54 protein-coding genes and 3 pseudogenes (1 of these 57 cut by a window edge) are annotated in these 55,921 nt (G+C 72.2%); 23 read left to right on the top strand and 34 right to left on the bottom strand.

Translation table 11 applies throughout. From position 1 onward, the window contains the following. On the bottom strand, positions 1-202 hold the start of the coding sequence (locus AB0903_RS12595; RefSeq protein ID WP_366701844.1) for an SDR family oxidoreductase. Its footprint begins 602 nt before the window's first position; 202 of the gene's 804 nt are visible here — the first part of the coding sequence; its start codon is at positions 200-202; its stop codon lies beyond the left edge, outside the window. A 131-nt stretch (positions 203-333) separates the two neighbouring features. Between AB0903_RS12595 and AB0903_RS12590 the strand changes: the two genes are divergently transcribed. Beyond that, positions 334-1,965, top strand: a complete 1,632-nt coding sequence (locus tag AB0903_RS12590; protein WP_366701842.1) for an alkaline phosphatase D family protein — start codon at positions 334-336, stop codon at positions 1,963-1,965. A gap of 224 nt (positions 1,966-2,189) precedes the next feature. Here AB0903_RS12590 and AB0903_RS12585 read toward each other — a convergent pair whose 3' ends face one another. Continuing rightward, positions 2,190-3,188 (bottom strand): Gfo/Idh/MocA family oxidoreductase, encoded by a 999-nt coding sequence (locus tag AB0903_RS12585; protein WP_366701840.1) that lies wholly within the window; start codon positions 3,186-3,188, stop codon positions 2,190-2,192. A gap of 103 nt (positions 3,189-3,291) precedes the next feature. Between AB0903_RS12585 and AB0903_RS12580 the strand changes: the two genes are divergently transcribed. The 4 genes from AB0903_RS12580 (at position 3,292) to AB0903_RS12565 (ending at position 7,716) form a co-directional block, all read left to right on the top strand. Next, a complete protein-coding gene (locus tag AB0903_RS12580; protein ID WP_366701838.1) occupies positions 3,292-4,605 on the top strand; it encodes a multidrug effflux MFS transporter in 1,314 nt (437 codons plus the stop codon). Positions 4,606-4,990: 385 nt separating this feature from the next. Then, positions 4,991-6,013: a small ribosomal subunit Rsm22 family protein gene (locus tag AB0903_RS12575; protein ID WP_366701836.1), complete on the top strand. Its 1,023-nt coding sequence runs from the start codon at positions 4,991-4,993 to the stop codon at positions 6,011-6,013. 40 nt (positions 6,014-6,053) lie between these two features. Further along, positions 6,054-6,671, top strand: a complete 618-nt coding sequence (locus tag AB0903_RS12570; RefSeq protein WP_366701834.1) for a TetR/AcrR family transcriptional regulator — start codon at positions 6,054-6,056, stop codon at positions 6,669-6,671. Positions 6,672-6,957: 286 nt separating this feature from the next. Beyond that, positions 6,958-7,716, top strand: coding sequence for a bifunctional DNA primase/polymerase (locus AB0903_RS12565; protein WP_366701832.1), 759 nt, complete (start codon positions 6,958-6,960; stop codon positions 7,714-7,716). 255 nt (positions 7,717-7,971) lie between these two features. Here the strand turns inward: AB0903_RS12565 and AB0903_RS12560 are convergent, their stop codons facing one another. Together AB0903_RS12560 and AB0903_RS12555 are read right to left on the bottom strand one after the other, a co-directional pair. Continuing rightward, positions 7,972-8,958 carry a hypothetical protein gene (locus AB0903_RS12560; RefSeq protein WP_366701988.1) on the bottom strand — a complete coding sequence of 329 codons (987 nt, stop codon included), beginning with the start codon at positions 8,956-8,958 and terminating at the stop codon, positions 7,972-7,974. Further along, positions 8,846-9,808: an FTR1 family protein gene (locus AB0903_RS12555; protein WP_366701831.1), complete on the bottom strand. Its 963-nt coding sequence runs from the start codon at positions 9,806-9,808 to the stop codon at positions 8,846-8,848. The genes AB0903_RS12560 and AB0903_RS12555 overlap by 113 nt, the downstream gene beginning before the upstream one ends. A 334-nt stretch (positions 9,809-10,142) precedes the next feature. On the opposite strand from AB0903_RS12555, the gene AB0903_RS12550 reads away from it, so the two are divergent. Continuing rightward, positions 10,143-10,973 (top strand): PhzF family phenazine biosynthesis protein, encoded by an 831-nt coding sequence (locus AB0903_RS12550; RefSeq protein WP_366701830.1) that lies wholly within the window; start codon positions 10,143-10,145, stop codon positions 10,971-10,973. Between the two features lie 23 nt (positions 10,974-10,996). On the opposite strand, the gene AB0903_RS12545 is transcribed toward AB0903_RS12550, so the two are convergent. Next, positions 10,997-11,659, bottom strand: a complete 663-nt coding sequence (locus tag AB0903_RS12545; protein WP_366701828.1) for a biliverdin-producing heme oxygenase — start codon at positions 11,657-11,659, stop codon at positions 10,997-10,999. A 134-nt stretch (positions 11,660-11,793) separates the two neighbouring features. Then, positions 11,794-12,651 (bottom strand): type I methionyl aminopeptidase, encoded by an 858-nt coding sequence (map, locus tag AB0903_RS12540; RefSeq protein ID WP_366701826.1) that lies wholly within the window; start codon positions 12,649-12,651, stop codon positions 11,794-11,796. 58 nt (positions 12,652-12,709) lie between these two features. Between map and AB0903_RS12535 the strand changes: the two genes are divergently transcribed. Continuing rightward, a complete protein-coding gene (locus tag AB0903_RS12535; protein WP_366701824.1) occupies positions 12,710-12,952 on the top strand; it encodes a hypothetical protein in 243 nt (80 codons plus the stop codon). Positions 12,953-13,222: 270 nt separating this feature from the next. Here AB0903_RS12535 and AB0903_RS12530 read toward each other — a convergent pair whose 3' ends face one another. Next, entirely contained in the window at positions 13,223-14,515 is a 1,293-nt protein-coding gene (locus tag AB0903_RS12530) for an MFS transporter (RefSeq protein ID WP_366701822.1), read from the bottom strand. Positions 14,516-14,578: 63 nt separating this feature from the next. Continuing rightward, a complete protein-coding gene (locus tag AB0903_RS12525) occupies positions 14,579-15,208 on the bottom strand; it encodes a hypothetical protein (protein ID WP_366701821.1) in 630 nt (209 codons plus the stop codon). Between the two features lie 107 nt (positions 15,209-15,315). Between AB0903_RS12525 and npdG the strand changes: the two genes are divergently transcribed. Both npdG and AB0903_RS12515 read left to right on the top strand, forming a co-directional pair. Further along, complete coding sequence (npdG, locus tag AB0903_RS12520; protein WP_366701819.1) at positions 15,316-16,035, top strand: NADPH-dependent F420 reductase; 720 nt, start codon at positions 15,316-15,318, stop codon at positions 16,033-16,035. 119 nt (positions 16,036-16,154) lie between these two features. Continuing rightward, positions 16,155-16,340: a hypothetical protein gene (locus AB0903_RS12515; protein ID WP_366701817.1), complete on the top strand. Its 186-nt coding sequence runs from the start codon at positions 16,155-16,157 to the stop codon at positions 16,338-16,340. 25 nt (positions 16,341-16,365) lie between these two features. Here AB0903_RS12515 and AB0903_RS12510 read toward each other — a convergent pair whose 3' ends face one another. The 5 genes from AB0903_RS12510 to panB all read right to left on the bottom strand — a co-directional run bounded on the left by AB0903_RS12510 (position 16,366) and on the right by panB (position 20,799). Beyond that, positions 16,366-17,166: a site-2 protease family protein gene (locus tag AB0903_RS12510; protein WP_366701815.1), complete on the bottom strand. Its 801-nt coding sequence runs from the start codon at positions 17,164-17,166 to the stop codon at positions 16,366-16,368. Positions 17,167-17,490: 324 nt separating this feature from the next. Further along, entirely contained in the window at positions 17,491-18,315 is an 825-nt protein-coding gene (locus tag AB0903_RS12505; RefSeq protein ID WP_366701813.1) for an ABC transporter permease, read from the bottom strand. After that, positions 18,312-19,319, bottom strand: coding sequence for an ATP-binding cassette domain-containing protein (locus tag AB0903_RS12500; protein WP_366701811.1), 1,008 nt, complete (start codon positions 19,317-19,319; stop codon positions 18,312-18,314). Before AB0903_RS12500 ends, AB0903_RS12505 begins: the two co-directional genes overlap by 4 nt. Positions 19,320-19,409: 90 nt before the next feature. Then, positions 19,410-19,772, bottom strand: coding sequence for a cupin domain-containing protein (locus tag AB0903_RS12495; protein ID WP_366701986.1), 363 nt, complete (start codon positions 19,770-19,772; stop codon positions 19,410-19,412). A 166-nt stretch (positions 19,773-19,938) separates the two neighbouring features. Further along, positions 19,939-20,799: a 3-methyl-2-oxobutanoate hydroxymethyltransferase gene (gene panB / locus AB0903_RS12490; RefSeq protein ID WP_366701809.1), complete on the bottom strand. Its 861-nt coding sequence runs from the start codon at positions 20,797-20,799 to the stop codon at positions 19,939-19,941. Positions 20,800-21,113: 314 nt separating this feature from the next. Between panB and AB0903_RS12485 the strand changes: the two genes are divergently transcribed. After that, positions 21,114-22,157: an endonuclease/exonuclease/phosphatase family protein gene (locus AB0903_RS12485; RefSeq protein WP_366701807.1), complete on the top strand. Its 1,044-nt coding sequence runs from the start codon at positions 21,114-21,116 to the stop codon at positions 22,155-22,157. Between the two features lie 387 nt (positions 22,158-22,544). Here AB0903_RS12485 and AB0903_RS12480 read toward each other — a convergent pair whose 3' ends face one another. Further along, on the bottom strand, positions 22,545-24,311 hold the full coding sequence (locus tag AB0903_RS12480) for an NAD+ synthase (RefSeq protein WP_366701805.1): 1,767 nt from the start codon (positions 24,309-24,311) through the stop codon (positions 22,545-22,547). A 197-nt stretch (positions 24,312-24,508) separates the two neighbouring features. Here AB0903_RS12480 and AB0903_RS12475 point away from each other — a divergent pair, with 197 nt between their 5' ends. Beyond that, positions 24,509-24,889, top strand: a complete 381-nt coding sequence (locus AB0903_RS12475) for a hypothetical protein (RefSeq protein ID WP_366701803.1) — start codon at positions 24,509-24,511, stop codon at positions 24,887-24,889. Positions 24,890-25,164: 275 nt separating this feature from the next. Here AB0903_RS12475 and AB0903_RS12470 read toward each other — a convergent pair whose 3' ends face one another. From AB0903_RS12470 to AB0903_RS12455, 4 genes are all read right to left on the bottom strand, one after another. Beyond that, positions 25,165-25,620, bottom strand: a complete 456-nt coding sequence (locus AB0903_RS12470) for a CBS domain-containing protein (protein WP_366701801.1) — start codon at positions 25,618-25,620, stop codon at positions 25,165-25,167. A gap of 118 nt (positions 25,621-25,738) precedes the next feature. Beyond that, positions 25,739-26,410 carry a DUF305 domain-containing protein gene (locus tag AB0903_RS12465; protein WP_366701799.1) on the bottom strand — a complete coding sequence of 224 codons (672 nt, stop codon included), beginning with the start codon at positions 26,408-26,410 and terminating at the stop codon, positions 25,739-25,741. 5 nt (positions 26,411-26,415) lie between these two features. Continuing rightward, positions 26,416-27,063, bottom strand: coding sequence for a DUF3105 domain-containing protein (locus AB0903_RS12460; protein ID WP_366701797.1), 648 nt, complete (start codon positions 27,061-27,063; stop codon positions 26,416-26,418). A gap of 70 nt (positions 27,064-27,133) precedes the next feature. After that, positions 27,134-27,505, bottom strand: coding sequence for a hypothetical protein (locus tag AB0903_RS12455; protein ID WP_366701795.1), 372 nt, complete (start codon positions 27,503-27,505; stop codon positions 27,134-27,136). A gap of 262 nt (positions 27,506-27,767) precedes the next feature. On the opposite strand from AB0903_RS12455, the gene AB0903_RS12450 reads away from it, so the two are divergent. The 3 genes from AB0903_RS12450 (at position 27,768) to AB0903_RS12440 (ending at position 31,035) form a co-directional block, all read left to right on the top strand. Beyond that, positions 27,768-29,129, top strand: coding sequence for a glutamine synthetase family protein (locus AB0903_RS12450; RefSeq protein ID WP_366701793.1), 1,362 nt, complete (start codon positions 27,768-27,770; stop codon positions 29,127-29,129). A 71-nt stretch (positions 29,130-29,200) separates the two neighbouring features. Then, positions 29,201-30,688: a membrane-associated oxidoreductase gene (locus AB0903_RS12445; RefSeq protein WP_366701791.1), complete on the top strand. Its 1,488-nt coding sequence runs from the start codon at positions 29,201-29,203 to the stop codon at positions 30,686-30,688. Positions 30,689-30,813: 125 nt separating this feature from the next. Beyond that, complete coding sequence (locus AB0903_RS12440) at positions 30,814-31,035, top strand: antitoxin (protein WP_366701789.1); 222 nt, start codon at positions 30,814-30,816, stop codon at positions 31,033-31,035. Between the two features lie 66 nt (positions 31,036-31,101). Here the strand turns inward: AB0903_RS12440 and AB0903_RS12435 are convergent, their stop codons facing one another. The 3 genes from AB0903_RS12435 to AB0903_RS12425 are packed head-to-tail and all read right to left on the bottom strand — an operon-like array spanning position 31,102 to position 32,854. Then, positions 31,102-31,773, bottom strand: coding sequence for a class I SAM-dependent methyltransferase (locus AB0903_RS12435; RefSeq protein WP_366701787.1), 672 nt, complete (start codon positions 31,771-31,773; stop codon positions 31,102-31,104). Between the two features lie 59 nt (positions 31,774-31,832). Beyond that, positions 31,833-32,030: a DUF397 domain-containing protein gene (locus tag AB0903_RS12430; protein ID WP_366701785.1), complete on the bottom strand. Its 198-nt coding sequence runs from the start codon at positions 32,028-32,030 to the stop codon at positions 31,833-31,835. Next, complete coding sequence (locus tag AB0903_RS12425; RefSeq protein ID WP_366701783.1) at positions 32,027-32,854, bottom strand: helix-turn-helix transcriptional regulator; 828 nt, start codon at positions 32,852-32,854, stop codon at positions 32,027-32,029. Before AB0903_RS12425 ends, AB0903_RS12430 begins: the two co-directional genes overlap by 4 nt. 120 nt (positions 32,855-32,974) lie before the next feature. Between AB0903_RS12425 and AB0903_RS12420 the strand changes: the two genes are divergently transcribed. Both AB0903_RS12420 and AB0903_RS12415 read left to right on the top strand, forming a co-directional pair. Then, entirely contained in the window at positions 32,975-33,463 is a 489-nt protein-coding gene (locus AB0903_RS12420; RefSeq protein ID WP_366701781.1) for an ATP-binding protein, read from the top strand. A gap of 200 nt (positions 33,464-33,663) precedes the next feature. Then, complete coding sequence (locus AB0903_RS12415) at positions 33,664-34,497, top strand: helix-turn-helix domain-containing protein (protein ID WP_366701779.1); 834 nt, start codon at positions 33,664-33,666, stop codon at positions 34,495-34,497. 126 nt (positions 34,498-34,623) lie between these two features. Here the strand turns inward: AB0903_RS12415 and AB0903_RS12410 are convergent, their stop codons facing one another. After that, on the bottom strand, positions 34,624-35,055 hold the full coding sequence (locus tag AB0903_RS12410) for a VOC family protein (protein WP_366701777.1): 432 nt from the start codon (positions 35,053-35,055) through the stop codon (positions 34,624-34,626). 13 nt (positions 35,056-35,068) lie between these two features. Further along, complete coding sequence (locus tag AB0903_RS12405) at positions 35,069-35,599, bottom strand: pyridoxamine 5'-phosphate oxidase family protein (protein WP_366701775.1); 531 nt, start codon at positions 35,597-35,599, stop codon at positions 35,069-35,071. A gap of 246 nt (positions 35,600-35,845) precedes the next feature. Between AB0903_RS12405 and AB0903_RS12400 the strand changes: the two genes are divergently transcribed. Beyond that, positions 35,846-38,833 carry a bifunctional [glutamine synthetase] adenylyltransferase/[glutamine synthetase]-adenylyl-L-tyrosine phosphorylase gene (locus AB0903_RS12400; protein WP_366701773.1) on the top strand — a complete coding sequence of 996 codons (2,988 nt, stop codon included), beginning with the start codon at positions 35,846-35,848 and terminating at the stop codon, positions 38,831-38,833. Between the two features lie 370 nt (positions 38,834-39,203). Here AB0903_RS12400 and AB0903_RS12395 read toward each other — a convergent pair whose 3' ends face one another. From AB0903_RS12395 to AB0903_RS12385, 3 genes and pseudogenes are all read right to left on the bottom strand, one after another. Continuing rightward, positions 39,204-40,100, bottom strand: a complete 897-nt coding sequence (locus AB0903_RS12395; RefSeq protein ID WP_366701771.1) for a phosphatase PAP2 family protein — start codon at positions 40,098-40,100, stop codon at positions 39,204-39,206. 163 nt (positions 40,101-40,263) lie between these two features. Beyond that, positions 40,264-41,343 carry a LacI family DNA-binding transcriptional regulator gene (locus AB0903_RS12390; RefSeq protein WP_366701769.1) on the bottom strand — a complete coding sequence of 360 codons (1,080 nt, stop codon included), beginning with the start codon at positions 41,341-41,343 and terminating at the stop codon, positions 40,264-40,266. 17 nt (positions 41,344-41,360) lie between these two features. Further along, a pseudogene (locus tag AB0903_RS12385) lies at positions 41,361-41,579 on the bottom strand (N-acetyltransferase); the annotation flags it as partial. 127 nt (positions 41,580-41,706) lie between these two features. Between AB0903_RS12385 and AB0903_RS12380 the strand changes: the two are divergent. Beyond that, on the top strand, positions 41,707-41,874 hold the full coding sequence (locus AB0903_RS12380; RefSeq protein WP_366701767.1) for a hypothetical protein: 168 nt from the start codon (positions 41,707-41,709) through the stop codon (positions 41,872-41,874). On the opposite strand, the gene AB0903_RS12375 is transcribed toward AB0903_RS12380, so the two are convergent. Beyond that, on the bottom strand, positions 41,859-42,581 hold the full coding sequence (locus AB0903_RS12375; protein ID WP_366701765.1) for a TetR/AcrR family transcriptional regulator: 723 nt from the start codon (positions 42,579-42,581) through the stop codon (positions 41,859-41,861). The two genes, AB0903_RS12380 and AB0903_RS12375, sit on opposite strands and share 16 nt — an antisense overlap. An 81-nt stretch (positions 42,582-42,662) precedes the next feature. Further along, positions 42,663-42,797: a hypothetical protein gene (locus AB0903_RS12370; protein ID WP_366701763.1), complete on the bottom strand. Its 135-nt coding sequence runs from the start codon at positions 42,795-42,797 to the stop codon at positions 42,663-42,665. A 402-nt stretch (positions 42,798-43,199) separates the two neighbouring features. Here AB0903_RS12370 and AB0903_RS12365 point away from each other — a divergent pair, with 402 nt between their 5' ends. Beyond that, positions 43,200-43,715: a hypothetical protein gene (locus AB0903_RS12365; RefSeq protein ID WP_366701761.1), complete on the top strand. Its 516-nt coding sequence runs from the start codon at positions 43,200-43,202 to the stop codon at positions 43,713-43,715. A 44-nt stretch (positions 43,716-43,759) separates the two neighbouring features. Continuing rightward, the gene (locus tag AB0903_RS12360) at positions 43,760-45,889 is read left to right on the top strand and encodes an FG-GAP-like repeat-containing protein (RefSeq protein ID WP_366701759.1); all 2,130 of its coding nucleotides are present in this window, start codon (positions 43,760-43,762) and stop codon (positions 45,887-45,889) included. Positions 45,890-45,970: 81 nt separating this feature from the next. On the opposite strand, the gene AB0903_RS12355 is transcribed toward AB0903_RS12360, so the two are convergent. Together AB0903_RS12355 and AB0903_RS12350 are read right to left on the bottom strand one after the other, a co-directional pair. Beyond that, positions 45,971-47,899: a hypothetical protein gene (locus AB0903_RS12355; protein WP_366701984.1), complete on the bottom strand. Its 1,929-nt coding sequence runs from the start codon at positions 47,897-47,899 to the stop codon at positions 45,971-45,973. 205 nt (positions 47,900-48,104) lie between these two features. Beyond that, complete coding sequence (locus tag AB0903_RS12350; RefSeq protein ID WP_366701757.1) at positions 48,105-48,905, bottom strand: tyrosine-protein phosphatase; 801 nt, start codon at positions 48,903-48,905, stop codon at positions 48,105-48,107. Between the two features lie 198 nt (positions 48,906-49,103). Between AB0903_RS12350 and AB0903_RS12345 the strand changes: the two genes are divergently transcribed. Next, a complete protein-coding gene (locus AB0903_RS12345) occupies positions 49,104-49,640 on the top strand; it encodes a hypothetical protein (protein WP_366701982.1) in 537 nt (178 codons plus the stop codon). A gap of 228 nt (positions 49,641-49,868) precedes the next feature. Here the strand turns inward: AB0903_RS12345 and AB0903_RS12340 are convergent, their stop codons facing one another. From AB0903_RS12340 to AB0903_RS12325, 4 genes and pseudogenes are all read right to left on the bottom strand, one after another. Further along, on the bottom strand, positions 49,869-51,434 hold the full coding sequence (locus AB0903_RS12340) for a DUF1996 domain-containing protein (protein WP_366701755.1): 1,566 nt from the start codon (positions 51,432-51,434) through the stop codon (positions 49,869-49,871). Between the two features lie 164 nt (positions 51,435-51,598). Beyond that, positions 51,599-51,832: pseudogene (locus AB0903_RS12335) on the bottom strand (DNA-binding response regulator); the annotation flags it as partial. Beyond that, positions 51,820-52,496 (bottom strand): annotated as a pseudogene (locus AB0903_RS12330) (sensor domain-containing protein); the annotation flags it as partial. The pseudogenes AB0903_RS12330 and AB0903_RS12335, both read right to left, overlap by 13 nt. 112 nt (positions 52,497-52,608) lie before the next feature. After that, a complete protein-coding gene (locus AB0903_RS12325) occupies positions 52,609-53,601 on the bottom strand; it encodes an NAD-dependent epimerase/dehydratase family protein (protein ID WP_366701753.1) in 993 nt (330 codons plus the stop codon). A 117-nt stretch (positions 53,602-53,718) separates the two neighbouring features. Here AB0903_RS12325 and AB0903_RS12320 point away from each other — a divergent pair, with 117 nt between their 5' ends. Beyond that, positions 53,719-54,312: a hypothetical protein gene (locus AB0903_RS12320; RefSeq protein ID WP_366701752.1), complete on the top strand. Its 594-nt coding sequence runs from the start codon at positions 53,719-53,721 to the stop codon at positions 54,310-54,312. Between the two features lie 48 nt (positions 54,313-54,360). Next, positions 54,361-55,794 (top strand): PepSY domain-containing protein, encoded by a 1,434-nt coding sequence (locus tag AB0903_RS12315; protein ID WP_366701751.1) that lies wholly within the window; start codon positions 54,361-54,363, stop codon positions 55,792-55,794. Positions 55,795-55,921: the final 127 nt, after the last annotated feature.

Here is a 55,921-nt window from a genome sequence, read left to right as displayed (position 1 = left end):
CGTCCTGCCGGACGTCACGGATCAGCGCCGCGGTCTCCTCGAGCGTCTCGTTACGCCGACCGGCGAGTGCCACTGCCCACTTCGGGCCAACCGTCGGACCGGCGGCCGTGTCCTGCCCTGTTCGTGCCAGTTCGAGTGCGACGCTCCGGCCGATGCCGGAACCCGCGCCCGTCACCACCGCGATCCTCAGTGCTGCGTTCATGGCCCGCAGCGTACGCGGCGCTGCCCTGCGCGGAACTCATCCGACCGCCATGCGGATGTTGTGTCCGCGACAACTCGGATTCTTCGGCTCCGACTCCAATGCGACTGACGACAGCCGACAGGGAGGGCCACATGACACCCGCTCACACGACCCACTCACCCGAGTTGAGGGCGGCCGCCGCCCGGCACCTCGGCCGGCGTACCGTGCTCACCGCCACAGCCGCCGCCGCGGCACTCGCCTTCTCGGTCGACCTGCCCGGCACCGCACACGCCAGGACCGTCAACGGCCGGAAGATCACCGAGAACCCCTTCACCCTGGGCGTCGCCTCCGGCGACCCGCGACCCGATTCCGTCGTGCTGTGGACGCGCCTCGCGCCGAAACCATACGAACCGGGCAGCGGGCTGCCGCAGGCGAGCGTCCAGGTGCAGTGGGAGGTGGCGTACGACGACGCCTTCGCCCGGATCGCCAAGCGGGGTTCCGTCGCCGCCCACCCCGAGTTCAACCACAGCGTCCACGTCGAGGCCGCCGGCCTGGAGGCGGGCCGCGTCTACTACTACCGCTTCCGCACCGGCACCTGGATCAGCCCCGCCGGCCGCACCCGCACCGCACCCGCGCCCGGCGCCGTCCTCGGCGAGCTGAGACTGGCCGCCGTGTCCTGCCAGGCGTACCACGACGGGTACTTCACCGCCTACCGGCATCTCGCGGCCGAGGATCTCGACGTCGTGTTCCACCTCGGCGACTACCTCTACGAGTACGCCGTGAACTCCGCGGGCGGCGCCCGCAACTACACCGACCGCGTCCTGCCCGCCCACTTCAACCGGGAGACGGTCACCCTGGAGGACTACCGGCTGCGGTACGGCCTCTACAAGTCCGATCCCGACCTCCGCGCCGCCCACGCCGCCCACCCCTTCGTCGTCACCTGGGACGACCACGAGACGGAGAACAACTACGCCGACGAGACGCCCGAGAACGGCGTACCGCCGGAGGAATTCCTGATCCGCCGGGCCTCCGCCTACCGCGCGTACTGGGAGAACATGCCGCTGCGCGCGCCGCAGCAGCCCTCCGGCCCCGACATGCAGCTGTACCGCCGGCTGCACTTCGGACAACTCGCCCAGTTCGACGTGCTCGACACCCGCCAGTACCGCTCCGACCAGGCGTACGGCGACCGGGCGCACGTTTCGGGACCCGAGTCCGAGGACCCGTCGCGCACCATGACCGGCGCGCAGCAGGAGCGCTGGCTCATCGACGGCTGGCGCGCCTCCACCGCCACCTGGAACGTCGTGCCGCAGCAGGTCAACTTCTCGCGGCGCGCTCTGGACCTCAACGCCGACCCCAAGCTCAGCATGGACGCCTGGGACGGCTATCCCGCCTCCCGCGACCGCGTCCTCGACGGCGCCCGGTCCGCCGGCGTCGAGAACCTGATGATCCTCACCGGTGACGTGCACGTGGCCTACGCGTACGACATCAAGCGCGACTACGAGACGCCCGGGGCCGAGGTGGTCGGTACGGAGATCGTCGCCACCTCCGTCTCCAGCGGCAAGGACGGCGCCGACAAGCCGGCCACCTGGGACACCTACACCCGGGCCAACCCCCACCTGAAGTTCTACAACGGCCGCCGCGGCTACGTGACGGTCACCCTCGGCGCGCAGCAGGCGCGCGCCGACTTCCGCACGGTCGCCGCGGTGACGACGCCGGGCGCGCCGGTCACCACGACGGCCTCGTTCGTGACCGAGGCCGGCAACCCCGGCCTGCAGCCGGCCTAGCCCCGGCAGCCGCACTCCCCGGCCTGCCCGACGCCGGACGGTTCAGCGCGGTCCCGTCCGGTCCCGTCCGGTCCCGCCCGGACCTGGGCGGTGCGGGACGGTTCGGCGCGGACGGTTCACGCGCCGACGGTCCGCCCGCGGACGGTGCACGCACTGCACACACCGACGGTCCGCGTGCCGACGGTCCGCCCGCGGACGGTGCACGCACTGCACACACCGACGGTTCACGCGTGGACGGTCTCGCTCGGGAAGCGGACGCCGATGCGGTCACGGACCGCGTCGAGCGTCCGCATCACGGCCAGCGTGCCGTCGAGCGGAACGAGCGGGGACTCCTTCTCGCCCGCCCGTACGGCGCGCATCACCTCGGCCGCCTCGTGCTCCAGCGAGTCCCGGCGGCCGTCGAAGAGGAACTCCTCCGGCTCCTCGCCGTCGCGGTGGAGGACGAAACGCTCGGGGAAGAAGAACCCGTCGGGCACGTCGATCCGGCCCGCCGTGCCGGTCACGGACGCCGTGACCGGGGTGGCGGCCGTGATCGAGCAGGACAGCAGCGCCGTCGCACCCCTGTCCGACCAGCCGAGCAGGATCCCGGTGTTGAGGTCGACGCCCTCGGGGGACAGCAGCGCGTCGGCCTGCACCCGGTCCGGCTCCCCGAGCAGCAGCTGCGCGAAGGAGACCGGGTAGACGCCGAGATCGAGCAGGGCGCCGCCGCCGAGCGCGGGGTCCCGCAGCCGGTGCTCCGGGGCGAACGGGCCCGCCAGCCCGAAGTCGGCCTGCACGGTGCGCACCTCGCCGATCGCCCCGTCGCGCACCAGCTCGGCGATACGGCGGACGGCCGGGTGGCAGTACATCCACATGGCTTCCATGAGGAACGTGCCGCTGGCGCGGGCCAGTTCGACGAGCTCCGCCGCCTCTGCCGCGTTCAGGGTGAACGGCTTCTCGCACAGCACCGGCTTTCCGGCCTCCAGGCACAGCCCGGCCGCGGCCCGGTGCGCCGAGTGCGGCGTTGCGACATACACCACATCGACGTCCGCGTCCGCCGCGAGCGAGGTCTGGTCGCCGTACGCCCGAGGAATCCCGAACCGGTCGGCGAAGGCCCTCGCAGACGCCTCCGTACGCGACGCCACCGCCACGACCTCGGCGTCCGGCATCCGCTTCAGGTCCTCGACGAACCGGGCTGCCATGCCGCCGGTCGCCAGTACGCCCCACCGCACGGTGTCGCTCATTCTTCGCCCACCCCTGTCCCTGCCCGATGTTCACGCGCAAAAGGTCTCGATCAGTCCGGACGAGCTGAGAGCATAGATGTTGAAAATAGGAATAGGAGCTGAGATGCCGGAGAGCGGCCAGAGCAAACAAGGACAAGTAGCGCAAACCGGACCGGCATCCGCGCCCTCACCCCCACCGGTGGCCCCCGTTTCCACCGGCGTTGCCGCGGCACGCCGGGCCGGGCTCGTCGTCACGCTGGTCCTCGGCGGCCTCACGGCGCTGCCGCCACTGTCCATGGACATGTACCTCCCGGCGATGCCCGCCGTCACCGACTCGCTGCACGCGCCCGCCGCGACCGTCCAGCTCACCCTCACCGCGTGCCTCGCAGGCATGGCCCTCGGCCAGCTCGTCGTCGGCCCGATGAGCGACAAGTGGGGGCGCCGCCGCCCGCTGCTCGCCGGCATGCTCGTGTACATCGTCGCCACCGCGATCTGCGCGTTCGCGCCGACCGCCGAAATGCTCATCGCCTTCCGGCTGTTGCAGGGCCTCGCCGGCGCGGCCGGCATAGTCATCGCCCGTGCGGTCGTCCGCGACCTCTACGACGGCGTGGAGATGGCCAGGTTCTTCTCCACCCTGATGCTGATATCCGGCGTCGCACCGATCATCGCCCCGCTCATCGGCGGCCAGGTGCTGCGCGTCACCGACTGGCGCGGCATCTTCGTCGTCCTCACCGCCGTAGGTGTCCTGCTCACGCTCGTCGTCGTCAAGTGGCTCCACGAGACCCTGCCGGTGGAGAAGCGGCACGGCGGCGGAGTCGGCGAGGCGCTGCGCACCATGCGCGGCCTGCTCGCCGACCGGGTCTTCGCCGGCTACATGCTCACCGGCGGACTCGCCTTCGCCGCGCTGTTCGCGTACATCTCGGCGTCGCCGTTCGTGGTGCAGGAGATCTACGGCGCCTCGCCGCAGGCGTTCAGTCTGCTCTTCGGCGTCAACTCGATCGGTCTGATCACCGTCGGCCAGATCAACGGCAGACTCCTCGTCGGCCGGGTCAGCCTGGACAAGGCGCTCGGCTTCGGCCTGGCGGTCATCACCCTGTCGGCGACCGCGCTGCTCCTCATGACGGCGGGCGTCTTCGGCGAAGTGGGGCTGTTCCCGATCGCGGCGGGACTGTTCGTGCTGATGTCCGCGATGGGGCTGGCGATGCCGAACACCAACGCGCTCGCCCTGCTGCGCACGCCGCACGCGGCCGGTTCGGCGTCGGCGCTGATCGGCACGGCGTCGTTCCTGATCGGCGCGGTCGCGTCGCCCCTGGTCGGTATCGCGGGGGAGGGGACGGCGGTGCCGATGGCCGTGGTGCAGCTGGTGTGCGGAGTGGGGGCGGTGGCGTGCTTCGTCGGCCTGTGCAGGCCGTGGCAGCGGAGGCCCGAGGCGGTCTGAGACCGGGGCGGTGTGACGCGGTGGGCGCGGGTACGGGCACGGGTGCGGATGCGGTGGGTGGCGCCTGCGGCGGGCTTGCCCCCTGCCCGCCCCTTCCCGAACCGGGGCAAGCCCCGGACCCCGTACCGCGCTTCACGCGGTTCCGCAATCGCCCGCCTCGCCGGGGGCGCCTCCCACGGCCGCCGGGCCGTAGGGGAGGTCGAGGCGGGGAGGCCCGGGGCTGAGCCCCGCCACGCGGCGGAGCCCCGCCACGCGGCTGAGCCCGCACATTCGATGCAGCGGGAAGGGGCGGGCAGGGGAAACGCCGTACCGGCGGCCCCCACCCGCGGCGCCGCCCCGTGCCGCGGCCCCGCACCAGCCGCCCACCCCCGCGTACACTCTCTCGGTGACCGTCACCACCCCCACCGCCGACACCCTCCGCGTCGCCCTCGCCCGGTTGCTGGACGGGCTGCCGCCGACGCAGGCCGCGCGGGCCGTCGAGCGGCTGATGGCCAACTACCGTGGGGAGACGCCCACCGCCGCGCCCATCCTCCGGGACCGCGGCGACGTCGTCGCCTACGCCGCGTACCGGATGCCGGCGACCTTCGAGGCGGTGCGGTCCGCGCTCGGCGCGCTGCGGGCGGCGGTGCCGGGCTGGGTGCCCGTCACGCACACCGACATCGGCGGCGGCACCGGCGCCGCGAGCTGGGCCGTGGCCGACGCGTGGGGCGGAGCGGCGGCGCCGAGGACGACGGTGTTGGACTGGGCGGAGCCCGCGCTCGCGCTGGGCCGTGAGCTGGCCGCCGCCTCCCAGGTGCCCTCGCTCCGCGAGGTGCAGTGGCGCCGCTCCCGTATCAGTTCGGCGCTCCGTATCGAGAGCACCGATCTCGTGACCGTCTCGTACGTCCTGAACGAACTCACCGCCGCCGACCGGGCCGCCGTCGTCGCGGAGGCCGCCCGCGCGGCCCGGGCCGTGGTCGTCGTGGAACCCGGCACCCCCGACGGCTACGCGCGGATCATCGAGGCCCGTGACGCCCTGATCGCCGCCGGGATGCGGATCGCCGCGCCCTGCCCGCACAGCGCCGCCTGCCCCATCGAGCCGGGCTCCGACTGGTGCCACTTCGCCGCCCGGGTCTCCCGTTCCTCCCTGCACCGGCAGATCAAGGGCGGCTCGCTCCCGTACGAGGACGAGAAGTTCAGCTATGTCGCCGCGACCCGGACACCCCTGGAGCCCGACCCGGCGGCCGCGCGGGTCACCCGCAAGCCGCAGATCCGCAAGGGTCTCGTGCTCCTCGACCTGTGCACCGGGGGTGAGGGGCTGCGCCGTGACACGGTGACCAAACGCCACGGGGCCCGCTACAAGGACGCCAGGGACGCGGAGTGGGGCGACGCCTGGCCGCCCCGAGAGGCCGCGAGTGAAGAAGGGTGAGACGAGACGTCTCGTTTTGTCGATTGGTAGGTTGAGGCACATGACAGAGACGAAGGCACCCGACTCCTCCCGCCGCAGCGAGCGCTCCCGTCGCGCGATCTACGACGCCGCCCTGGCCCTCGTCGGTGAGATCGGCTACACGAAGACCACCATCGAGGGCATCGCCTCCCGCGCCGGGGTCGGCAAGCAGACGATCTACCGCTGGTGGCCCTCCAAGGCCGCCGTCCTCCTCGAGGCGTTCCTCGACCTCGCCGGACAGGCCGCCGACGCGGCCGGTCCCGGCGGCTACGAGATCCCCGACACCGGGGACCTCGAGAGTGACCTCCGCCTCGTCCTGCGCGCCACCGTCGACGAGATGAACACCCCCGTCTACGACGCCCCGGCCCGTGCGCTCGCCGCGGAGGGCGTGGTCGACGCGGAGGTCGGGGCGCAGTTCGTCGAAAGGCTGCTCGAGCCGCAGCTCGAGTTGTACGTCACCCGGCTGCGGGCTGCGCAGGAGGCAGGACAGGTGCGGGCCGGGATCGACCCGCGTATCGCTCTCGAACTGTTCGTGGGACCGCTCGCGCACCGCTGGCTGCTGCGTACCCTGCCGCTCACCCACGAGTACGCCGACCTGGTCGTGGACTACGCCGTGAACGGCCTGGCGCCCCGGGACTGACCCGAGCCCCCGGCCCCGGCAGCCCCCGGCCCCGGCAGCCCCCGGTCCGCCCCGGAAGCCCCTGGAAGCCCTGGGTCCGCCGCCGGAAGCCCCGCGGCCGAACCCGGCCGCCGTGCAAGATCCGCGCGCCCCCCTGCGTGCTCCTGCGCGCCCCCGTGCAGCGGATGTGCCCCACCCCGGAGGGCGACGTGCCCCACCCCGGTTGAGGACTGTGGCCACCGAGGGAGCAGGATGGTGGGAGCATGGAAGTGTCCGCGTGGGACGAGCGTGAAGTGTGAGGGGATAGATGGGCGACGGTATCGGCCGCTACCGCAACACGGCGAGCAGGTCTTCCCGGGAGAGCAGGCTGGCGCAGTGGCTGCGCCGCCGGAGCGGGGACACCGGCGCGGAGGACTCGCGCCGCGAGGAGCTGCTGCTGGCCGCCGCCACCGTGGGACTGCCGCTCGCGCCCGCCGCCCACCCCGTCGGCTACCGCTGCTCCTGTGAGCGCATCGGCTGTCCGACCCCGGCCACGCATCCGCTCTCGTTCGCCTGGCAGACCCAGTCCACGACCGACAAGGCACAGATTCAGCGCTGGGCCGAGGGCCAGCCGGAGGCGAACTTCATCACGGCGACCGGCATGGTGCACGACGTGCTCGACGTCCCCCTCGAGGCGGGCCGCGGCGCGCTCGACCGGCTGCTGGAGCGGGGAATCGACGTCGGCCCGGTGGCGGAGGTCGGCGCGGACCGGATGCTCTTCTTCACCGCCACCCGCGGCACCCCGGAGGACGAGGACGAGTGGTGGCCCTGCGCACTGGACTGCCATCCGGAGACGATGGACGAGCACCCCGGCCTGCGCTGGCACTGCCGCGGCAGCTACGTCCTGGTGCCCCCGGCCCGGCTCCCCGGCGACGGTGACCTGGGCGTCGCCTGGGTGCGGGGCCCGGAGCATCCGCTGCCGGACCCGCTGACGCTGCTGGAAACGCTGACGGACGCGTGCGCGAAGTACGCGGGCGAGAACCTGGACATGGACCACCACGCGGTGGCCTGGCCCCTCGGCCGCTGACGCGGCCCACCCGGAGCCGCCGCCCGTCCGGACCCCACCGCGTCCTGGAGCCGCCACCTGTCCGGAGCCCACCGCCCCCGAGCCCTCGCCCGGAGCCGCCACCCGGAACGCCCCGGAGCCCACCCGGAGCCGTCACCCGTCCGGCGCCGCCCCGCCCCCGAGCCGCTCGAAACGCCCCTGGAGCCAGCCGCAGAACCGTCCCGCCCGCTGCCCCGCCTCCGAGCCCCGCCCGGTGCCCCCGAAGATGCCCCGGTGCTACGAGCCCTTCGCCGAGGTCAGTCCCGTCAGGCGGCCTCTTACCTCCACCACCTGGCCGGGCTCGCCCCCGTTGCTCGGCGGTACGACCGCCGCCAGGTTCGAGACCCGCTCCTTGGTGAGCGAGGACTTCACCTCGCCGGTCAGCAACGCCTGCACGTCCGGCACGACCTTCAGCTTGACGCCCTTCGCGGCCGTCTGGCGTTCGAAGTTGCGCACCGAGAAGAACACGAAGCCGCCGCCGTCCTGCGTGACCAGGCCCAGCGGCGCGAAGTCGCCCGTGTTCAGCGGCTGGTCGAGGTACTGGGTGCTCGTCCCGGGCACATTCGCCTTCTTCGCACGGTCGGTTCGCCATGCCGAGGTGTGCGGGCCGGCCTTGAAGTGGTCGGGCTTCCCGCTCTGCAGGTACGAGGAGTACTCCTCGCTCAGATCCCGCGGAGCGACCGCGAGTCCGGTGCCGTCCGGTGCGACGGCCTGGCCGTACCCGTCCTCGTCCATCTTGAAGGGCGGTATCTGCCCGGGGGACAGGATCGTCAGATAGGCGGCCCGCCAGCCGGCGTCGGGAGCGGTCCGTACGAAGAGGAGCACCCAGCGGCTGTCCTGCGCGCCGTCGTCCCGGTCGCGGTTGGAGTCGGTGTCCGCGACGAACCAGCGCGGCCAGCCCGCCTTCTTCGGGATGGTGAACTTGGCGTCGGACAGCTCCAGCGGCGAGTGGTCCGGGTTGCCGTTCGGGAAGTTGGCCTGGCGGGCCTTGAGACCGGCCTGGTTGATCGCCCCCAGCGGACCGGTGACGTGGGCCGCGTCGAGAGCGGGGTCGTACGCCTTGTCGGCCTTGTTGTACGCCTCGGTGAACGCGGCCAGCGCCTGCGCGGCCTCATCGGTCGTCGCCGACGGGACGACCGCCCGCTCCCCGTGCACCGTCACGCACGCGCTCGCCGTCAGGGACAGCACCGCTGTCACCGCGAGCCCCGTCGCCGCCCGACCCAGCCTTCTCATCGGTTGCCTTCTGCTCCTCGACCCCCATGGACCGTCCGAACCCTACCGGGGCCAGGAAAAGGCAGAGCGCCGGGACCAGATACAGCGCCCACACCGTGACCTCGAGGACGGTCGGGGCCGGCCGGAAGGCGAACACGCCCTCGAGCAGCGTCCCGTACCAGCTGTCCGGCGGGACGACGGCGCCGATGTCGAAGGCCCTGTCCGCCGACCCGCCGAGCAACCGGGCGTCCTGGAGATCCTGGACGCCGTGCGTGAGCGCTCCGGCCGTGACCACGACGAGCAGGCCGCCGGTCCAGGGGAAGAACCTCGCCGGGGTGATCCGCAACGCCCTTCGGTGCAGCAGCCCGCACAGTGCGACGGCGGTGGACAGGCCGAGCAGCACGCCCGCCAGTGGGGCAGCGCTGCCGCCGCTCTCCGTCGCGGCACGGACCGCCGCCCACACGAACAGCGCCGTCTCCAGGCCCTCCCGCCCCACCGCGAAGAAGGCGGTGACGGCGAGAGCCGCCGTGCCCGCCGTGCCAGCCCGCGACACGGCGCCCGGCTCCGCCGTCGGGTGCCGGGCCATGTGCCGTACGCGGAAGACCGACCAGGTCAGCAGGCAGCCGGCCACGGCCGTCGGCACCGCGCCGAGCAGTCGGCGCGCCTCGAACGTCAGCTCCTGCGGGCCGCGTTCGAGCAGGAAACCGAAGCCCAGAAAGACGGCGGACGCGGCAGCGGCCCCGGTCAGGACCGGCCGCACCGCGTCGTGCCGGCCCGCCCGCACCAGACAGGCGAGGAGGAGGGAGACGGCCACGCCCGCTGCGAGTCCTTCGCGCAGGCCGATCAGAAGGCTGCCGAACACGTCGGTCCTTTCCGCTTGTTGAAGCGGCCTTGTTGAGGCGAACAGTGATGAACCTATGTGCTGGACACGCCGCGCCCCCGCTCGGGGGACACGTCTCGGTACGGCGAGAGGAGTCCCGGTGCGGCGGCGGCACGGGCTCACCGGCCGCGACCGGCGCCGGTGTCCCGGCCGCGGCGTTGGTCACCGCAGCCGTTCGGCCATCGCAGCCGTTCGGCCACCGCGGCCACCGCGGCCACCGCGGCCACCGCGGCCACCGCGGCCGGTGCGGCCGTGGTCGTCGCGGTCCGTCGCCGGGAAGCCGCCCGCTCCTGACCCGGGATGCTTCAATGCCTGCGTGAACGAACTCGACAGGCCCGGCGTGAGCGGCGAACTCGACGTCCTGCGCGTCTTCTGCGACGGCGACGGCCGGCACGGCGACGCCCTCGGCGTCGTACGTGACCCGCGCCGCCACTCGGACCGGGAGTCCCGACAGGCGCTCGCCGCCGAACTGGGCTTCAGTGAGACGGTGTTCGTCGACGACCCCGAGCGAGGGGTCGTCGACATCCACACCCCCGCGCTGCCCCTGCCCTTCGGGGGGAACCCGCTCGTCGGCACCGCGTGGCTGCTCGACCTGGAAGCCGTCAATCCGCCCGTGGGAGAGGTCTGGACGCGTCACGACGGCGAGTTCACCTGGATCACCGTCCGCGCCGAATGGGCGGCGCCGCCGTGGCGGCTCGAGCAGTACGCGTCACCGGCGGAGGTCGACGGGCTGCCCGCCCTGCCGCCCGGAGACGTGCCGCCCGGAGACGTGCCGCCTGCCCCGCCGCCCGGCGAGGGCGGTCTCTACGCGTGGGCGTGGGAGGACGAGGCGGCCGGCCGGGTGCGGGCCCGTGCCTTCCCGAGGAGCGGGCCCGCCGTCGAGAACGAGGCGACCGGCACGGCGGCGCTGCTGCTGACCGACCGGCTCGGCCGCGCGCTGAACATCACGCAGGGCCGGGGGTCGCAGATCCTGACCGCGCCCGGCCCTGACGGCATCGTCGAGATCGGCGGCCGCGTACGCCTCGCGGCACCCGCCTCCGCACCGGGCCGGCCCACCCGGGCGCCCGTCTCCGTGCCTATGACCCTTCCGGGCCACGGGCGGGCCCGGCTGCCGCACGCGGTGACCGCGCCCGGCCCCGCGTCCTGACGGCGTGGTCCCCGCGGAAGGCCCTACGCACTGAGCGGGAACTCCCGCTCCAGCTCCCGCAGGACGGCCACGTTGTGGTCGAAGGCCCGCCGGCATTCGTCCACCATGCGCTGCTTCTCCAAATCGTCGGCGTCCACCGCGTCCAGCAGTTCGCGGTAACCGCGCTTGAACGCCGCCGGGTTCGGGATCTGCTCGAAGACGTAGAACCGGACGCCGTCGCCCTTGCGGTCGAAGCCCCAGGTCTTCTCCGCCATGTCGCGCACCACCTGGCCGCCGGAGAGGTCGCCGAGGTACCGGGTGTAGTGGTGCGCCACGTAACCGGCGGGCCAGGTCCGCGCGCACTCCTCGATCCGGGCGGCGTACTCGGCCGTGGCCGGCAGCGGTACGAGCTCGTCCGGGCGGACGTCCGCACCGCGCAGGTGCCCGAGGTCCCGTTCGAGCTCGGCGGTGCGCATCAGCTCGGGCCGGATGAACGGACCCGCGACCGGGTCGTCCCGCAGTGCCTCCGCCGCGCCCTCCAGCGCCCGGTAGACGAACCACAGCTCCTCGGTGTACCTCGCGTACGCCTCGACGCCGAGGCGGCCCGCGAGCAGGTGGTCCATGAAGTGGGACGTCTGCACCGTGGTGTGCCGCTCGTGCGAGGCGAGACGGATCTGTGTGGAGAAGGGTGTGCCGGTGGCGTCCAAGGCTGGCCTCCAGAGACCGAAGGGACGGGAACGTGCGGTGACGGCCGTTGCCACCACCGATCCTGCTGCTCAGGCTTACCTGAGTCAATGTGTTCCCGACGTCCTGTCGGTAAGAACGCTACCCGCCCACGGGGTCAGGGCAACGTGAGAATCTCGGCCCCCGTGTCCGTCACCACCAGCGTGTGCTCGAACTGCGCCGTGCGCTTGCGGTCCTTCGTGACCACCGTCCAGCCGTCGTCCCACATGTCGTACTCGTACGTACCGAGGGTGAGCATCGGCTCGATGGTGAAGGTCATCCCCGGCTGGATGACGGTGGTGGCGTGCGCCGCGTCGTAGTGCGGGATGATCAGCCCGGAGTGGAACGACGAGTTGATCCCGTGGCCCGTGAAGTCACGGACGACCCCGTAACCGAACCGCTTGGCGTACGACTCGATGACCCGGCCGATCACGTTGATCTGGCGGCCGGGCTTGACCGCCTTGATCGCACGGTTCAGCGACTCCCGCGTGCGCTCGACGAGCAGCCGCGACTCCTCGTCCACGTCACCGCAGAGGTACGTGGCGTTGTTGTCGCCGTGCACGCCGTTGATGTACGCGGTGACGTCGAGGTTCACGATGTCGCCGTCCCGCAGGACCGTGGAGTCCGGGATCCCGTGGCAGATGACCTCGTTGATCGAGGCGCACAGCGACTTCGGGAACCCGCGGTAGCCGAGCGTCGACGGATAGGCGCCGTGGTCGCACATGAACTCGTGCGCGACGCGGTCCAGCTCGTCCGTCGTCACACCCGGGGAGATGTGCTTGGCGGCCTCCTCCATCGCCTGCGCGGCGATGCGCCCCGCGACACGCATCCGCTCGACGGTCTCCGAGTCCTGGACCTCCGGTCCGGAGTAGGGGGTCGGCGCGGGCCTCCCGACATACTCGGGACGCCGGATGTTGCCGGGGACGGAACGGGTGGGAGAGAGCTCCCCTGGTACGAGCAGCGACTGGCCAGACATGGCAGCGAGTCTAACCAGCCCGGCTGGGGCAGCATGGCCTGAGAGGAAGGAGCCGACGATGGCCCTGTTCAAGAAGCGCACAGTGGGCAAGCCGGGCGAGTGGTACTACTGCCTGAAGCACAAGAAGGTCGAGGAAGGCCCGGAGTGCCCGGCGAAGGACCGTTTCGGCCCCTACACGTCGCGGGCGGAGGCGACGCACGCGATGGAGACCGCCCAGGAGCGGAACCTGGAGTGGGAGAACGACCCCCGCTGGCACGACGCGGATGCGGGCCCGGATTCGCGCCCGACGGACGACGACTGACGGGGGCCGGCGGGTGGAGGCCGTGGGCGGCGCCGCTGCGGGGCTTGTCCCCACCCCGCCCCTTCCCCGTAACCGGGGCAGGCCCCGGACCCCGTACGGCCTTCGGCCGTGCCCTCGATCGCCGGGCGGGCTGCATACGCAGCTCCGCTGGGGGCACCTCCCACGGCCGCCGGGCCGTAGGGGGAGATTGAGGCGCGGGGGCGGGGCAGAGCCCCCGGTTCGGGAAGGGGTGGGCAGGGGAAACGCCCGCCGCCCGCACCCGCCGCCCCGTCACGCCGCCCCCGCCCCCGCCGCGTCGGACGCCCCCGCCGCCCGTCGTGCCGCCGCGTCCGGGTCCGTGTCCGCGTCGTACGTGACCAGCTTCGGCAGCGCCGCCGCCAGCAAGCCCACCGCCGCCACGCACGCCAGCCCGCCGCCCCAGATCGCGGGCCGCGTCCCCGTCCAGCCCGCCATCGCGCCCGCGCGCACCTGGCCCAGCTGCGGGCCGACGCTGTACGAGAGGACCTCGATGCCGGCCAGCCGCCCGCGCAGGCCGTCGGGGATGGTCTGGTTCCAGATCGTCGAACGGCCCAGCCCGCTCAGCATGTCGCCGGCGCCCGCGAACACCAGGCACAGCAGTACCAGCCAGACGTTCGTCAGCAGGCCCGCCGCCGCGACCGCGAGGCCCCATCCCGCCGCGCCGAAGACCACGAGCAGGCCGTGCCTGCGTACCCGGGAGGTCCAGCCGCTGGTCAGGCTGAGCAGTACGGACCCGGCCGAGCCCGCCGCGTACATCAGACCGAGCGACCACTCCGCGTCGAGGTCGTCCGCCAGGAACGGGAAGATCGTGTGAGGGAAGGCGAGCAGCATCGCCGCCAGGTCCACCGCGTACGTCCCCAGCAGCACCGGGCGCGACCACGCGTACCGCGCGCCTTCCGCGATACCGCGCAGGGACGGCTTCTCGGCGTCATGGGCCGGCGGCGCCGGGTCCAGGCGCAGGCACAGCAGCACGGAGACGGCGAAGCCGGCGACCGTGAGCCCGTACGCCGTCGCGTGCCCGGCGTAGGCCACCACGACTCCCGCGACCGCCGGGCCGGCGATCGCGCCGAGCTGCCAGCGGATGGAGTTGAGCGCGGCGGCCGCTGTGAGCTGGTCGTGGGGCACGATCCGGGCCAGCAGCGAGTCGAGTGCCGGGCGTTGCAGTCCCGCGCAGGCCGAGACCCCGGCCGCCACCAGGTACAGCGGCCACAGCAGCGGCTCGGGCAGCGCCGCGTTGACGAGCAGGACGCCGGCCAGCAGACCGAGCGCGGCCTCGGTGACGAGGATCACCTTCCGGCGGTCCACGGCGTCCGCGAGCGCGCCGCCGTAGAGGCCGAAGACGACCAGCGGGACCAGTTCCACCGCGCCCATCGCGCCCACCGCGAGCGGGGAGCCGGTCAGGTCCTTGATCTGGAGCGGCAGGGAGATCATCGCCATCGCACTGGCGAAGTAGGTGACCAGGCCCTGCGTCCACAGCAGCCGGAAGCCGCGGGACGACCGCCATGGCGAGAGATCGGGCAGTACGGCGGAGAGCTTGGAAGTCACGGACGGCCATGCTCCTGCCGCTCAGTGCCCCGGGCAACCGAATTTCGCCCCGGGCCCCCGGCGCTACCAGCGCGCCGGGGGCGGTGCCGTCAGCTGGTCGGCCAGCCGGGACAGCCGGTCCCGCAGGCGGGAGCGGCCGCGCGGCGCGGGCAGGCAGTTCTCGCCCGCCGCCGCGCTCACCAGATGCTGCACCGTGTCGATGTCGATCTCCGCCGCGCCCTGCGCGCCCTCCGGGCCGCCCGCGCCCGGTACCGCAAGCGCCTCGTGTGCCAGGCCGTGCACCTCGGGGTCGCCGTCGCCGAGCGCCAGGACCGTCGCACCCGCCCGCCGCGCGTCGTGGATCCGCTCCAGCAGGCCGCCGCCCGGTGGCGCGGGCGCCACCACCAGCAGGGTCTCGCCGCGTCCGGCCGCCTCGATCCTGCCGAGCCCGACGGCCAGGTGCGCCGGGTCCGCCGCCTCCACCCGGTGCCGTACGAGCGTCGGAGCCAGCTCCGGCTGCCCCGACCACGCCGCCTCGTCGACGAGATGCGCGGCCATGTGCCACGGCTCGTACTCCTCCGTCCCCACCAGCAGCAGCCCGCCGCCCCGGGGCACCACTGCGGAACGCAGCGCATGGGCGAACCGCCGGGTTGCCGCGGGCCACTGGGTTCCGGCGAGGACTTCGCGCAGCAGCGCGACGCGTACGGCATCCATGGTGCGCATCCTGCACCGGCCCGGGGCCGCGCGGGGCCGGGCCGGCCTCGTCTCACCCGAACGGAAACGTCCGTACCCGCGAACTCCCGCGAAGTAGGGTCGGCCCCATGACTACTACTGGTACCGACAGTTCCGGCGCCGCGCCCAAGGCCCCGGCGAAGGACCCCTGGGAGCTTCCCGACGTCTCCGACCTCGTCGTGGGTGTCCTCGGCGGCACCGGCGACCAGGGGCGCGGACTCGCCTACCGGCTGGCCAGGGCCGGCCAGAAGGTGATCATCGGGTCCCGTTCCGTTGAGCGCGCCGAGGCCGCGGCGGAGGAACTGGGCCTGGGCGTCGAGGGCGCCGACAACGCCGAGTGCGCGCGGCGCAGCGACGTGGTGATCGTGGCGGTGCCGTGGGACGGGCACGCCAAGACGCTGGAGACGCTGCAGAAGGAGCTCGTCGGCAAGCTCGTCGTCGACTGCGTCAACCCGCTCGGCTTCGACAAGAAGGGCGCGTACGCGCTCAAGCCGGAGGAGGGCAGCGCCGCGGAGCAGGCCGCCCTCCTGCTGCCCGACTCGCGGGTCACGGCGGCCTTCCACCATCTGTCGGCCGTGCTGCTGCAGGACGAGACGATCGAGGAGATCGACACCGATGTGATGGTGCTGGGCGAGGCCCGCGCGGACACCGACATCGTCCAGGCGCTGGCCGCTCGTATCCCGGGTATGCGGGGCGTCTTCGCCGGACGGCTGCGGGGCGCCCACCAGGTGGAGTCGCTGGTGGCGAACCTGATCTCGATGAACCGCCGCTACAAGGCACACGCGGGGCTGCGCGTCACCGACGTGTAGCGGGCGCCCGCGTGCGGCGGCGGCCGGTGCGGCGGTCGGCGGGTGCGGGGGTCGGCGGGGCATGGGGGACACTGGAGGGGACGTATCACCCCTGAAGGACACGACAGGAGCCGTACCCCATGCCCCGCCTCGCTCTCTACTCGCTCGCCGTCTGCGCCCTCGCCGTCGTCGCGGCGGTGATCTCCTTCGTACAGGGCATGTGGCTCGGGATCGTATGGGTACTGCTCGCCGGGGTGTCGTCGAACATGGCCTGGTACCACCTGCGCCGGGCGAAGGCGGAGCGGGCCGCCGCCGGGCGAGCCTGACGCGCCGGGCGTCCGCCGGGCGCCGTCAGGACGAGGACGCGCAGAATTCGGCCTGCCCGTTCCAGAACTCGAACAGGTCTCGGCCGCAGTAGATGCCGAACTCGTCCACGCCGAGCGCCCCCATGATCCCGTGGATCGCGTCGAAGAACACGGCGTTGACCTCGGGGATGAACAGGATCACGAAGACGATGATCAGGCCGAACGGTGCGATCGGCTCCACCTGCCGGCGCACCTTGTACGAGAGCCACGGCTCGATCACGCCGTAGCCGTCCAGGCCCGGGACCGGCAGGAAGTTCAGGATCGCGGCGGTGACCTGGAGCAGTGCGAGGAACGCGAGCGCGAAACGGAACGCGACCGGCACGCCGTCCAGCGCGTCCAGCCAGAACGGCGCGGTGCACACGGCGGCGAACAGCACGTTCGTCAGCGGGCCCGCCGCAGAGATCACGCTGTGCTTCCAGCGGCCGCTGATGCGGCCCCGCTCGATGAAGACGGCGCCGCCCGGCAGACCGATGCCGCCCATGATCACGAAGACGACCGGCAGCACGATGCTCAGCAGGGCGTGCGTGTACTTCAGCGGGTTCAGCGTCAGATAGCCCTTGGCGCCGATGGAGATGTCGCCGCCGTGCAGCGCGGTACGGGCGTGCGCGTACTCGTGCAGGCAGAGCGACACGATCCACGCGGAGACGACGAAGAGGAAGACGGCGAGCCCGGGGTCGGCCGAGAAGCCGGTCCACACCGCCCAGCCGGTGACCGCCATCACCGCGGCGATCCCGAGGAAGACGGGACTGACGGCACGGTCGCTGTGGCGCCTGGCGGCGGTGGTCATGAAGGTGGCTCCTGGATGCGGCGGGCGTGCCGGACGGCACGGCGGGACGGGTGCGCAGTAGACCGTACCGGTGACACGGGGTGAAGCGTCCAGGAGGCCGTACGCGGTTCCTGCCGCCCGCCTGCCCGCCTGCCCGCCTGCCCGGCGGGAACGGGAACGGCACCGAACCGTGGCCGACGCGGGGACGAGGTGCGGGTGCGTCGTCTCCTGCTCGGCACCGCACAGGCCGTCCGTCCATGACGACGGCATGCCCGCGGCGGCCTCCCTGGGGGAGGCCGCCTCCCCGGCGGATGCCACCGGGCTGAGCCCGCCGTGGACCGGACGTCAGGTCTTCCTGCGGAACCTCGCGACGGCCAGGGGCGCGGTCACCACGGTGATCGCCGCCGTCCAGCCCAGCGTCATCCACACCGACTCGGCGACCGGCCCGCCGTTGATCAGCGCGCGGGCCGCGTCGGCCAGACTGGAGAGCGGGTTGTAGTCGGTGAACGTCTTCAGCCAGCCCGGCATCGTCGACGGCGGCGAGAAGATCGACGACCCGAACTGCAGCGGTACCAGCACCAGCATGGCCACCCCCTGGACGGCCTGCGCCGTCTTCATCGTCAGCCCCAGCAGAATGAAGACCCACGTCAGCGAGGCACCGAAGAGCACCGAGAGCCCGACGGCCGCGAAGAGGCCGGTCGCGGAGGTCTTGATCTCCAGCCCCAGCAGAAAGCCCATGCCGAGCAGAATCGCGATGGCGATCACCATCCGGCCGACCTCGACCACGATCTTGGCGACGAGCACCGACGACCGGGCGATGGGCAGCGTCCGGAACCGGTCCATCAACCCCGTCCTGAAGTCGTCGTTGATGCCCGTACCGACGGCCATGGCGATGTTGAGGCCCATCATCGCCATCAGACCGGGGACCACGTAGTTGACGTACACGTCCTGGTTGCCCTTGCCGGAGATCGCGCCGCCGAAGACGTACACAAAGAGCAGCGTGAACATGACGGGCATCAGCAGGACGTCGAACATCGACTCCGGGTCCTGCTTGATCTGCAGGGCGTTGCGGCGCACCAGCGCGCCGATGTGCCGCAGGCCGGCCCGCAGGCCGATCCGCCCGTCTCCCCGGGGAGCGGCGGCGGGGGCGGTACGTGCTGCCGCGCTCATGCCGCGACCTCCTCGGGGATCGTGCCGGGGGCTTCGGCGGGGACGGGCGAGGTCTTCTCGCCCGTGATGGCCAGGAACACCTCGTCCAGGCTGGGCAGATGCGTGCCGATGTGCGCGATGGGGAATCCCTGGCCGCCCAGCAGCCCGACGACGGCGGTGAGCTGCCGGTCGCTCAGGATCGGTACGTACAGCTGCTCTTCGTCCCGGGCCGTCGTCACCCCTCCGACACCGTCGAGCCCCGCTTCGGTCACCGCCCGAGCCATGGCGGTGAGTTGCGCCGGGTCGCTCGGCCGGATCTCCAGGGTGCGCCCGCCGACCTTCGCCTTCAGTTCGTCCACGGCTCCGCCCGCGATGACCCGGCCCCGGTCGATCACGGTCAGCTCGCTCGCGAGCTGCTCCGCCTCTTCCATGTACTGGGTGGTGAGCAGGACGGTCGCGCCCTCCGCGACCATTCGCCGCACCTCTTCCCAGACCTCGTTGCGGGTACGGGGGTCGAGCCCGGTCGTCGGCTCGTCCAGATAGAGCACGGCGGGGCGGCCGATCATCGAGGCGGCGAGGTCGAGCCGGCGCCGCATACCGCCCGAGTACTGCGCGGCGGGCCGCCCGGCGGCCTCGGTGAGCGAGAAGCGCTCCAGCAGCTCCGCCGCGCGGCGGCGGGCGTCCTTGCGGGACAGGTCCAGCAGCCGCCCGATCATGTAGAGGTTCTCCCGGCCGGAGAGCTTCTCGTCGACCGAGGCGTACTGACCGGTCAGCCCTATGGTGCGGCGCAGCTGCCGAGGTTGCCTCACCACGTCGTAGCCGGCCACGGTCGCGCGGCCGGCGTCGGGGACGACCAGTGTGGACAGGCAGCGTACGAGGGTGGTCTTGCCGGCACCGTTGGGGCCGAGGACCCCGAGGACCGTCCCCTCACGGACGTCGAGGTCCACCCCGTCGAGCGCCTTCGTCTCGCCGTAGTGCTTCACGAGGCCCCGTACCTCGACGGCGTTCTTGTCGGTTCGCGTCATGCCGACCACGGTGCCCGCGTGCGCCGACAGACGGCCGACAAGCTGCCGACAGGCCGCCGACACGTGGTCGGCGGCCCACGTTTTCGCAGGTCAGCGCTTGGCGTAGTCGCCGAAGCCGGCCCAGTCGAGCAACACGCACGGTTCGTCGCCGACGACCCACGCGTCGTGGCCCGGTGCGATGGAGACCAGGTCGCCGGGGCCGATCTCGACGGTCTCGCCACTGTCCATGACGACCGTCATCCGGCCGCTGACGGCGTAGGCCACATGTGCCGCCTCGCAGCTGTCCGTGCCGGCGATCGGCTTGACGTGGGTGGACCAGCGCCAGCCCGGTTCGAACACGGCCCGGCCGACCGGTCCGTGCTCGGTGTTGATGAGCTCCAGCTTTCCCTTCCCGTCCTCGAACGGGCGGGTCTCGTCGGCCGAGTCGAAGTTCCTGCTCATGTTCCTGCTCAAGGTGTCGGCCATGATGTACCGCCTCCCGGCTGCCTTGATGCGGTCCCCGAGGCCACTTCCCACGGTACGCCGACAGCCCGCCGACGGGGGACGGTCGGCGGGCTGTCGTCTGTGCCGGGAGTGGCTCTGTGCCGCTGTGCCGCTGTGCGCGTGACGCGGTGGAGACTCAGTGGAAGCTGTGCTCCTCGGCGGGGAACGCGCCGCCCGCGACGTCGTCCGCGAACGCCTTCGCCGCGTCGCCGAGGGTCTGCCGGAGGTTCGCGTACTGCTTGGTGAAGCGCGGCACCTTGCCGCCGGTCAGGCCGGCCATGTCGGTCCACACCAGGACCTGCGCGTCGGTGTCCGGGCCGGCGCCGATGCCGATGGTGGGGATGTGCAGGGAGCGGGTCACCTCGGCGGCGAGCTCCGCGGGGACCAGCTCGAGGACCACCGCGAACGCGCCCGCGTCCTGAGCGGCCTTGGCGTCGCGGATCAGCTTGTGCGCGGCCTCGTCGCTGCGGCCCTGCACCCGGTAGCCCATGGTGTTCACGGACTGCGGGGTCAGGCCGAGGTGCGACATGACCGGGATGCCGGACTGCACGATCAGCTCGGTCTGGGCCAGCGAGCGCTCGCCGCCCTCCAGCTTGACCGCGCCGACACCGGCGTCCTTGACCAGCCGGGTGGCGTTGCGCAGGGCCTGGACCGGGCCCTCCTGGTACGCGCCGAAGGGCAGGTCGCCCACGACGAGCGCGCGCCTGGTGCCCCGTACGACGGCCGCCGACAGCAAGGTCATCTCGTCCATCGTGACGGGCACGGTGGTCTCGTAGCCGAGGTGGCAGTTGCCCATCGAGTCGCCCACGAGCACCACCGGGATGCCTGCCTCGTCGAAGACGGACGCGGTCATCGCGTCGTAGGCGGTGAGCATGGGCCACTTCTCGCCGCGCTCCTTGGCGGCGGCGATGTCGTGCACGGTGATGCGGCGCGTCTGCTTGCCGCCGTACAGCGCCCTGCTGCTGTCGGGAGTCCTCTGAGCAGGCTGAAGCGTCATGAGTATTCGGCTCCTTCGTCATCTCGAGGCGCCCTGACGGCGTCCCCGGATCGCCTCCATGGTGGCACTTGATCCCGCCCCGGGAAAGAGGACCCCGTCACACGGCCGCGTCGCCACGCCCGGCCGCCGAAGTGTGCCCGTTCTGTCACAGCGCGGGCGCCGGGCCCGGCGGCAGGAACCCGGCGTGCCGCCCCGTCGTCATCGAGACAGTACGGCCGTCCCCGGACGGCGGAGTGACCACCCGGCCATCGCCTAGGGTCCATAGGACGACGGCGAGGGCGGGCGTGACGGCAAGGCAAGTGAGGACAGCATTCATGGCGCAGGCGTACACGGCGGAAACGGGGAGCGACGCAGCCGGGACGTCCACCGGCTCCCTCGCCGGGAGACTCGGGAGTCTCCTGCCCGCGCGGTGGCGCGAGGACCGGGGAATCTGGCGGCGCGGCATCGTTCTCGCGCTGTGCGCCGTGCTGATCGCCCTGCTGATGGTGCTGCACGCGCAGATCCCCAACCGGATCGGCAACCTCGGCAGCCTGACCGAGACGTTCCTGCCGTGGTTCGGTGTCTTCGTACCGCTGATCGCCGTCGCGGCGCTGCTGCGGCGCTCCGCGACCGCGCTGATCGCCGCGGTGCTGCCGCTGGCCGTGTGGCTCAATCTCTTCGGCGGGCTGCTCGCCGACAAGTCCGCGGAGGCGGGCGGTGCCCGCGGTGATCTGACGGTCGCCACGCACAACGTGAACGCCGACAACCCGGACCCGACGGGCACCGCGAAGGACGTCGCCGCCTCCGGGGCGGACGTCCTGGCCCTGCAGGAGCTGCCGGCCGGGCAGGTCGCGGCGTACGAGGAGGCCCTGGCCGGCACGTACCGCTACCACGCGGTGGAGGGCACGGTCGGCCTGTGGAGCAAGTACCCGCTGACCGGCACGGCCCCCGTCGACATCCGGATGGGCTGGGTCCGTGCCATGCGCGCGACGGTGACGGTGCCCGAGGGGGACGTCGCGGTGTACGTCGCGCACATGCCGTCCGTGCGGGTGAAGCTCAACGCCGGGTTCACCGCGGGCCAGCGCGATGACAGCGCCGACGCGCTGGGCGAGGCGATCGCCCGCGAACGGCTGGACCGGGTCGTGCTGCTCGGAGACCTCAACGGCACGATGAACGACCGCGCACTCAACGCCGTCACGTCCCAGATGCGCTCCACGCAGGGCGCGGCGGGCGACGGCTTCGGCTTCAGCTGGCCGGCGGCGTTCCCGATGGCGCGGATCGACCAGATCATGGTGCGCGGGGTGGAGCCGGTGTCGTCGTGGACGCTGCCGCGCACGCCCAGCGACCATCTGCCGATCGCGGCGAGCGTCACGCTGTGAGGTTCCCCGCCCCCGCTCTTCTCTGACGGCGGCAGGCTCCGCTTCCGTATCCGCGAGCGGCACGGAAAGCGGTGCCCGGCCCGGGCGGAGCCGCGTGGCGGCGGCTCGTCCCGGCGGCCTTCCCGTTTCCGGTCGGCTCGCTTTCCGGTCTCGGTCGGCACGCCTTTCCGTTTCCGGTCTCGGTCGGCATGCCCTGCCGTGCACGGTCGGCGCCGCCTTGGCTCCGTGACACCGTCGTCGTCCTCGGCGCTCGTCGGCGAGGTCTCGGCCGCCGTGGGATCGCGATCGCCCTGACGGCCGGGCTGCCGGCCCGCGAGGGGGCCGTACGGCGAAGGGGCCTCCCGCGACGACGCGGGAGGCCCCTTCGCACCGGAGACGGTCAGCCGGTCAGCCGGTCCGGCTCGTCGTCTCGCGCCAGCGGTTCGTGATCGGCAGCCGCCGGTCCTTGCCGAAGCCCTTCGCCGAGATCTTGGTGCCCGGCGGGTACTGGCGCCGCTTGTACTCCGCCGTGTCCACCAGCCGCAGCGTCTTCGTCACCAGCTCCTCGTCGAAACCGGCCGCGACGATCGCGTCCCTGCCCTGGTCCCGGTCGACGTACAGCTCGAGGATCCGGTCCAGCACGTCGTAGTCCGGCAGCGAGTCGGTGTCGACCTGACCGGGGCGCAGCTCGGCGCTCGGCGGCTTGGTGATCGACGCCTCCGGGATCGGCGGTGTCCCGCCGCGCTCCTCGGCAGCGCGGTTGCGCCACTTCGCCAGCCGGAACACGGTCGTCTTGTAGACGTCCTTGATCGGCCCGTACGCGCCGACCGAGTCGCCGTAGAGCGTCGAATACCCCACGGCCAGCTCGGACTTGTTGCCCGGCGCGAGCACGATGTGGCCTTCCTGGTTGGAGATCGCCATGAGCATCGTGCCGCGCAGCCGCGACTGCAGGTTCTCCTCCGCGAGACCGGTGAGCCCCAGCGAGTCCATGTACGCGTCGAACATCGGCTCGATCGGCACGGTACGGAAGTGGAGCCCGGTCCGGCGGGCCAGCTCGGCGGCGTCGCCCTTGGAGTGGTCGGAGCTGTACTTGGACGGCATCGAGACGCCGTACACGTTCTCGGCACCGACCGCGTCGCAGGCGACGGCGGCGACGAGGGCGGAGTCGATCCCGCCGGACAGGCCGATGAGCACCGAACGGAAACCGTTCTTCGCGGCGTACGCGCGCAGGCCGACGACCAGCGCCGAGTACACCTCCTCGTCGTCGTCGAGCCGGTCGGCGTAACCGCCGGTGAGCTCCGCCTCGTACGCGGGCAGGGGCTCCTCCGACAGGACGACGCGGTCGATGCGCAGCCCGTCGTCGACCACGCCGTCCGGGGCGTCGGCCGCGGCGGCGGGCAGCTCCAGGTCGATCACGACGCTGCCCTCGGAGAACTGCGGGGCGCGGGCGACGACTTCGCCGTCCGGGCCGACGACGATCGAGTCGCCGTCGAAGACCAGCTCGTCCTGCCCGCCGATCATCGCCACGTAGGCGGTGGTGCAGCCGGCCTCCTGGGCGCGCTTGCGCACCAGCTCCAGGCGGGTGTCGTCCTTCTCGCGCTCGTACGGCGAGGCGTTGATCGACACCAGCAGCCCGGCCTTCGCGCTGCGGGCCGCCGGCACCCGGCCGCCGTCCTGCCAGAGGTCCTCGCAGATCGCGAGCGCCACGTCGACGCCGTGGACGCGGACCACCGGCATGGTGTCGCCCGGCATGAAGTAGCGGAACTCGTCGAAGACGCCGTAGTTCGGGAGGTGGTGCTTGGCGAAGCTCAGCACCACCCGGCCGCGGTGCAGCACGGCCCCGGCGTTGTGCGGGGCGCCGGCGGGCTGGCCGTACCTGGGCCGGCCCGTCTCCGAACGGTCCAGATACCCGACGATCACGGGCAGTTCGCCGAATCCCTCGGCGTCGAGCCGCACGGCGAGGGCGCGCAGCGCGGCACGGGACGCGTCGACGAACGACGACCGCAGAGCGAGATCCTCGACGGGATAGCCGGTCAACACCATCTCGGGGAACGCGACGAGATGCGCCCCCTGCTCGGCGGCGTGCCGGGTCCAGTGCACGATCGCCTCGGCGTTGCCGGCGAGGTCGCCGACGGTCGAGTCGATCTGATTCAGAGCGAGGCGTAGTTGAGGCACGGGGGCCAGTGTAATCGTCTTTCTGACGCGATGCCCTTCCGCGTGACGCGGCCCACACGGCGGCGGGCCGCCCGCGCTGGGCCGCTCCCTCTCCAGCCCTTCTCGCAGCACCGGCATGCGGCTCTGCCGCGCGGAGCTCCGCCCGTCCCCGCTTCGCGGGGCTCCTCCCCGGGCCTGGCGGCCTCACCTGTGCCCGCGTGCCTCAACCGCCGACGGTCGGCCGCCCCACCCCGAACTCCCGATGGTCGAATGCCGACCTCGCCCAGAAGGCGGTCAACCAGCTCGTCGACCAGAACAAGGCGCGCATCCAGAAGTTCGTCCAGGACTCCGGCAAGCCCGGGAAGCCGCAGCAGCTCACGCTCACCGGCACCTACGGCACCGGGTCGCTGGGCGACAGCGTCGACCATCTCGGCAATTACAGTGCGACGACGAGCAACCGCTTCACCGTGACCCTGGCCGCCGCCAACCAGTTCTGGTCGCCCATGTCGCCCGAGACGTACGGCCGCCTGGAACGCCTCAGCGCGGCGTTCGGTCACGGCCCGCATGTCGTCGACGCGGTCCGGTACCTCGTCGACTGACCGGTCGACCTGCGTCCGCAGGAGCAGCGGACGGCCCACGTGGTGAACCGGTCCGCCGGCACAGGGTGCTCCGGCCCTCCTACCCCGAGAACTCCTGGGCAAGGACGCGTTGCCTCACCGGACTCGTCGGTCCGTTCCCCGTCCCGGCCTTCGCATCGGTGTGCCCCGCCCAGGGCAGGGCACACCGCGGTCGACGGAGCGCCGCCCGGGCGGCAGGGCACGCCCGGGGCGCGGTGCGCCACCGGGGACGGGCCCCCGGACGCGCAGCGCCCACGTCAGGTCATCGATCCCGCACTTGTCAACCGCTCCGTCCCGCTCTCCGCGTACACCCGTTCCGCCCACCCCGTCAGCTGGTCCTCGTTCAGGTGCTGCGCCAGGTCCGCCTCACTGATCATGCCGACCAGCCGCTTGTTCTCGATCACCGGCAGCCGCCGGATCTGGTGGCTCTGCATCTCCCGGAGCACCTCGTCGACGTCCGCGCCCGAGTCGATCCAGCGCGGGGTGCCCTTCGCCATGTCGCCCGCCGTGACCCGGGACGGGTCGTGGCCCATCGCCACGCAGCCGACGACGATGTCACGGTCGGTGAGGATGCCGCACAGGCGCTCGTCGGCGTCGGCGATCGGCAGGGCGCCGACGTCCAGCTCGCGCATCAGCTGGGCCGCGCGGTCGAGGGTCTCGTGTTCGGGGATCCACCGGGCCCCCGGGTGCATGATGTCCTTCGCCGTGGTCATGGGTCTGCCTCCTGGATGCCGTAAGGCCCCGAGCCACCCCATTGTCGTTGCGCCGTCCGGGGTACGCGACCGCAGTCGTCGCGTACCCCGGACGGCGGCCCGGCCGGTCTCGCGCGCGTCAGGTGCGCGGCTGCGCGCCGCGCTTGCGCAGCAGGTCGACCATCAGCTCGACCTCCGACGCCTGCGCGTCCACCATGCCCTGCGCCAGATCGCGCTCCACGCCGACCTCGCACCGCTCGACGCAGCCCTTGGCCATGGCGATGCCGCCGTTGTGATGGATGATCATCAGCTGGAGGTAGAGGATCTCGGCCTCCCTGCCGCCGAGCCGGGCCAGCCGCTCCATGTCCGCCTTGGTCGCCATGCCGGCCATCAGCGCCCCGTCCTCGGCCTGAGGGCCCAAGTGCCCGGAGTGGCCGCCGTGCCCGGAAGCGCCGTCCGCCCCCGTGCTCATCCACTCCATCGGCTCGGCGTCCGCCTGCACCTTCGGCAGTCCCCACAGGTCCAGCCAGCCCAGCATCATCCCGCGCTGGTTCGCCTGCGTGTTGGCGATGTCGTACGCGAGCGTGCGCACCTCTTCGTCCCGGGTGCGCTCGCGGACGATGAACGACATCTCCACCGCCTGCTGGTGGTGCACGGACATGTCCCGGGCGAAACCGGCGTCCGCGGACGCCCCCGTCGGCGTGCGGCCCGCGGGGGAGGAGCCGTCGCCCGCGGAGGCCACCGTGGCGGCCCCCGCGAACAGCAGCGCGAGCGCGATCGCCGTGCCGGCGGCCCAGTGCGTACGCGTCATGCCCGTCACTTGCCGCTCAGTCCGCCCGTGCAGGCCGCGCCCGGCTCGGGTGTCTGCGGGCCCTGCACGTACTTGGTGAAGAACTGGCTGACCCGCTTGTCGTCGGCCGAGTCGACGGTGACCTGCTTGCCCCAGGCGCTCAGCATGATCACGCCCTTCTGGTCCTTGTACGGGCTCATCAGCGAGTACGGCGTCTTCTTGACCCGCTCGGCGAGCTCGTCCACGTCGGCCTTGTCGGCCTTGTCGGTGTAGGTCACCCACACCGCGCCGTGCTCCAGCGAGTGGACGGCGTTGCTGTCGGGGATCGGCTCCTGGTAGACGTCGCCGTTGCAGTTCATCCACACCTGCCGGTGGTCGCCGCCGACCGGCGGCGCCATCTCGTACGTGACGGGCGTGTCCACGTGGTTGCGGCCGAGCTTCTTCGGGTCCCAGGTCTGCTCGTCCTTGACGGGGGCCTTCGCCTCGGCGACGCGCTGCTCCTTCTCCTCGGACTCCTTGTTGAGAACGAAGACTCCGAAGCCGACGAGGCCGGCGACGACGACGCCGCTGATGCCGATGGTGAGGATGCGGTTGCGGCGCTCGCGGGACTGCTCGGCGCGGCGCATCTCTTCTATGCGGGCCCGGCGGTCGTTGGTGGTGTTACGGGAGGCCATGGTGGCGGTGTCCTTCGTGAAGTCTGCGGAATGGGGGGTTCGGCGATACGTGCAAGGCCGTGCGGACTCGTCACGTCCGCATCACCTGAAGGACGTGCAGGTCCGGGGCGCGTGCCTGCGCTCCGGAACGGTGCGGCGGGGCGGCGTCGGGGTCCGGCCCCACGGACGGGAGTGCGGCTCCCGCCGGCGGCGGGGCGTCCAGCGGCGGCGCGGTGAGCACCGCGGGGCTCGGCACCGGCATCATCCCGCAGCCGCCCTCGTCGTACGGGCAGCTGTACGCGGCCGCCGCGAGCGGCTCGTACGCGGGGGGAGTGGTCGCGTCGTGGTGCGTACCGCCCGGGCCGAGGCAGATGAAGAGCGCGCCGAGGAGCGTCGCCACGGCGCTCAGCAGAGCCGTGGGACGCGTGTGGCGCGAGAGGCGGTAGGCCCGCGAACCCCCCATGGCCGCAGATCGTAGTGGGCGCGCCCGTCCCCTGCCGCAGTCGGGCGGCGGAAAGCGGGGCGGCCGGCAAGGCCGCCAGGGCCCCCGCTCCCGCCGGTCGCCGCCGTGTCCGGCAGAGTGAGGGGGCCTCAGGGTCGTCTCCGGGTGGCCCCTGACCCACAATGGGCACAGCCGCGTGCGCAATCTCCCCGAAACCCGCGGATGGGATGCTCCGGGGAGCAGGCACGCGCCGTGACCGGCAAGGATGGGTAGGAACGCAGACATGGACAAGCAGCAGGAATTCGTGCTCCGTACGCTCGAGGAGCGCGACATCCGCTTCGTACGCCTGTGGTTCACCGATGTGCTCGGCTTCCTCAAGTCGGTCGCCGTGGCACCCGCCGAACTGGAACAGGCATTCGACGAAGGCATCGGCTTCGACGGCTCCGCGATCGAGGGCTTCGCCCGGGTCTACGAATCGGACATGATCGCCAAGCCGGATCCGGCCACCTTCCAGATCCTGCCTTGGCGCGCCGAGGCCCCCGGCACGGCCCGGATGTTCTGCGACATCCTGATGCCCGACGGCTCGCCGTCGTTCGCGGACCCGCGCTTCGTGCTGAAGCGGATCCTGGCCAAGACCTCGGACCTGGGCTTCACCTTCTACACCCACCCCGAGATCGAGTTCTTCCTGCTCAAGGACAAGCCCGTCGACGGCACCCGGCCCACGCCCGCCGACAGCTCCGGCTACTTCGACCACACCCCGCAGAACGTCGGCATGGACTTCCGCCGCCAGGCGATCACCATGCTGGAGTCCATGGGCATCTCGGTCGAGTTCAGCCACCACGAGGGCGCGCCCGGCCAGCAGGAGATCGACCTGCGGTACGCGGACGCACTGTCGACCGCCGACAACATCATGACGTTCCGCCTGGTCATGAAGCAGGTCGCGCTGGAGCAGGGCGTCCAGGCCACCTTCATGCCGAAGCCGTTCTCTGAGTACCCGGGCTCCGGCATGCACACCCACCTGTCCCTCTTCGAGGGCGACCGCAACGCCTTCTACGAGTCCGGCGCCGAGTACCAGCTCTCCAAGGTGGGCCGCTCCTTCATCGCCGGCCTGCTGCGGCACGCCGCCGAGATCTCGGCCGTCACCAACCAGTGGGTCAACTCGTACAAGCGCATCTGGGGCGGTTCCACCCGCAGCGCCGGCGCCGGCGGAGAGGCCCCCTCGTACATCTGCTGGGGCCACAACAACCGCTCCGCCCTGATCCGCGTCCCGATGTACAAGCCGGGCAAGACCGGCTCCGCCCGCATCGAGGTCCGCTCCCTCGACTCCGGCGCCAACCCGTACCTGTCGTACGCCGTACTGCTCGCCGCCGGCCTCAAGGGCATCGAGGAGGGCTACGAACTCCCGGCCGGCGCGGACGACGACGTCTGGGCCCTCTCCGACGCCGAACGCCGCGCGATGGGCATCACCCCCCTCCCGCAGAACCTGGGCGAGGCGATCGACCTGATGGAGCGCAGCGAACTGGTGGCCGAGACGCTGGGCGAGCACGTCTTCGACTTCTTCCTGCGCAACAAGAAGCAGGAGTGGGAGGAGTACCGCTCCGAGGTCACCGCGTTCGAGCTGCGCAAGAGCCTGCCGGTTCTGTAGGCGCTGCGCCCAACGCGGGTGTGCCCGGTGGGAGTTGACAGTCCGAACGGGCGCACGACAGCATCCGGCCGGTGGAGATCACCGATCTGACACCGGCAGAGCGACGCGTCGTCGAGGCGTTCCCGCGGGGCGAGGGTGTCGACTTCCTCGGGGACGCCGGCGACGACGCCGGCGACGACGCCGGTCCCGGCGCTTCCCGGGGCCCCGAGCGGACCGTGCGCGCCGAGGTACTGCGCGCACTGCTGCTGGACGGACCGCGCCAGGACGGCGAGATCGCGGGTCTGAAGATGTCGGGCGCGCGGATCACCGGCGGGCTGGACCTCAGGTACGGGACGGTCAACTGCCCCGTTCGCCTGCGGGCCTGTCACTTCGAAGAGGCCCCGAACCTCTACGGCGCGCAGCTCCGCGCCCTCGTACTGACCGACTCGATGCTGCCGGGGCTCACCGCCGGGAACCTGCGCGTGGACCTCGCGCTGCGGATGAGCCGCTGCCGGGTCACCGGTCCCCTACGGCTGGCGGGAGCGCAGGTCGGCGGCGCCGTCTTCCTCGACGGGGCGCGCCTGGCCGCCGAGGGAGGCGGCCAGGCGCCGGCCGCGACGCTGCTGTCGCTCAACCACGCGACGATCGGCGCCGACATCTGGGCGGTGGGCCTCGTCGTGCACGGCGAGACCCGGCTGAACGGGGCCACCGTCGGCGGTCGGATCAACCTCGACGACGCCACCCTGCGCTGCCCGGGCGGTACCGCCCTGTACGGCGAGAGCCTGTCCGTCGGGGCCGACCTGCGAGCGATGCGTCTGCGGGCCGTGGGCCGGATCGACCTGACGGGAGCCACCGTCCCGGGTCAGCTGAATCTGGCGTATGCCAGGCTGTCGAACCCCGGCGGCCTGGCACTGCGTGCCAGCAGCTGCGTCGTCGGCGAACTGTGGCTGCGCGAAGCGGCACCGATCGAGGGTGCCGTCAATCTGCGCCGCTCCCAGCTGGAGCTGCTGCACATATCGCCGGAGGTCTGGCCCGACCAGGTCATGATCGACGGACTCGGCTACGGCAGGCTCGCCCCCCACCTGCCGGCCGAGCAGCGGCTGCCACTGCTGGAACGCGAACAGGCCGGCTATCTGCCGTTCACTTACGAGCAGCTCGCCACGGCCTACCGCTCGGCGGGCGACGAGGCCGCCGCCCGCACCGTCCAGTTCGCGAAGATCCGCCGCCATCGCCGCACGCTTCCTTGGCACGCCAGAGTCTGGGGCGCTCTCCAGGACGTGACCGTGGGGTACGGCTTCCGTCCGATGCGCGCCGCCGGATGGCTGGCGGCGCTGCTGCTCACCGGGACCGTCGCCTTCGCCCTGAACCATCCGCCCGCGCTGAAGCCCGGCGAGGCCCCCGATTTCAACCCCGCCTTCTACACCCTCGACCTGCTGCTGCCGATCGTCGGATTCGGCCAGGAGACCGCTTACGCGCCCCAGGGGGCGTACCAATGGCTGGCGTACCTGCTGATCATCGGCGGCTGGGTCCTGGCGACCACGATCGCGGCGGGGGTCACCCGGTCCCTGAGCCGCCAGTAGGTCCCGGTCCCGAACCTGGCTCCATCGGCTCAGGACCTGCGTGCTTCCAAGGGCTGCGGATGCGAAACGCGCCCGGGGCGGTGACCCTGGAGTGACGGGGGAACTGCGTCGAGGAGGAAATCCCCATGTCCATGATGGACAAGCTCAAGAACATGCTCAAAGGCCACCCCGAGCAGACGAACCAGGGCAGCGAGAAGGGCGGCGACTACGTGGACGACAAGACCCAGGGCAAGTACAGCCGCCACGTGGACACCGGCCAGGAGAAGATGAGGGGCCAGTCCGGAGGCGGCGACACCGGTGGCGGCACCGGCGGGACGGAACGCCGCGACGAGCCGCCGCGCCAGTGACCCCACCCATGTGAACGGCCCGGCCCGGACCGGTGGGCACCGCCCCCGGCCCGGGCCGCCGTGCGCCTATGTCTGCTCAGGCTTGCGGGCCAGCACGTGCGCCTGCGGCGTCTTCTCGTCCGGGGCCGCCTCCCGCACCATGGTCGCCGTCGGCTCGAAGCCGGCCTCCCGCAACTGCTCGGCGACGCGGTCCGGCCGCATACGGTGGAAGTCGAGCGACAGGGCGTGTCCGAACGCTTCGGTATGGCGCGATATGTCCTCACCGACCTGGAAGGCCAGCGCCAGGTGCCCGCCGGGCGCCAGGACGCGGTGGAACTCCGCGAGCACCCCGGGAACCTCGGCGGGCGGCAGGTGGATCAACGAGTACCAGGCGACGACCCCGCGCAGCGACCCGTCGGCGAAGCCGCCCAGCTCCGTCATCGACCCTTCGTCGAACCGCAGCTCCGGATACGTCCGCCGGGCCAGCGCCACCATCGCGGGCGACAGGTCGACGCCTCTGACGTCCGTCCCGAGTCCGTGGAGATACGCCGTCACCCGGCCGGGACCCGACCCGAACTCCACGACGGGTCCGCCACCGTCCTGCGCCACGGTCTGCGCGAAGGCGGTGAGCATGGCCAGGGTGAGGGGCTTGCCCTCCGGCTCGGCCCTGAACATCTCCGCGTAGTCGTCGGCGATCGCGTCGTACGAGGTGCGGGTGTCACGTAAGAAGGCGGCCTCTTCGCGTCGTGTCGTCGTCATACGGTCATGCATAGCAGGCGCCTCTGACAGGCAACGGGAGCATCGGCGACGCCGCCCGGTCAGCGCTCCGCGGCGTAGGCGACGAAGGCGGCCCACGCCGTGGGGTCGAGCGTCAGGCCGGGGACGGCCGCGTCCTTGGAGTCGCGGATGTGGACGGTGGCGGGGGTGGTGGCGACCTCGACGCAGCTGGAATCGGGCTCGCTGCTGCTGTAGCTGCTCTTCGACCACTGCAACCCGCGTATGGGCTTGTCGGTCATGTCTCTCCCAGCGCCTTCTCGATGAACGTCAGCGACTCCTGAGGGGTGAGCGCCTGTGCCCGGATGATTCCATACTGGATTTCCAGCGGCTGCACCTCCGTCGGATGTGAGACCAAGCGGGAGAAGCGCTGCACATCCACATGCCCGACGGTCGTTCCACTTCTCAGCCTCAGCAGTTGGAGAGGCCCGGCCATTCCTGCGTGGTCCTCCCGCTCGGTCGGCATGATCTGAATCTCGACGTGCCGCAACCGACCGACTGCCAGCAGCCGTTCGAGCTGGGCGCGCCAGACTTTCCGCCCACCGAGCGGCCTGCGCAGAGTGACCTCTTCCTGCACGAAGCTGAAGATCGGTGCCGATTGGGCGTCGAAGAGAGCCTGCCGTGCCATGCGTGCCGCGATGCCCTGCTCGATGACTTCCTCGGACAGGACGGGACGCCTCATGTGAAAGAGCGCACGGGCGTATGCCTCCGTCTGCAGGAGGCCGTGCACGTTGTGGTTTTCGTAGGCTGCCAGCTCGACGGACTCGCTCTCGAGTCTCGCCAGGTCGCGGACCTTCTTGGGGTAACGGGCCTCCGCGACATCCGACTTCATCGCCGAGATCATGCCGCCCGCGTTCAGCACCTCGTCCGCCTGGTCGAGAAACTCCGGCTTCGGTACGCGTCGGCCTCGTTCCACGGACGAAACCTGTTCCTCCCCGTACCCGATCGCAGCTCCGAGTTCGCTCTGCCGCAGCCCTGCTCGCTCGCGCCATGCCTTGATCTGACGGCCGACCGCTTTGAGTACGGCGCTCGTCTCGTCGTCGTAGCCGTCGGTCGGGTGCTCCATGGTGACCTCCGCATCAACACGCGTACGAGCCCGGACAACAGCCGCCCGCAGCCGGACAGAGGCGCCGCGTCCCGGCGGCAGCCCTGTTCAGGGTATGCACGGGCGGACACGCTGAGTGACGTGAACAAGGAAATCACCCGAACCGGCACCCCCGTCCGCCACTTCACCGTCCTGCTCTCCGCCACGCGCCGTGGAGCACGGCTCGCGCGGAGGCTCACCGTCGCCCATCTCGTGGACTGGGGGCGGCCGTACGAGGCCGCCGAGCAGATCGTCGCCGAACTCGCTGCCAACGCGGCGACCCACGGGCGCGTGCCCGGCCGGGACTTCCGGCTGACGCTGCGGCTCGACGCGGCGGGGGTCGTACGGATCGAGGTGGCCGACTCGCGTGGCGACCGGCTGCCCGTGCGTGGGCGGCAGTGCGACGACGCCGTTTCTGGGCGGGGCCTGTTGGTCGTGGAGGCGCTCGCCGATCGGTGGGGCGTGGATATCGGGCCGGTGCCCCGCAAGTCGGTATGGGCGGAGATCGACCCGTTTTCGCCCGTTGCACCGGAACAGGGGTGCCGCGACTCGGTGTTCCGCGACTCGGCGGGCCGCGAGGTCAAAGAGTAAGAAACGAGGGAAAGAACCCTGCCAACCCACCCCCACCCCTGGGTCACTCACGCGAGTGAAACGGACCCGTTCCGCTGGCGCATATGCCGAGGCGCGGTGCACGCTCGGGCTCGACAACTCCCATACGGCAAACGGCCCCCGGCCGGGACGGGCATCCCGATCGAGGGCCTCGCCACCCAAGGAAGATCAGAGGCTTCCCGATGGCTGATCCGCAGCTTAACGCGCTGCCGCGCGCGCTGTCCCTCGTTCCCACCTCCGGTGTGCAGCACGTCAACATCCGGCACCCGGAGCGCTTCACCGTGGTCGGAAACCACCTCGCACAGCACGAAGGGCTGTCCTTGACGGCCATCGGTCTGGCCACGCATGTGCAGTCGCTGAAAGCCGGTTCGATCATCTCGATCCGGGAGCTCGCCAAGCGCTTCCCGGAGAGCGAGAAGCGCGTCGCTGACGCGTTCCGCGAGCTGGAGGCGACGGGCTACATCGCCCGCGTCCGGCTGCGGCTGCCGTCCGGCAAGATGGTGACCGTCACGGTGTCGTACAACAACCCGCCCGCGATGCGGGCACAGCGGGAGACCGAGGCGCCGACCCCCGCGCCCGCGTCCGCCCCGCCCCCACCGAGGACCGCGGCGGAGCCGGAAGCTCCACAGGAGCCGCCCGCCGCGCCGGACCCGGTCGTGCACGACCTCCTGGCCGGGCTGCGCCGCCAGGACAGCCGGTTGCTGCTCTCCGAGCGTGACATCCGGCGCCTCGCACCGGGCGTGGCCAGGTGGCTGGAGCGCGGCGTCGACCCGGCCGCCGTCCAGCGCACCCTCACCTCCGCGCTGCCGCCCGGTCCGATCCACGGACCCGCCGCGCTGCTCGGGTACCGCCTCCACGCCATGCTTCCCCCACCGCTTCCCGCCGCCCCGGTCGCGGTACGGCCCGACCCGATGCAGAACTGTGACGCGTGCGACAGGGGATTCCGCGCGGCCGCGCCCGGGTGCTGCCCCGAGTGCGCGGCGGGCCTTGAGGCTTCCGTGCCGGTCGCTGCCTGAAGCGGGCGTGGGCGAAGAGCGCTCATGCGGGGGACCGCACGGCCCGAGCGACGGACGACGACCCCCGCCCGGTACGCGGCGGGGCGGGCACGCATGTTCCGTGCCCGCCCGCCGCCGTGGGTGCCGTCAGCGCTGCGACAGCGGTGACGGGGCCTCCTGGACGCACCAGCTGTTGCCGTCCGGGTCCTTGAAGAACATGAACGAGTTCCACTCCTCGCCCGTGCCCTCCTCCCAGCCCGTCGCGCCCACGTGCTGGATCGATGTCACCGGCACTCCGCGTGACATCAGCTCGGAGTGGGCCTTCGCGATGTCCGTGACGCAGAGCTGGAGGCCGTGGAGCGTGCCGGGGGACATCGTGGGCTGGTCGGGATGCGGCGGCATGCCGCTCAGCAGGGCGATGGAGCAGCGCGACCCGGGCGGGGTCAGCTGGATGATCCGCATGCCGGGGGCGACCTCGGAGTCGAGGTCGACCTTGAAGCCGCAGGCTTCTGCATAGAAGGTCTTCGAGCGGTCCATGTCCGAGACGGGGACGGGGACGACTTCCAGGGTCATTTCCACGGGTGGAGTCCTTTCATCGGGCCACGTCAGTGGTGAATCGCCAGCGGGTCTGTCCGAACAAGGCACCCTTCGCGAAACCGAAGGCCGTTCGCGGCGCGACCCGGAACACCAGCGCTTCACCTGCCTCGTGCGCGAACGCACCGTTCCTGACCTCGAACGCCCAGTCCGATCCGTACTTTTCCACATAGAGCGCCGCCAGCGCGCGCAATGCCGCTTCGTCCGTCACCCGGAGCGCCTCGCCCTCGACGATCACGTCCGTGCCTTCGTCCAGCGACGGGACGCCGGTGGTGAGGACGACCTCCCGGTTCTCCCGGAGGTTCTTCGCCTTGCGTTCATCGGGGCCGGTGCAGAAGTGCAGGGCGTCGTCGTGCCAGACGGCGATCAGCGGCGTGACGTGCGGGCGGCCGTCCGGCCGTACGGTCGTCAGCCAGAACACCTCGGCGTCGCGGAGCTGAGCGACTGCGTCCGCCCAGTGGGCCGCGGATGCCTCCGGGTCGCTGAAGCGGGGATCGAGCTCGGACAGGGGGTGCGCGGTCGGGGACATGGCGGTGGTCCTCTCGTTCTGCGTCCGACACGGATTCCGCGTCTCACACGGTCGACATATGTGTGGACCGCGCCCCGTCCGCGTACTCATCGGTCCCTGCGCGCGGACCGTCCGGCGGACCCCGGCGCGGCGCCGCGTGGTCCGCCGGGCAGCACGCCGTGGCCTGCGGCTACGCTCGGGCGCACGCGGCGGGACGCGGCGGGACGCGGCGGGACGGCGGGCACGGCAGGACGACGGGAGGCCGGGATGACGGTTCCGGGGCGCAGAAGCAGTACGTTCACCCGGTTGTTGAAGCACGGCTTCACCGACCCCTCCGCCGCGTCACGGCTCCTCGACCTGCCCGACATGGCGCCCGTGCGCGACGACCCGGTCCTCCTCGACGCCCTCGGCGCCGCCGCCGACCCCGACCTCGCCCTGCGCTCCCTGGTCCGCCTCGTCGAAGCCCAGGAGACCGGCGACAGGCGCCGGTTCCTGGACAACCTGATCACCGCGAAGCCGCTGCGCGACCGGCTGCTCGGCGTCCTCGGCGCGTCCGAGGCCCTCGGTGACCACCTCGTCCGCCACCCCCGCGACTGGCACGCACTGGCCACCTACGAGTCGGCCGACCTGCACCCGGGCATCGCCGACTTCGAACGCGGACTCGCCGACGCCACCGACGCCGTGTCCCTGCGCGTCTCCTACCGCCGCTGCCTGCTGGCCATCGCCGCACGCGACGTGTGCGGCACCACCGACGTGGCCCAGGCCGCCGCGGAACTGGCCGACCTCGCCACCGCCACCCTGCGGGCGGCCCTCGCCATCGCCGGCGCCGCCGCCCCCGAGGACGCCGCAGCCTGCCGGCTCGCCGTCGTCGCCATGGGCAAATGCGGCGGCAACGAGCTGAACTACGTGTCCGACGTCGACGTCATCTTCGTCGCCGAGCCGACGAACGGCACAGAGGAGGCCAAGGCACTCCAGGCCGCGAGCCGGCTCGCCTCCCATCTGATGCGCATCTGCTCGGAGACCACGGTCGAAGGCACCATCTGGCCCGTCGACGCCAATCTGCGGCCCGAGGGACGCAACGGGCCGCTGGTGCGCACCCTCTCCAGCCACCTCGCCTACTACCAGCGCTGGGCCAAGACCTGGGAGTTCCAGGCGCTCCTCAAGGCCCGGCCCGTCGCCGGCGACGCGGCCCTGGGCCAGGCGTACGCGGAGGCGGTCGCGCCGCTGGTCTGGCAGGCGGCGGAACGCGAGAACTTCGTCGCCGACGTGCAGAAGATGCGCCGCCGCGTCGTCGACAACATTCCGGCCGCAGAGATAGAGCGCGAACTCAAACTCGGCCCCGGCGGACTGCGTGATGTCGAGTTCGCCGTACAGCTGCTGCAACTCGTCCACGGCCGCAGCGACGCCACCCTGCACAGCGGCAGCACCCTGGAAGCGCTCCAGGCCCTCGCCGCCGGCGGTTACGTCGGCCGGGCCGACGCGGCGCAACTGGACGAGGCGTACCGCTTCCTGCGGGCCATGGAGCACCGCATCCAGCTCTACAAGCTGCGCCGCACCCACCTCGTGCCCGAGGACGAGGCCGACCTGCGCCGGCTGGCGCGCTCCCTCGGACTGCGCACCGACCCCGTCGCCACCCTGGGCCGCGAGTGGAAACGGCACGCCTCCGTGGTCCGCCGCCTGCACGAGAAGATCTTCTACCGGCCGCTGCTCGACGCCGTGGCCCAGCTCGCCACCGGCGAGACCCGGCTCAGCCCCAAGGCCGCCGGCCAGCGCCTCGAGGCCCTCGGATACGCCGATCCGGCCGGCGCGCTGCGCCACCTGGAGGCGCTGGCCTCCGGGGTCAGCCGCAAGGCCGCCATCCAGCGCACCCTGCTGCCCGTCCTGCTCGGCTGGTTCGCCGACTCGGCCGACCCCGACGCGGGCCTCCTCGGCTTCCGCAAGGTCTCCGACGCGCTCGGCAAGACGCCCTGGTACCTGCGGCTGCTGCGCGACGAGGGCGCCGCCGCGGAGAACCTGGCCCGTGTGCTGTCCGCCGGGCGGCTCGCGCCCGACCTGCTGCTGCGCGCGCCCGAGGCCGTCGCCATCCTCGGCGATCCCGGCGGACTGCGGCCGCGCGGCCGCGACCACCTCGAACAGGAGGTCCTCGCCGCCGTCGGCCGTGCCGACACCGCGGAGGCGGCGGTCGCCGCGGCCCGCGGGGTGCGGCGCCGGGAGCTCTTCCGTACCGCCGCCGCCGACCTCATCGGCTCGTACGGCACCGAGGACAACCCGGCAGAGGGGGACCCCGGTGCCCTGGTGGACCGCGTCGGCGACGCCATCACCGAACTGACGGCCGCCACCATCGCGGGCGCGGTGCGCGCCGCCGTACGCGAACAGTGGGGCGACACCCTGCCCACCCGCTTCGCCGTCATCGGCGTCGGCCGCTTCGGCGGGTACGAGCTCGGCTACGGATCCGACGCGGACGTCCTCTTCGTCCACGAGCCGCGCGAGGGCGTCGACGAACAGGAAGCGGCACGGGCCGCGAACAGCGTCGTCGCCGAGATGCGCAGGCTGCTCCAGCTGCCGACCGCCGACCCGCCGCTCCTCATCGACGCCGACCTGCGGCCCGAGGGCCGCAACGGGCCGCTGGTGCGCACACTCGCCTCGTACGAGGCGTACTACCGCCGGTGGTCCCTGACCTGGGAGAGCCAGGCACTGCTGCGGGCCAGGCCGATGGCGGGCGACGCCGTGCTCGGCGCGGCCTTCGTCGAACTGGTCGACCCGCTGCGCTACCCGAGGCAGGGGCTCGGCCACGACGCCGTGCGCGACATCCGCCGGCTCAAGGCGCGCATGGAGACCGAACGGATGCCGCGTGGCGCCGACCCGACCCTGCACACCAAGCTCGGCCGGGGCGGCCTGAGCGACGTCGAGTGGACCGTGCAACTGCTCCAGATGCGCCACGGCGCGGCCGAGCCGGGGCTGCGCACCACCCGCACCCGTGAGGCGCTGGCGGCGGCGCGCGCGGCGGACCTCCTCACCGAGGGCGACGCCCGCACCCTCGACGAGGCATGGGTCCTGGCGACTCGCGTCCGCAACGCCGTGATGCTGGTCCGCGGCCGGGCGGGCGACACGTTCCCCGCGGACGCGCGGGAACTGGCGGCCGTGGGGCGCTACCTGGGGTACGGGCCGGGGCGCGTGGGGGACATGCTGGACGACTACCGGAGGGTGACGCGGAGGGCGCGAGGGGTGATGGAGGCGGTCTTCTACGACGCGTAGCCCTGGGGCGGGCGGCGGCACGCAGTCCTCGGGCGGCGGCGCGGCGCGGGTGCGGTGGCGCCTGCGGCGGGCCGTTTCCCCTACCCTCCCCCCACGCCTGGCGGCGTGGGGGGACCCCCACTTCCCGAACCGGGGGCTCTGCCCCCGGACCCCTGCGCCTCAAACGCCGGCGGGGCTGAATTTCGCTGCGCGAAATCAGCCCGGCCTGGGGGCATCTCCCACGGCCGCCAGGCCGTAGGGGGAATTTGCGGACGCCGCGCGAAGCGCGGTACGGGTCCGGGCGAAGCCCGGTTCGGGAAGGGGGGTCCTCCACGCCGCCAGGCGTAGGGGGGAAGGTAGGGGACAAGCCCGCCGCAGGCGACGTGCGGCGTCAGCCGCGGGCGGTGGGGAGGAAGCGGCGCAGGCCGCCGCCCGGGTCCCGGGGAGACGCGACCACGAGCTGCGGCAGCTGATGCGGCAGCGCCCGGTACCAGGCGTACGAGACGCCGAAGCCGAACGCCAGGCAGACCACGCCGCCCACCGCGTCCAGCCAGAAGTGGTTGGCCGTGGCGACGATCACGACCAGCGTCAGGGTCGGGTACAACAGGCCGAGGATCTTCGCCCACGGCGCCGCCGCCAGCGCGAAGATGATCAGCCCGCACCACACCGACCAGCCGATGTGCATGGACGGCATCGCCGCGTACTGGTTGGACATGTTCTTGAGGTCGCCGGAGGCCATCGAGCCCCAGGTGTCGTGGACCAGGACGGTGTCGATGAAGTTCTGGCCGTTCATCAACCGGGGCGGTGCGAGCGGGTACAGGTAGTAACCGACCAGAGCCACACCGGTCGTGGCGAAAAGGACAAGCCGGGCGGCCGCGTAACGGCCCGGATGCACACGGTAGAGCCAGACCAGCACACCGATGGTGACGACGAAGTGCAGGGTGGCGTAGTAGTAATTCATCGACACGACGAGCCATGTCACCGAGTTCACGGCGTGGTTGATGGATTGCTCCACCGCTATGCCGAGGGTCTGCTCGGCCTGCCAGATCCAGTCGGCGTTGCGCAGCGCCTGGCTCTGCTGCTCGGGCACGGCGTTGCGGATCAGTGAGTACGTCCAGTAACTCACCGCGATCAGCATGATTTCGAACCAGATGCTGGGGCGGGCCGGTGTCCGTGGCAGTCGCGGCCGAAGCCGCGGACGGGCAGGTGAAGCATCGACCTCGTCCTCCACCATGGATGACGGGGTCGCCGTCCGCCCTTCAAGAGTCTTCACGGTCGCTTCACCCATGAGAGAGGAGTTTGCCAGATGAACGGCTTCCTCCGATCATCCCTCCGTCGGGTTCGTCCCGCACACTCTCCCCCTCACGGAGGAGAGGCGTCTCAGGGCGCAGGCCGGGGCTCAGGCCGGAGCGGGCTCCGGCCTGAGCGCAGGCCAGGGCCCAGGCCGGGGCTCAGGTCGTGGGCCCGACGTCGGCGTCCCGGCCCGGTCCGGAAGCCGTTGAACCGCGGACCACCAGCTCCGGCATGAAGACGAACTCGCCGTGCACGGGAGCTCTGGGCCGCTCCGGCGCGACCGCCGAGTGGCTGTCGCCCGTCTCCTCCAGCAGCGCGCGTACCGACGCCTGCCCCATCGCCTGTACCGGTTTGCGGACCGTGGTCAGCGGGGGGTCGGTGAACGCGATCAGGGGCGAGTCGTCGAATCCCACGACGGAGATGTCGTCCGGTACCTCGAGGCCCCGCCGGCGGGCGGCCCGTATCGCCCCCAGCGCCATCATGTCGCTGGCGCAGACGACGGCCGTGCAGCCGCGGTCGAGCAGTGCCGAGGCTGCGGCCTGGCCGCCTTCCAGGGTGTAGAGCGAGTGCCGGACCAGCTCGTCGGACGCCTCCGGTGCGATGCCGAGCTGCTCCTGCACGGCGAGGCGGAAACCCTCGATCTTGCGCACCACGGGCACGAACCGCCGCGGACCGAGCGCGAGGCCGATCCGGGTGTGCCCGAGCGAGACGAGGTGGGTGACCGCGAGCCGCATCGCGCCGCGGTCGTCCGCCGAGATGAACGGCGCGCGCACGCCGGGCGCGTATCCGTCGACCAGGACGAAGGGCACGCCCTTGGCGCGGAGCCGTTCGTAGCGTTCCATGTCGGCGGTGGTGTCGGCGTGCAGCCCGGAGGCGAAGATGATCCCGCCGACACCGCGGTCCACCAGCATCTCCGTCAGCTCGTCCTCCGTGGACCCGCCCGGCGTCTGGGTGGCCAGCACCGGGGTGTAGCCCTGCCGGGTCAGGGCCTGGCCGACCACCTGCGCGAGGGCCGGGAAGATCGGGTTGTCGAGCCCGGGCGTGATCAGTCCCACCAGGCCCGCGCTGCGGCGGCGCAACCGGACGGGCCGTTCGTAACCGAGGACGTCGAGGGCGGCCAGCACCGTCTGGCGGGTGGTCGCGGCGACGCCCGGCTTACCGTTGAGGACCCGGCTCACCGTCGCTTCACTCACCCCCGCCTGCGTCGCGATGTCGGCCAGGCGTGCGGGTGCGGTCACGTACCGGACTGTACCCGTCACGTCACCGACTGCCCACCGGCCCTGGCAGCGGCGGGAGTTGGGCCGGCGCCGTCCCGCCGGAGGCGCTTCTCCAGCAGCAGTACGCCGTAACTGCTGCCGTCCGCGGCCGCCTTGGCGGGCTCCTCGCCCACCACCCGGTATCCGGCGGCCTCGTAGTAGGCACGCAGCCGGGGATTGCGGCTCAGGCAGTCCAGCCGGGCCAGTTCCCGCCCGGCCGGAGCCGGGGGGCGCGTCCATGCCCTGGTCGTCCGGACGGTCGAAACACGACTGGACGCCTGCAAGACGCGGTTCCGCCGGATCGAGGACAGGGTGGTCGGCGCGGGCGGTGCGGAGGACGCCGTCGTGCACGTCGCGATCGCGCTGCTTCCGGGCCGGTCCCCCGAGCTCAAGGCCGAGCTGTCGGAGGCGGTGCTCGGCCTGCTCGCCGGTCGACCGGAGTCCGTCGGAGGCCCGATGCCGGTCCTGTCGGCCGAGGCGCGGGACCTGGAAGCGTTCTACCGGAGGCGCTGAGCGGGCACCTTCGCGACCGCCGGCACCAAGTGCGTCAGCCGGCCCACGAGATCGCCGAACGGCCCGTCCATCGGCTCGTCCGCGAGGATGCGGACGAGCAGGGCGGCCATCTCCTCGTCGTGGGCGGCGCTCACCGCGGCCAGCGCCGCGAAGTCGTGCACCAGCTGCAACTCCAGCTCGGCGCGCGGGATGCGGCGCCCGTCGAGCCAGAGCAGCGCCGTCGACTCGGCGAGCGACACCCAGGAGCGCACGACCAGTGCGAGGCGCGGCGACGGGTCGTCGATGTCCAGGTGGGCCAGGATCTGGTCGTACGCGGCCTGCCGCACCTCGTCGATCATCGCGGTGGTCGTGGAGGAGCCGACCGCGGGACCGCCCCGCATCAACGCGGAGAAGCCGGGGCCGTGTTGGTCGACGAAGTCGAAGAACCGCCCCATCACCCGCAGCAGACGCGCACCGAGCGGGCCCTCCCGCGGTTCGAGGAAGCGGGCGGCCAGCTCGTCGGCGGCCCGCCGCAACGCGGCCTCGTACAGGCTCTGTTTGCCGGGGAAGTAGTGGTAGACCAGCGGGCGCGAGATGCCCGCGGCGGCCGCGATCTCGTCGATCGAGACCTCGTCGGGGGAGCGATGGCCGAACAGCTCCAGCGCCACACCGATCAGCTGCTGTCTGCGCTCCTCGACGCCCATCCTGCGCCGTACCCGGGTCGTCATGCCGACACCTTACCCACCGTGCTCCGTACGGAGACATGAAGGCCGGGGCCGCCGTGCGGCTGCCCCGGCCTGCCGGGCGGGTCAGTGCCCGTCCCTCAGCCGGCCGGCCCGGGCTGCGGCGTTTGCTGCGACACGGGCCGAGGTGTTGGCCGCGCGGGCGGCGCCGTCGGCCTGCGCGGCCTTCGCCGCGCCGTCGTCGATGCCCCGGAGGGCCACTTCGGCGGCGGCCTTGCGCCGGCTCCTCGTCTCGAGGGACCGGCCCCTCAGTCTCCGCTGACATGGTTACGCGTCACTTGCCGGATTTCGGCGCGGCGAGCGCAATGAAAGCATTTCGGAGTACCTTCGGATTGTCCCCAGAGTTTGGCTGGATATCGATGCAACTGTTTGCGTGCAGTTGCCGTGGCTCTGTGCCTTCGAGGTGTGTCCGGAATACTGTCGGTGCCGGGTGTTAGTCTGTCGCGATCTTGAAGCACGGCTCGCGGGGGGTGTGGCGTGTATCACCATGTGTTCCTCGTGGGGGCCGAACTACTGGGCCGGTCCCGCTGATTGACGTCATATCAGGTGACGTTGGGTCAGGCGAACGTGCTGACTGCGTTCTCCCACCAAGGAGTCATTACCGTGATATCGACCGCCCGCAAGTGGCTCGTCGCAGCCACCGCCGGAACTGCACTGACCGTCGCAGGAGTTTCCGCTTTCGCTGTGACCTCCGCCGTCGCCGCCGAGGGCACCACCGGCCAGATCGCGGCCGAGGCGGACCTTCCGCCGATCGCCGTCGAGGAATTCAACTACCCCGACGCGGACAAGATCCTCTCGGAAAAGGGCATCAAGCTGCTCAAGGGCGACGGCCGCCTCCTGCTCGCCGACTGCGACCCGGCCGCCAACCAGATCCAGGTGTGGACGCGGCAGACCGCCGACGGCATGTACTGCTTCCGCGCCACGGGCGCGAGCGGCTACCTGACGCTCGAGGTCGCTGACGTGTTCGCGATCCAGACCTCGGACCGTCCGGTGAGCGCCGACCTCACCGCGGAGGGCAAGACCCAGACCGTGGACGTCCCGAAGGAAGACTTCAAGGGCGTGGGCGAGGGAGTCGGCGGAGCTCCGACGGTGCTCGTCGAGCTCCGCGTCACCGGCTGATCCGGCGCCAGGGCCCCCCACTCCCACGCAGCCAAGGAATCTCTGTGCCAAGAAGACACATACGTAGAAGTTCCACCCCCATTCTGGTGATCACCGCGGCGCTGGCCGCGGGTGCGCTGCTCGCCACGCCTGCTCAGGCGGTGGTGGGTGGTGCGGCGGCGGACGGGCAGTACGCGTTCGCCGCGAAGGTGGACGTGGGCGGCGGGAAGCGATCCTGTTCGGGCGCGTTGGTCGCGCCTCAGTGGATCGTGACCGCCGCGAGTTGTTTCGCCGCGGACCCGCAGCAGCCGGGTGCCGTCGTGGCGGGTAAGCCGTCGGAGCGGACGGTGGCGACGATCGGTCGTACGGATGTGACGGCCGGGGGTGGTCATGTCAGTGATGTGGTGGAGTTGGTGCCGCGGGCGGGGCGTGATGTCGTCATGGCGCGTCTGGCGAAGCCGGCGACCGGTGTCGCCCCTGTGGCGTTCGCGCAGACGCCGGTTGCCGCGGGTGAGACGCTGAAGGTGGTGGGCTACGGCCGTACCGCCGATCAGTGGGTGCCGGGCAGGCTGCACACGGCCGCGTTCACGGTCGGTGCGGTGGCGGGTGAGACCGTCTCCCTCAGCGGTGTGACCGCGTCGGACGCGATCTGCCTCGGTGACACGGGCGGTCCCGCCTTCCGCGAGAGCAACGGCAAAATCGAGCTCGTCGCCGTCAACAGCCGCTCCTGGCAGGGCGGATGCCTCGGCACGGACGAGACCCGCACCGGCGCCGTCTCCGCACGGGTCGACAACATCGCCATCGGATCGCGGCTGCCCGCCGGCAAGTCCATGACCGCCGGTGACACCCTGACCTCCAACTCGGCCAAGGTCTCGATGCTGGCCGACGGCAACCTGGTCGTCACCTCCAACGCGGGCAAGACCCTGTGGTCCACCGGTACCGACGGCAACCCGGGCGCCACCGCCCGCCTGGACGCGACGGGCAACCTCGTCGTCCTCGCCGCGGACGGCACCACCGTGCTGTGGGAGTCCAGGACCAGCGCCGCGGGCGGTTACGCGGAGCTCCAGGACCGCGGCAACTTCGTGGTCCGCACCGCCCGGGGCGAGTCCCGGTGGAGCAGCGGAACCGCGATCCGCCACGACTACGACGGCGACGGCCGCAGCGACATGACCGACTGGTACGACTACGCCGACGGCCACGACTCGATGCACACCTTCCGCACCGACGGCAGCGGTGCCTTCAAGGCGCCCCTGCACGCCTGGACCCGCGCGGCCGGCGGGTGGTGGGCCGAGAACATGAAGCGCACCACCGGCGACTACAACGGCGACGGCATCTCGGACGTGGCAGCCGCCTACGGCTACGCCGACGGACGCGTGACGCTGTTCACCTGGCTCGGCAAGGGCGACGGCAGCTTCGCCGAGCCCTTCGCGTCGTGGAAGGTCTCTCCGGGCAACTGGAACTTCGGGAACTTCGACATCTACAGCGGCGACTTCGACGGCGACGGCCGCGACGACGTGGCCGCCTGGTACGACTACGCCGACGGCCACGACACACTGTTCACCTTCACGTCCAAGGCCGACGGCGGCTTCAACGCCCCCGTCGCCTCGTGGGACTCCCCGGCCGGCAACTGGTGGTACAAGAACGTCCAGCCCGCCGTCGGTGACTTCAACGGCGACGGCCGCGACGACCTCGCCGCCTTCTACGGCTACGACAACGGCGACATGAAGCTGTGGACGTTCACCACCGACGCCAACGGCGGCTTCAACTCGCCGGTCAGCTCGTACTCCAGCACCACCTGGGGCAGCCGCGACCGCACCACCGTCCACGCCGGTGACTTCGACGGCGACGGCCGCGACGACCTGGCCGCCTGGTACGACTACGCCGACGGGCACGACGCGATCCACGTGTGGGCCGCCGACGCCAAGGGCACCTTCCCGAAGCGCATCGAGGCGTGGTCCACGCCGGCCGGCAACATGTGGCGCAGCAACGTCGAGGTCGTGACCGGTGACTACAACGGTGACGGCCGCGACGACTTCGGCGCGATGTACGGCTACTCGGACGGCGGCGTCAGGATGTTCACCTGGACCGCCGCGGGCGGCGGCAAGCTGAACGGCGCGACCGGCAGCTGGAGCGCCCCGACGGGCAACTGGACCTTCGACCGGGTCCACTTCATCGAGCGGTACAACCAGAACTGACCGCGAGAGCGGTCCGGCGGCGTCGTCCTGTGCGCAGGGCGGCGCCGCTGCCGTTTCCGCCCCCGGGGCGCGGCTCCCGGCTCAGCGCAGGGAGTTCACCGAAGTGCCGTCGGCCAAACGGCCGTTCAGTCGGGGCCGGGCGCCGTCCCGGGCGCGGACCGCCACCGTGCTGCCCGCCGCCCCGCCCTCCACGCCGTCGCCGAGGACGGTGACCGAGGTGAGCTGCCGGCTGCCGCCCGCCAGCACGTACCACTGGCCCGCCCGCGACTTCCACAGCACTCCCGCCAGCACCCTGGGCTCGCGCACCCCGCACGACGGGGAGTCCTCCGCCCGCGCCACCACCGTGCCCGGAGTGCCCGGACGTGCGGCGGGCGGGTGGAACTGGGCCAGGACCCTGCTACCCGAACCCTGCCAGGTCTCCGCGCGGGTGCAGACCCAGAAGGCCGTACCGTTCGCCTCCGGCAGCCGCTGCGCCGCGTACCGCCACGAGTTGACGGTGCGCACGCCGTGCGCCCGCACTCCCGGCAGCAGACAGGCCGTACGCGCCCAGGACGCGCGTGCCGCGGTGCCCGTGATCTCGGCGGGGGCGCCGGGCGGGCCGTAGGTCAGGTGCGCGGGTGTCAGCTCGCCGAGGTCCGTCACCAGCGTGGTCGTGCTGCCGTCGGCCAGCTCCAGGGCCTGCCACGACCGGCACCCCTGCCCTTGTGCGGGGCTCGGCAGCCGGTCGGTCAGGCCGCTCGCGTCCCGTCGGAGCGGACGCGGTGCACCGGCCGGGTCCAGCAGGTCCCGTACGGAGACGTCCCGCACCCAGGGGGCCGTCAGATAGCGGACGTACGCCTGCGAGCGCCGTGCCACGAGCGCGCCGGACACGGCGGCGTCCGCGCCGTCCGTGCGCGCGAAGTCGAGGGCCACGCCGTCCGGCGTGCCCCTCGTCCCGGCCGGCTCCGCGTAACGGACGACGCGCAGCCCGTCGTGCAGCACGACCACCCGCGCCCGGCCCACGTCACCCGCGAACAGCAGCTGCGGCGGCCCCGCCGGGGGACCCGCCGGCGTCCCGGGCGTCGCGCTGACCCGGACCCCGTCGCCCGGGCTCTCCCAGGCGGCCAGCGCCCGCCGCAGCAGGGGCCGGTCCTCGGTGAGCGCCCCCCGGGCCGGCCACACCGAGAAGTCCCTGCGGACCGACTCCCGCCACGCCGTCGCCGGGACCCGCACCAGCCGGTCCGGATCGAGCGCCGCCCGGGCAGCGGCGTCACGGGGATACGGCCCGCTCCTCGCGTCGCCCTCCCCGTCGCCCGGCAGCAGGAGCAGCGTCCCGCACACGGCGAGCGCCGCGGCCGCGACGACGGCGGCCCTGCCGTGCCGCCGACGGCGCAGCAGATCGGTGGGCCGCACCTGGAGCGAGCAGGCGTCGAACTCTGAGGAGCCGAGCAGTTCCGCGCCGCCCCGCACGTCGCGCACGCCGTCCGACTCCGCCAGGGCCCGGTCGGGGTCCGCAGCCCCGGCCCGCTCCAGCGCCGCACGCGCCTCGCCGTCGGACAGCCTCTCCAGAGCGCGCAGCACATACGCGGCCCTGGCCGGCCCGGACAGGGCCGACAGCCGCTGGTCCAGGGCGAGTTCACCGGCGCCGCCGGACCGCGGGAAGACCCGCACACCCCACACGTGGGGCAGCAGCGGCGGCAGTTGCGCCCGCCGGGGCCGCGCCCAGCGCCGCAGCGGCAGCGACGCCTCCAGCGCCTGACGCACCACCCGGTCCCGGACGTACGCGTAGCCGGGGTCGCGGACCTCCTCCGGGCGGCGGGCGCGGGGCACGGCGGGGGCACTCCCACCGGCCGCGGGCTCACCGCGGGGAAACGAACGCTGCACGAGCGCATGGGCGGTCAGCACACGGCGGCCTTGGCCGAGGGAGGCGGGCAGCACCAGGTAGGCGATCCGCACCAGACGCGGGTAGTGCTCGACGAGCGCCGCCTCCGCCTGCCCTACTCCGATCCTCGCTCCGATCCCCGCTCCCACTCCCGCGCTGCCCGTGTCACCGACGCCGGACACCGGCCCGAGGCGCCCCGCCGACGGGCCGGCCGCGGACGGGCCGACCGGGTCGGAGCCGGTCGGGGAAGGGCCGGGGGAGGGGTCCGGGGAGGAGACGACGTCGTGTGGGCGCACGTTCAGCAGAACGAGCGAATCGTCCTATGGTCACCCGGCGCGGCGGTGCGTCCGGGGGTCAGTCCTCCGCGACGAGGCGGTGGCGGATGCGCCCCAGCACCGCGGACGTGACACCGAGGCCCTCGCGGACGTACTTCTCCATGGAGCCGTAGCGGGCGTCGACCTCGTCCAGGGCGGCCGCCAGGTAGTCGGGCACCACACCGATGATCGACAGGGCCGTCTCCGGTTGCCCGCCCTGCAAGGTGAACCCCTCGACCAGCGGAGCGAACGCCTCCCGCACCGCCGCGTTGACCGACATGTACTCGGCCTCGACGGTCGCCGGTGTCGCACCGAGCAGGGTCAGCACGATGGTCGCCGCCCATCCCGTGCGGTCCTTCCCGGCCGTGCAGTGGAACAGCAGCGGACCCGCGTCGGGGTCCGCGACCTCGTTCAGGAACGCCCGGTACGACGAGCGCGCCGAGTCGGTCGTCACGAAGCCCCGGTAGATGTCGGCGAACATCGCCCGGCCCCGGCCGCCGCCGAGTTCCTGCTCCGCGACGGCCGGATCGGTCAGCAGCCTGCGCAGCCGGGCCGCCGCCGGCATCCGGCCGGAGGCGACCTGGTCGGCCAGGACGTCCGCGAGCAGCAGCCGCCCGCCCTCCGGGAGCCGGTCGGGGCGGGCGTCGCGTTCCGCCCGGGTGCGGAAGTCGACGACGGTACGGACGCCGAGGGCGGCGACGGCCGGGTCGGACGCGGCGTCCATCCGGTCCAGTTGCCCGGAACGGAACAGCAGACCGCTGCGCACCGACCGGCCACCGGAGAGGGGGGTGCCGCCGAGATCGCGAAGGTTCGCGACGGTGGTGGAGGGGATCGCGTTCATGAGCGGACCCTAGGCCCACCGGGCGTCGGGCGGCGGCCGCGACACCGCCCGGCACGGACCGGCGCCGGACCCCGGCTGTCCCGCACGCCTCGTGCGTTACCCGTGGTTCGGCCGCGCGGAGGGGCGCCGGAGGGGCACCATGGCCGGATGCGGACGAGTACGAACACGAGTGCCGATACGAGTACGGGCACGAGGGCAATGGCGGGTACGGGCGGGTGCACCGGCAGAAGGCGTGCGGCCGTCCGGGGACTGGCCGTTGTGGCTCTGGCCCTGACGGCGGCCTGCGGACCCGGCGGCGGCGCCGACGACGGAAAGGACGGCGCCGAGGCGCCGAGGACGGCGACCGGCAGCCTGGAGGAACTCGCACGCCAGGCCGACTGCGAGCCGAACATCCAGACGGACGCGGAAGAGCTGCGCCAGGCCAACTGCAGGACGGCCGACGGCAGGTACGTCCTCGCGACCTTCAGCACCGACCGCGGCCAGCGTGAGTGGCTCAACGAGGCCAACGACTACGGCGGCACGTATCTGGTCGGGCGCAGATGGGTCGCGGTGGGCGACGAGAAGGTCGTAGCGGCCCTCCGCGGCCGGCTCGGCGGCGAGGTGGAGACCGGGGCGCAGCACGGCTCGGGCGGCGAGGAGGGCGGCCACGACGGTCATGACGGTGGCGGTGAGGAGCAGGAGGGCCACGAGGAGCAGGAGGGCCACGAGGACCACGGGGCGCACGGCGGCAACTGACCTGACACGCGGGCACCGCCGCCCTGGTACCACCGAGTTGACGTCACCGAGTTGACGTCACCGGGCCGGCCCGGGTCTCCCGGGCCGGCCCGGGGAGAGCCGAACGCCGAACGCCGAAGCCCGAGGATCGAGGGCCGAGGGCCGTACCCACCGTCCGCAGACGGCGGGAGGCCGGGCCGCCCCGGGATTCTCCCAGGGCGGCCCGGCCTCCTCTCCTGTCTCAGTGGATCACTGGCAACGCCGGCCGTCGTTGATGCAGTCCACCATCTCGTCCATCAGGTCCTCGTCGAAGACGTTGATGAAGTCACCGTGGTCGGTGATCGGCTTGTGCAGCTGCTCGGGGAACGTGTCGACCGCGAAGACCGAGGCGTTCTGGCCGTCGAAGACCGGCGGCGGCACGTCGTACACGATCCTCTGCACCAGCTGCGGGATGGCCTGGAAGCCGTCGGGGCAGCTGCCGTTGTCCTCCGCGAAGGCCACATGGGTGCGGTGGTTCGCGCTGTCGGTGTTCTGACCGTCCCAGCAGCTCTGGAACTTGAAGCTCCGCACCACCTGGCTGCCCTGGGGACAGATCGGGTACTTGTCCGTCAGCTGCCGGTCCTCGAATCCGGTGCAGCTCCAGGAGGCGTTGGCATTCGCGTCACCGTTGGTGAACGCCTTCGCGTCACCGGTGATGATGCGCAGGAATTTCGGCATCGCGGTGACCTTGCTGCGGGGATTGCCCACGAACGTCAGCGTGACCTCCGACGGCGTCTGGATCTCACCGACGTTCTGGTCGTTGCCGCCACCGTCCTGATCGGCGTCGAACTCGTTCTGGCCGTTCTGCACCCGCAGCACGGGCCAGTAGTACGTGGACTTGTCGCCCTGGTTGTCGCAGGTGGTTTCTCCGTTCGCGAGATCGTCGTCGCCGGCGAAGGCGTCATTGGCCTGGTTGCCGACGTAGTCGTGCATGTGGTGTGCGCCGTTGCTGACACCGGGAGCGACGATGACGTTGTCGGAATTGAACTTGCCGTTCTCGTTCACGCCGCAGTCGGTGACGAAGACGCCACGTGAGGCTCCCCGGCGCTTGCGCGGCTCCTGGACGTTCGGCTCGACGGACTCGATCTCGACGAAGTCGCCGGCCGCGGGGCCGTTGCCGGCCTGACCGCCGTTGTCCTCGTTCCCGCCGTCGTTGTCGCCGTTGTCGTTGTTGCCGTCCCCGTTGTTGTCGCCGTTGTCGTTGTCGTTGTTCTGGTCACCGCCGTCCTGGCCCGGGTCCTGATCGCCGTCGTTGTTCCGGCCGTCGTTCTGGTCGTCGTCGTTGTTGTTGTTCCGGTCGTTGTCATCGCCGCGCAGCGTGCACGGTGCCGTCGCCTCCAGCCCCTGGGGGCGTTCGGCCGAACGGTCGATCAGTGCGACGATCCGCTGGATGATCACCAACCGTTCGTTCCTCAGCGGCGCCAGGATCTGGTTCTCCGCGAAGGCGCGGTCGCTCTGCACCCGCTCCTTGTTGTCGGCGAACCGCTGGTAGTACGTGGTGATCTGGTTGTCCAGGGTGGCGAGTTCGCGGTCGACGGCGAACCGCTGGTCGTCGGGTATTTCCTTGATGGAATTGACGACCTCCGGACAGTCGATGGTGGAGACCGACCGGCCCGCACTCTGGGTTCTCGGCCCGTTCCGCTCGCCGCCCCAGCCTTCATGGGCGGAAGCGTAGACATTGGCCGCGACCAGCCCACCCCCGCCCAGAAAGAGGGCAGCCGAAGCAGCGATCGCCCGGTTCGCCAGAGTTGAGCGTTTTCTCGATTTGCGTCCCATGGAACTCCAATCCCGGGGGAGGGAAGCAGCGCGTCGTTCCATACGGGCACCGCCTACGGGGCGTTCAGCGGTGCGCGGAAATCGCAGAAGTCTTCGGCGTCAAAACCGTTTGGACTCCGACGAAAAGGGGCACCTCGCCACTCAGTCGTGCACCGTCCGGCCGCCGGCAGCCCCGGCCTCGCCTGCCGCGCCGCCAGCGCGCACTGCAGGCCCTCGTCCGTGTGGGACGGCGGGAGCCGGACGTCGACGACGGCGACGCCCGGCTCCAACTCGGTGAGCGCCTTGTCGAGTTCGGGCCCGCTCTCCACGGCGGCCACAATCTCGAAGCCGAACGCCTCGAGCATCCGGACCAGGCCGTCCCGCAGCAGGAACAGGTCTTCGGCCAGGACAACTCGCAAGGGATTTCCATGGTGACCATGGTGGGACCGCCCGCGGGGCTGCTGACGGCCAGGACTCCGTCGAATGTACCGAGCCGCCGCTCGACACCGCTCAGGCCGGAGCCCGCCCCGATCACCGCCCCTCCCTTGCGGCCACGCCGAGCACCGCGGCGAGCCGGGCGGAACCCGAGTCGTGGACCCGCGGGAACGTGTACCAGTAGGTGCCGCCGTCGGCCATGACGATCGGCTCCCACAGCCCCGCCGCGAGCAGCAGCCCGAACACGCCCTCCAGGATCAGCGCCGGTGCGAGGATCGCGAGGATCGCGCCGCCGGTCATGTCCGCCGGCAGCCATCGCATGTCGCGCCAGGTCGCCGGGTCCTTCAGCATCAGAGCACAGCGCTCCACCTGCCCGGCAAGGCCCCGGCGCGGTTTCCCGGGGAACGGGCGCTACTGCACCGGGATGCGGACCCGGGACCACTGCGCCGCCAGCAGCCGCCTGCGGTTCACGTGGGCTCGCACCAGCTTCAGCAGCGGCGGGGTGGTGAACACGCCCACCCCGACGGGTATCAGGGCGAGCGACACCGCCGTCAGGGTGAAGAGCAGGACGGAGCCGATCAGCGCCGTCAGTGCCAGTGCCAGCCCTTGCGCGCCGGCCACCACCGCGCCGCGTACCTTGGCGATCATCACGGGTCCCCCTCGTCGTCCGGTCTCGATCACCAGTGTGGTGGGCACCGCCCGGCGGTCGCACTGGTGCCGGACACCGGAAGCGGGGTGTACCCGGCTACACCCTCGACGCTCACGAATCCCTGAGCAGCCGCTCCTCCACCTCCCGCGCCAACCCCGCCCGCGCCCGCTCGGACCGCCGCGGCGCCGCGCCACCCAGCGACGTGAGCCACGCCCAGGTGTCGCGGACCGTGTCCGCGACGGGACGGCACCGCAGGCCCGCCGCCAGCGCACGGTCCACGCCCACGCCGTGCAGCGCGGCATGCCCCTCCTGCGTCGGCGGCACCCAGATGGGCAGGTCCGTCCACGGCTCCACGCCTGCCGCCAGTACCGTCTCCGCCGGTGTCCACCGGAGCCGTGCCGTCGAGCCCGTCACCGCGACGCAGGTGTCGAGGAGTTCGCCCATCGTCGTGTGACCGGGCGGGCTCACCACGTTGTACGGCCCGCCGCGTCCCGTCCGTGCCGCGTCGAGCGTCCACTCGGCGAGATCGCGGACGTCGACGTATTGCAGCGGCGTCTCCCGCGGGCCCGGTGCGAGTACGTCACCGCCGCGCGCGATCCGCCCCAGCCACCACGGCAGCCGGCCGATGTTCTCCCACGGGCCGAGGATCAGCCCCGAGCGCACCAGCAGCGAGCGGGTGTCCCCGAAGGCGGCCGTCACCGCCAGTTCGCCGCCCCGCTTGGCCTCGGCGTACGGCAGGTCCCCCGCGTCGGGCGAACTCGCCACCGTGGCCGTGCTCTCGTCGTACCCGGCGGCCGGGGGCCAGACGTACACCGAGCAGCTGGAGACGTAGACGTACCGGCCGGCCCGCCCGGCGAGGAGCTGCGCCGTGTCCCGTACCGCCGACGGCGCCCCGGACCAGGTGTCGACGACGATGTCCCAGGTGCCGTCGGCGAGCGCGGCCAGGCCGCCTTGCGCGGTGCGGTCGCCGATCCGCACGGCGGCGCCGTCCGGCGCGGCGTTGTGTCCACGGTGGAAGACGGTGACGTCCCAGCCGCGGGCGAGCGCCGCCGCCGTCATCGCACGTCCCGCGAAGTGTGTACCGCCCAGAATCAGAAGCCTCATGATCACGACTCTGCCCCGCCGGACGGCGCGGAGCACAGTGCTTCTGCTGCCGGGAGAACCTCCGTACCCGGGGTCACTCTCCCGGGCCGGGCTCCGGGCTGGCAGCATGTGCGGACTATGACGGATGCCCGGTCGCCGATGCGCGCCTTGCGGGCCGCGCTCTTCGCGGCGGTGGCGGTCACCCTTGCCGCGACGGGGCACTCGTCCCTCTCCGCGCACCACATACCGGCCGCCGCGCTGGTCGCCGCGCTCGGCGCGACCGCCGTCGCGGGCTGGCTCGCGGCCGGCCGCCGGCGCGGCGCGCGGTCCATCGGAGCCGGGCTGCTCGCCGTACAAGGCGTCCTGCACATGATCTTCGCGGGCGGCGGGCAGGCCGCCGCACACCATCACGGGCCGCACCAGCCGTCCCCGGACGCCGCCGTCGGCATCGGCATGCTCGCGGTGCACCTCGCCGCCGCGGTCGGGTGCGCACTGTGGCTGGCCCACGGCGAGACCGCCTTCTTCCGTCTGGCCCGCACCGCGTTCGCCTTCACCTTCACCCCGCTGCGACTGCTGCTCGGCGTCGTACGACTGCCCGAAGCGGTCCCCGTACCCCGCCCGGTCCCGCGCCCGCGCCGCCTCCACGGCGCCTTCCTCACGCACACCGTCGTACGCCGCGGACCGCCCGCGCCGTGCGTCCCTCGCGCCACGGCCCCCGGAGCCGCTGTCTGACCTTGGGGGCCGCATTCCCCATGTCGACACCCCACTCCTAGGATCGCCATGTCCGTTGACGCCCCCGACCAGGGCACCAGGCAGAAGGCCGCCGGCACCGCCCCGGCCGGAACCACCACCGCCTCTGCTTGGAGCGCGCTGCGCCCGCTCGTGCTCCGGCTCCACTTCTACGCGGGGCTGCTGATCGCCCCGCTGCTCCTCATAGCCGCCGTCAGCGGCCTGCTGTACTCGCTGTCGTTCCAGGCGGAGAAGTTCGTCTACCGCCATGAGCTCACGGCCCCCGTCACCGGGCCCTCGCTCCCGCTGGACACCCAGGTCGACGCGGCCCGCAGGGCCGTGCCCGAGGGCACCGTCACCGCCGTGTGGCCCTCGCACGAGGACGGGGCGACCACCCGCGTCCTGATGAACGCCCCCGACGTGGCCGAGGGCAGGTCCCTCGCCGTGTTCGTCGACCCGTACACCGCCGCGATACGGGGCGAACTCACCTCGTACGGCAGCTCCGGCGCCCTCCCGCTGCGGACGTGGCTCGCCGAATTCCACCGCGATCTGCATCTCGGCGACGCCGGGCGCCACTACAGCGAACTCGCCGCCAGCTGGCTGTGGGTCGTCGCACTGGGCGGACTGCTGCTCTGGGCCGGCCGCCGACGCCGCACCAAGCGGGCCCTGCTGCTGCCCGAACGCGGCGCCGGGGGCCGCCGCGCAACCCTGTCCCGGCACGGCTCCGTCGGCCTGTGGGCCGTCACCGGCCTGGTCCTGCTCTCCGCCACCGGCCTCACCTGGTCCCGGTACGCGGGCGAGAACATCGGCGCGGTCAAGGACCAGCTCGGCGGGGCCACCCCCGCCGTCTCCGCCGCGCTGGTGCCGGGCACCGGCGGCGACGGCGGACACGAGGGCCACGGCGGCGGCCACGGAACGGCGCACCGGGGCGCGGACGTCGGCATCGACAAGGCGGTGGCCGCCGCCCGTGCCTCCGGCGTGGCCGGCAAGATCGCCGTGACCCTGCCGGCCGACGGCAACGGCTACGTCGTCAAGGAGACCGACACCCGGTACCCGGTCCACCTGGACTCGGTCGCGGTCGACCCCGCCGACGGCCGTGTCATCGACGAACTGCGTTTCGCCGACTACCCGTTGCTCGCCAAACTGACCCGCTTCGGCATCGACGGACACATGGGTGTGCTCTTCGGCCTGCCCAACCAGCTCGCGCTGGCAGCCCTCATGGTCGCTCTGGTCCTGCTCGTCGTCTGGGGCTACCGCATGTGGTGGCTGCGCAGGCCGACGAAGGAACGCAGGCTGAGCGCCGGCCGCCCGATGCCGCGCGGCGCGTGGCGGAAGGCACCCGTGACCGTGCTGCTGCCGCTCGCCGCCGCGACGGCACTGACCGGCTGGTTCATGCCGCTGCTCGGCCTCGGTCTGCTGGTCTTCCTGGCCCTCGACATCGCGATCGGAGCCCTGTCGAAGGCCCGGACAGGCTCCCCGACGTAAGGGACGTACGAGCAAGCCGAGGAGGGGGGCCCCCCCGGGGGGGCGGGGCGGCGGGGGGGCGGAGCCCACGGTGCGGCGTTCTACAGACGACGGCGGCGGGGGAGACCCGCCCGCCGCCGAGGTAGGC

Origin of the sequence: Streptomyces sp. NPDC048389 (assembly GCF_040706335.1) — a bacterium.
In the GTDB taxonomy this organism is placed as follows: domain Bacteria; phylum Actinomycetota; class Actinomycetes; order Streptomycetales; family Streptomycetaceae; genus Streptomyces.
This window is presented reverse-complemented; position numbering and strand designations above follow the sequence as displayed.

Excerpts from the sequence above, each read along its gene's own strand:
- AB0903_RS12505 (WP_366701813.1), bottom strand. The coding sequence starts at position 18,315 with ATGAGCGCGGCAGCACGTACCGCCCCCGCCGCCGCTCCCCGGGGAGAC.
- AB0903_RS12315 (WP_366701751.1), top strand. The coding sequence starts at position 54,361 with ATGTCCGTTGACGCCCCCGACCAGGGCACCAGGCAGAAGGCCGCCGGC.
- AB0903_RS12590 (WP_366701842.1), top strand. The coding sequence starts at position 334 with ATGACACCCGCTCACACGACCCACTCACCCGAGTTGAGGGCGGCCGCC.
- AB0903_RS12350 (WP_366701757.1), bottom strand. The coding sequence starts at position 48,905 with ATGAACGCGATCCCCTCCACCACCGTCGCGAACCTTCGCGATCTCGGC.
- panB (WP_366701809.1), bottom strand. The coding sequence starts at position 20,799 with ATGACGCTTCAGCCTGCTCAGAGGACTCCCGACAGCAGCAGGGCGCTG.
- AB0903_RS12435 (WP_366701787.1), bottom strand. The coding sequence starts at position 31,773 with ATGACGACGACACGACGCGAAGAGGCCGCCTTCTTACGTGACACCCGC.
- AB0903_RS12570 (WP_366701834.1), top strand. The coding sequence starts at position 6,054 with ATGACAGAGACGAAGGCACCCGACTCCTCCCGCCGCAGCGAGCGCTCC.
- AB0903_RS12375 (WP_366701765.1), bottom strand. The coding sequence starts at position 42,581 with ATGACGACCCGGGTACGGCGCAGGATGGGCGTCGAGGAGCGCAGACAG.
- AB0903_RS12485 (WP_366701807.1), top strand. The coding sequence starts at position 21,114 with ATGGCGCAGGCGTACACGGCGGAAACGGGGAGCGACGCAGCCGGGACG.
- AB0903_RS12580 (WP_366701838.1), top strand. The coding sequence starts at position 3,292 with ATGCCGGAGAGCGGCCAGAGCAAACAAGGACAAGTAGCGCAAACCGGA.
- AB0903_RS12455 (WP_366701795.1), bottom strand. The coding sequence starts at position 27,505 with ATGGGGGGTTCGCGGGCCTACCGCCTCTCGCGCCACACGCGTCCCACG.
- map (WP_366701826.1), bottom strand. The coding sequence starts at position 12,651 with ATGTCTGGCCAGTCGCTGCTCGTACCAGGGGAGCTCTCTCCCACCCGT.
- AB0903_RS12405 (WP_366701775.1), bottom strand. The coding sequence starts at position 35,599 with ATGTCCCCGACCGCGCACCCCCTGTCCGAGCTCGATCCCCGCTTCAGC.
- AB0903_RS12535 (WP_366701824.1), top strand. The coding sequence starts at position 12,710 with ATGGCCCTGTTCAAGAAGCGCACAGTGGGCAAGCCGGGCGAGTGGTAC.
- AB0903_RS12465 (WP_366701799.1), bottom strand. The coding sequence starts at position 26,410 with ATGACGCGTACGCACTGGGCCGCCGGCACGGCGATCGCGCTCGCGCTG.
- AB0903_RS12450 (WP_366701793.1), top strand. The coding sequence starts at position 27,768 with ATGGACAAGCAGCAGGAATTCGTGCTCCGTACGCTCGAGGAGCGCGAC.
- AB0903_RS12340 (WP_366701755.1), bottom strand. The coding sequence starts at position 51,434 with ATGGGACGCAAATCGAGAAAACGCTCAACTCTGGCGAACCGGGCGATC.
- AB0903_RS12320 (WP_366701752.1), top strand. The coding sequence starts at position 53,719 with ATGACGGATGCCCGGTCGCCGATGCGCGCCTTGCGGGCCGCGCTCTTC.
- AB0903_RS12395 (WP_366701771.1), bottom strand. The coding sequence starts at position 40,100 with ATGGGTGAAGCGACCGTGAAGACTCTTGAAGGGCGGACGGCGACCCCG.
- AB0903_RS12585 (WP_366701840.1), bottom strand. The coding sequence starts at position 3,188 with ATGAGCGACACCGTGCGGTGGGGCGTACTGGCGACCGGCGGCATGGCA.
- AB0903_RS12345 (WP_366701982.1), top strand. The coding sequence starts at position 49,104 with ATGGCGGGTACGGGCGGGTGCACCGGCAGAAGGCGTGCGGCCGTCCGG.
- npdG (WP_366701819.1), top strand. The coding sequence starts at position 15,316 with ATGACTACTACTGGTACCGACAGTTCCGGCGCCGCGCCCAAGGCCCCG.
- AB0903_RS12325 (WP_366701753.1), bottom strand. The coding sequence starts at position 53,601 with ATGAGGCTTCTGATTCTGGGCGGTACACACTTCGCGGGACGTGCGATG.
- AB0903_RS12525 (WP_366701821.1), bottom strand. The coding sequence starts at position 15,208 with ATGGATGCCGTACGCGTCGCGCTGCTGCGCGAAGTCCTCGCCGGAACC.
- AB0903_RS12565 (WP_366701832.1), top strand. The coding sequence starts at position 6,958 with ATGGGCGACGGTATCGGCCGCTACCGCAACACGGCGAGCAGGTCTTCC.
- AB0903_RS12500 (WP_366701811.1), bottom strand. The coding sequence starts at position 19,319 with ATGACGCGAACCGACAAGAACGCCGTCGAGGTACGGGGCCTCGTGAAG.
- AB0903_RS12460 (WP_366701797.1), bottom strand. The coding sequence starts at position 27,063 with ATGGCCTCCCGTAACACCACCAACGACCGCCGGGCCCGCATAGAAGAG.
- AB0903_RS12515 (WP_366701817.1), top strand. The coding sequence starts at position 16,155 with ATGCCCCGCCTCGCTCTCTACTCGCTCGCCGTCTGCGCCCTCGCCGTC.
- AB0903_RS12470 (WP_366701801.1), bottom strand. The coding sequence starts at position 25,620 with ATGACCACGGCGAAGGACATCATGCACCCGGGGGCCCGGTGGATCCCC.
- AB0903_RS12415 (WP_366701779.1), top strand. The coding sequence starts at position 33,664 with ATGGCTGATCCGCAGCTTAACGCGCTGCCGCGCGCGCTGTCCCTCGTT.
- AB0903_RS12510 (WP_366701815.1), bottom strand. The coding sequence starts at position 17,166 with ATGACCACCGCCGCCAGGCGCCACAGCGACCGTGCCGTCAGTCCCGTC.
- AB0903_RS12430 (WP_366701785.1), bottom strand. The coding sequence starts at position 32,030 with ATGACCGACAAGCCCATACGCGGGTTGCAGTGGTCGAAGAGCAGCTAC.
- AB0903_RS12425 (WP_366701783.1), bottom strand. The coding sequence starts at position 32,854 with ATGGAGCACCCGACCGACGGCTACGACGACGAGACGAGCGCCGTACTC.
- AB0903_RS12440 (WP_366701789.1), top strand. The coding sequence starts at position 30,814 with ATGTCCATGATGGACAAGCTCAAGAACATGCTCAAAGGCCACCCCGAG.
- AB0903_RS12400 (WP_366701773.1), top strand. The coding sequence starts at position 35,846 with ATGACGGTTCCGGGGCGCAGAAGCAGTACGTTCACCCGGTTGTTGAAG.